This is a genomic window from Aeromonas sp. TW 6, from assembly GCF_013168745.1.
In the GTDB taxonomy this organism is placed as follows: Bacteria; Pseudomonadota; Gammaproteobacteria; order Enterobacterales; family Aeromonadaceae; genus Aeromonas; species Aeromonas caviae.
Window position 1 is genome coordinate 1 of sequence record NZ_JABERS010000006.1, and the last position, 57671, is coordinate 57671.

General features: G+C 61.7%; 48 protein-coding genes and 1 other RNA gene (1 of these 49 running past the window's edge). 16 read left to right on the forward strand and 33 right to left on the reverse strand.

Annotation, left to right across the window (positions count from 1 at the left end; genetic code table 11):
* The 4 genes from HKD46_RS04235 to HKD46_RS04250 all read right to left on the reverse strand — a co-directional run.
* Positions 1 to 704, reverse strand: a 704-nt coding sequence (locus HKD46_RS04235) for an IS110-like element ISAeca3 family transposase (protein WP_171864947.1), incomplete at its 3' end; no start/stop codon positions are given.
* A 101-nt stretch (positions 705 to 805) separates the two neighbouring features.
* Complete coding sequence (locus tag HKD46_RS04240; protein WP_029314837.1) at positions 806 to 1933, reverse strand: GTP-binding protein; 1128 nt, start codon at positions 1931 to 1933, stop codon at positions 806 to 808.
* A 71-nt stretch (positions 1934 to 2004) separates the two neighbouring features.
* On the reverse strand, positions 2005 to 3411 hold the full coding sequence (locus tag HKD46_RS04245) for a D-arabinono-1,4-lactone oxidase (RefSeq protein WP_128297046.1): 1407 nt from the start codon (positions 3409 to 3411) through the stop codon (positions 2005 to 2007).
* Positions 3412 to 3526: 115 nt separating this feature from the next.
* Positions 3527 to 4144, reverse strand: coding sequence for a LysE family transporter (locus HKD46_RS04250; protein WP_103244165.1), 618 nt, complete (start codon positions 4142 to 4144; stop codon positions 3527 to 3529).
* A 76-nt stretch (positions 4145 to 4220) separates the two neighbouring features.
* On the opposite strand from HKD46_RS04250, the gene HKD46_RS04255 reads away from it, so the two are divergent.
* Positions 4221 to 5138, forward strand: a complete 918-nt coding sequence (locus HKD46_RS04255; protein WP_048208547.1) for a LysR family transcriptional regulator — start codon at positions 4221 to 4223, stop codon at positions 5136 to 5138.
* On the opposite strand, the gene HKD46_RS04260 is transcribed toward HKD46_RS04255, so the two are convergent.
* From HKD46_RS04260 to HKD46_RS04270, 3 genes are all read right to left on the reverse strand, one after another.
* Entirely contained in the window at positions 5135 to 6706 is a 1572-nt protein-coding gene (locus HKD46_RS04260; protein ID WP_041211776.1) for a cyclic diguanylate phosphodiesterase, read from the reverse strand. The genes HKD46_RS04255 and HKD46_RS04260 overlap by 4 nt on opposite strands.
* A gap of 231 nt (positions 6707 to 6937) precedes the next feature.
* Positions 6938 to 9535, reverse strand: coding sequence for a bifunctional aconitate hydratase 2/2-methylisocitrate dehydratase (gene acnB, locus HKD46_RS04265; RefSeq protein WP_171864948.1), 2598 nt, complete (start codon positions 9533 to 9535; stop codon positions 6938 to 6940).
* A 229-nt stretch (positions 9536 to 9764) separates the two neighbouring features.
* Positions 9765 to 12068 carry a patatin-like phospholipase family protein gene (locus HKD46_RS04270; RefSeq protein WP_171864949.1) on the reverse strand — a complete coding sequence of 768 codons (2304 nt, stop codon included), beginning with the start codon at positions 12066 to 12068 and terminating at the stop codon, positions 9765 to 9767.
* 273 nt (positions 12069 to 12341) lie between these two features.
* On the opposite strand from HKD46_RS04270, the gene HKD46_RS04275 reads away from it, so the two are divergent.
* Both HKD46_RS04275 and HKD46_RS04280 read left to right on the forward strand, forming a co-directional pair.
* Entirely contained in the window at positions 12342 to 14252 is a 1911-nt protein-coding gene (locus HKD46_RS04275; protein WP_171864950.1) for a methyl-accepting chemotaxis protein, read from the forward strand.
* Between the two features lie 143 nt (positions 14253 to 14395).
* On the forward strand, positions 14396 to 14578 hold the full coding sequence (locus HKD46_RS04280; protein ID WP_017779057.1) for a hypothetical protein: 183 nt from the start codon (positions 14396 to 14398) through the stop codon (positions 14576 to 14578).
* Between the two features lie 73 nt (positions 14579 to 14651).
* Here the strand turns inward: HKD46_RS04280 and lpdA are convergent, their stop codons facing one another.
* The 5 genes from lpdA to ampD all read right to left on the reverse strand — a co-directional run bounded on the left by lpdA (position 14652) and on the right by ampD (position 22601).
* Entirely contained in the window at positions 14652 to 16079 is a 1428-nt protein-coding gene (lpdA, locus tag HKD46_RS04285) for a dihydrolipoyl dehydrogenase (protein ID WP_010675812.1), read from the reverse strand.
* Positions 16080 to 16227: 148 nt separating this feature from the next.
* Complete coding sequence (gene aceF, locus HKD46_RS04290; protein ID WP_128296222.1) at positions 16228 to 18123, reverse strand: pyruvate dehydrogenase complex dihydrolipoyllysine-residue acetyltransferase; 1896 nt, start codon at positions 18121 to 18123, stop codon at positions 16228 to 16230.
* Between the two features lie 120 nt (positions 18124 to 18243).
* Positions 18244 to 20904 carry a pyruvate dehydrogenase (acetyl-transferring), homodimeric type gene (gene aceE / locus HKD46_RS04295; RefSeq protein ID WP_039040509.1) on the reverse strand — a complete coding sequence of 887 codons (2661 nt, stop codon included), beginning with the start codon at positions 20902 to 20904 and terminating at the stop codon, positions 18244 to 18246.
* Positions 20905 to 20987: 83 nt separating this feature from the next.
* Entirely contained in the window at positions 20988 to 21752 is a 765-nt protein-coding gene (gene pdhR, locus HKD46_RS04300; RefSeq protein ID WP_010675815.1) for a pyruvate dehydrogenase complex transcriptional repressor PdhR, read from the reverse strand.
* Between the two features lie 276 nt (positions 21753 to 22028).
* Positions 22029 to 22601, reverse strand: coding sequence for a 1,6-anhydro-N-acetylmuramyl-L-alanine amidase AmpD (ampD, locus tag HKD46_RS04305; RefSeq protein WP_171864952.1), 573 nt, complete (start codon positions 22599 to 22601; stop codon positions 22029 to 22031).
* Positions 22602 to 22729: 128 nt separating this feature from the next.
* On the opposite strand from ampD, the gene HKD46_RS04310 reads away from it, so the two are divergent.
* From HKD46_RS04310 to yacG, 9 genes are all read left to right on the forward strand, one after another.
* On the forward strand, positions 22730 to 23200 hold the full coding sequence (locus tag HKD46_RS04310) for a TIGR02281 family clan AA aspartic protease (protein WP_042015101.1): 471 nt from the start codon (positions 22730 to 22732) through the stop codon (positions 23198 to 23200).
* Between the two features lie 3 nt (positions 23201 to 23203).
* The gene (nadC, locus tag HKD46_RS04315; protein WP_171864954.1) at positions 23204 to 24079 is read left to right on the forward strand and encodes a carboxylating nicotinate-nucleotide diphosphorylase; all 876 of its coding nucleotides are present in this window, start codon (positions 23204 to 23206) and stop codon (positions 24077 to 24079) included.
* Positions 24080 to 24389: 310 nt separating this feature from the next.
* Positions 24390 to 24947 carry a prepilin-type N-terminal cleavage/methylation domain-containing protein gene (locus HKD46_RS21555; RefSeq protein ID WP_272954093.1) on the forward strand — a complete coding sequence of 186 codons (558 nt, stop codon included), beginning with the start codon at positions 24390 to 24392 and terminating at the stop codon, positions 24945 to 24947.
* A 3-nt stretch (positions 24948 to 24950) separates the two neighbouring features.
* Positions 24951 to 26657: a PilB family type IVa pilus assembly ATPase TapB gene (gene tapB, locus HKD46_RS04325; protein ID WP_171864955.1), complete on the forward strand. Its 1707-nt coding sequence runs from the start codon at positions 24951 to 24953 to the stop codon at positions 26655 to 26657.
* A gap of 127 nt (positions 26658 to 26784) precedes the next feature.
* Positions 26785 to 28026 (forward strand): type II secretion system F family protein, encoded by a 1242-nt coding sequence (locus tag HKD46_RS04330; protein WP_171864956.1) that lies wholly within the window; start codon positions 26785 to 26787, stop codon positions 28024 to 28026.
* Positions 28027 to 28103: 77 nt separating this feature from the next.
* Positions 28104 to 28979, forward strand: a complete 876-nt coding sequence (locus HKD46_RS04335) for an A24 family peptidase (RefSeq protein ID WP_043154107.1) — start codon at positions 28104 to 28106, stop codon at positions 28977 to 28979.
* Positions 28980 to 28997: 18 nt separating this feature from the next.
* Positions 28998 to 29612: a dephospho-CoA kinase gene (coaE, locus tag HKD46_RS04340; protein ID WP_109111851.1), complete on the forward strand. Its 615-nt coding sequence runs from the start codon at positions 28998 to 29000 to the stop codon at positions 29610 to 29612.
* A gap of 37 nt (positions 29613 to 29649) precedes the next feature.
* On the forward strand, positions 29650 to 30372 hold the full coding sequence (zapD, locus tag HKD46_RS04345) for a cell division protein ZapD (protein ID WP_010675825.1): 723 nt from the start codon (positions 29650 to 29652) through the stop codon (positions 30370 to 30372).
* Positions 30373 to 30382: 10 nt separating this feature from the next.
* On the forward strand, positions 30383 to 30577 hold the full coding sequence (gene yacG / locus HKD46_RS04350; protein ID WP_039040499.1) for a DNA gyrase inhibitor YacG: 195 nt from the start codon (positions 30383 to 30385) through the stop codon (positions 30575 to 30577).
* Between the two features lie 57 nt (positions 30578 to 30634).
* Here yacG and mutT read toward each other — a convergent pair whose 3' ends face one another.
* The 21 genes from mutT to rsmI form a co-directional block, all read right to left on the reverse strand.
* Positions 30635 to 31039 (reverse strand): 8-oxo-dGTP diphosphatase MutT, encoded by a 405-nt coding sequence (gene mutT, locus HKD46_RS04355; RefSeq protein ID WP_171864957.1) that lies wholly within the window; start codon positions 31037 to 31039, stop codon positions 30635 to 30637.
* A gap of 8 nt (positions 31040 to 31047) precedes the next feature.
* The gene (locus HKD46_RS04360) at positions 31048 to 32232 is read right to left on the reverse strand and encodes a tetratricopeptide repeat protein (protein WP_171864958.1); all 1185 of its coding nucleotides are present in this window, start codon (positions 32230 to 32232) and stop codon (positions 31048 to 31050) included.
* Positions 32233 to 32297: 65 nt separating this feature from the next.
* Entirely contained in the window at positions 32298 to 35018 is a 2721-nt protein-coding gene (gene secA / locus HKD46_RS04365) for a preprotein translocase subunit SecA (RefSeq protein WP_041211791.1), read from the reverse strand.
* Positions 35019 to 35075: 57 nt separating this feature from the next.
* Entirely contained in the window at positions 35076 to 35981 is a 906-nt protein-coding gene (locus HKD46_RS04370) for a M23 family metallopeptidase (RefSeq protein ID WP_039040495.1), read from the reverse strand.
* Positions 35982 to 36121: 140 nt separating this feature from the next.
* A complete protein-coding gene (lpxC, locus tag HKD46_RS04375; RefSeq protein WP_010675831.1) occupies positions 36122 to 37045 on the reverse strand; it encodes a UDP-3-O-acyl-N-acetylglucosamine deacetylase in 924 nt (307 codons plus the stop codon).
* A 102-nt stretch (positions 37046 to 37147) separates the two neighbouring features.
* Positions 37148 to 38299 carry a cell division protein FtsZ gene (ftsZ, locus tag HKD46_RS04380; protein WP_005305686.1) on the reverse strand — a complete coding sequence of 384 codons (1152 nt, stop codon included), beginning with the start codon at positions 38297 to 38299 and terminating at the stop codon, positions 37148 to 37150.
* 39 nt (positions 38300 to 38338) lie between these two features.
* Positions 38339 to 39598 (reverse strand): cell division protein FtsA, encoded by a 1260-nt coding sequence (gene ftsA / locus HKD46_RS04385; protein ID WP_010675832.1) that lies wholly within the window; start codon positions 39596 to 39598, stop codon positions 38339 to 38341.
* Positions 39579 to 40331: a cell division protein FtsQ/DivIB gene (locus HKD46_RS04390; RefSeq protein ID WP_161653113.1), complete on the reverse strand. Its 753-nt coding sequence runs from the start codon at positions 40329 to 40331 to the stop codon at positions 39579 to 39581. The genes ftsA and HKD46_RS04390 overlap by 20 nt, the downstream gene beginning before the upstream one ends.
* 97 nt (positions 40332 to 40428) lie before the next feature.
* On the reverse strand, positions 40429 to 41883 hold the full coding sequence (gene murC, locus HKD46_RS04395) for a UDP-N-acetylmuramate--L-alanine ligase (RefSeq protein WP_041211792.1): 1455 nt from the start codon (positions 41881 to 41883) through the stop codon (positions 40429 to 40431).
* A 108-nt stretch (positions 41884 to 41991) separates the two neighbouring features.
* Positions 41992 to 43059 (reverse strand): undecaprenyldiphospho-muramoylpentapeptide beta-N-acetylglucosaminyltransferase, encoded by a 1068-nt coding sequence (gene murG / locus HKD46_RS04400; protein WP_010675835.1) that lies wholly within the window; start codon positions 43057 to 43059, stop codon positions 41992 to 41994.
* Positions 43056 to 44240: a cell division protein FtsW gene (ftsW, locus tag HKD46_RS04405; RefSeq protein WP_010675836.1), complete on the reverse strand. Its 1185-nt coding sequence runs from the start codon at positions 44238 to 44240 to the stop codon at positions 43056 to 43058. Before ftsW ends, murG begins: the two co-directional genes overlap by 4 nt.
* A complete protein-coding gene (murD, locus tag HKD46_RS04410; protein WP_042015091.1) occupies positions 44237 to 45520 on the reverse strand; it encodes a UDP-N-acetylmuramoyl-L-alanine--D-glutamate ligase in 1284 nt (427 codons plus the stop codon). The genes ftsW and murD overlap by 4 nt, the downstream gene beginning before the upstream one ends.
* A 3-nt stretch (positions 45521 to 45523) precedes the next feature.
* On the reverse strand, positions 45524 to 46606 hold the full coding sequence (gene mraY, locus HKD46_RS04415) for a phospho-N-acetylmuramoyl-pentapeptide-transferase (RefSeq protein WP_113978319.1): 1083 nt from the start codon (positions 46604 to 46606) through the stop codon (positions 45524 to 45526).
* Complete coding sequence (gene murF, locus HKD46_RS04420; protein WP_171864959.1) at positions 46600 to 47955, reverse strand: UDP-N-acetylmuramoyl-tripeptide--D-alanyl-D-alanine ligase; 1356 nt, start codon at positions 47953 to 47955, stop codon at positions 46600 to 46602. The genes mraY and murF overlap by 7 nt, the downstream gene beginning before the upstream one ends.
* Positions 47952 to 49436 carry a UDP-N-acetylmuramoyl-L-alanyl-D-glutamate--2,6-diaminopimelate ligase gene (murE, locus tag HKD46_RS04425; protein WP_069785543.1) on the reverse strand — a complete coding sequence of 495 codons (1485 nt, stop codon included), beginning with the start codon at positions 49434 to 49436 and terminating at the stop codon, positions 47952 to 47954. The genes murF and murE overlap by 4 nt, the downstream gene beginning before the upstream one ends.
* Positions 49437 to 49531: 95 nt before the next feature.
* On the reverse strand, positions 49532 to 51298 hold the full coding sequence (locus tag HKD46_RS04430) for a peptidoglycan glycosyltransferase FtsI (RefSeq protein WP_010675841.1): 1767 nt from the start codon (positions 51296 to 51298) through the stop codon (positions 49532 to 49534).
* Positions 51295 to 51609 carry a cell division protein FtsL gene (ftsL, locus tag HKD46_RS04435; RefSeq protein WP_010675842.1) on the reverse strand — a complete coding sequence of 105 codons (315 nt, stop codon included), beginning with the start codon at positions 51607 to 51609 and terminating at the stop codon, positions 51295 to 51297. The genes HKD46_RS04430 and ftsL overlap by 4 nt, the downstream gene beginning before the upstream one ends.
* Positions 51610 to 51612: 3 nt before the next feature.
* Positions 51613 to 52551: a 16S rRNA (cytosine(1402)-N(4))-methyltransferase RsmH gene (gene rsmH, locus HKD46_RS04440; RefSeq protein ID WP_171864960.1), complete on the reverse strand. Its 939-nt coding sequence runs from the start codon at positions 52549 to 52551 to the stop codon at positions 51613 to 51615.
* Positions 52552 to 53010, reverse strand: a complete 459-nt coding sequence (gene mraZ / locus HKD46_RS04445; RefSeq protein ID WP_039040489.1) for a division/cell wall cluster transcriptional repressor MraZ — start codon at positions 53008 to 53010, stop codon at positions 52552 to 52554.
* Positions 53011 to 53457: 447 nt separating this feature from the next.
* Positions 53458 to 53844, reverse strand: an RNA gene (gene rnpB, locus HKD46_RS04450) — RNase P RNA component class A.
* Between the two features lie 62 nt (positions 53845 to 53906).
* Complete coding sequence (gene rsmI, locus HKD46_RS04455; RefSeq protein ID WP_069652269.1) at positions 53907 to 54740, reverse strand: 16S rRNA (cytidine(1402)-2'-O)-methyltransferase; 834 nt, start codon at positions 54738 to 54740, stop codon at positions 53907 to 53909.
* 199 nt (positions 54741 to 54939) lie between these two features.
* Here rsmI and HKD46_RS04460 point away from each other — a divergent pair, with 199 nt between their 5' ends.
* The 4 genes in view from HKD46_RS04460 to dolP are tightly spaced (at most 9 nt apart) and all read left to right on the forward strand, a layout consistent with a single transcriptional unit that may run on beyond the window.
* Positions 54940 to 56730 (forward strand): penicillin-binding protein activator, encoded by a 1791-nt coding sequence (locus HKD46_RS04460; protein ID WP_235673798.1) that lies wholly within the window; start codon positions 54940 to 54942, stop codon positions 56728 to 56730.
* Complete coding sequence (locus HKD46_RS04465; RefSeq protein WP_161469872.1) at positions 56648 to 57043, forward strand: YraN family protein; 396 nt, start codon at positions 56648 to 56650, stop codon at positions 57041 to 57043. Before HKD46_RS04460 ends, HKD46_RS04465 begins: the two co-directional genes overlap by 83 nt.
* Before the next feature lie 9 nt (positions 57044 to 57052).
* The gene (locus tag HKD46_RS04470; protein ID WP_010675848.1) at positions 57053 to 57643 is read left to right on the forward strand and encodes an SIS domain-containing protein; all 591 of its coding nucleotides are present in this window, start codon (positions 57053 to 57055) and stop codon (positions 57641 to 57643) included.
* A 4-nt stretch (positions 57644 to 57647) separates the two neighbouring features.
* Positions 57648 to 57671: the beginning of a division/outer membrane stress-associated lipid-binding lipoprotein gene (gene dolP, locus HKD46_RS04475; RefSeq protein WP_010675849.1), read on the forward strand. The gene runs 555 nt beyond the window's last position; 24 of the gene's 579 nt are visible here — the first part of the coding sequence; the start codon lies at positions 57648 to 57650; its stop codon lies beyond the right edge, outside the window.

Sequence of the window (57671 nt, forward strand, 5' to 3'; positions counted from 1 at the left end):
TGTTTTCCGTCACCGAGCTCGGCGGCCAACACGCTGGCAGTGATCGGGCCGACACCAGGGATTGTCATCAGACGCTGACCAAGATCGTCATCGCCAAGCTGGCTGGCCAGTTCCTTGTCGATCTCGGCAATTTGCTGCTCCAGATACTTGAAATGGGCATGCAGCCTCTCCAACATGGTAATCAGTCGCGCTGGTAACTCGTGTTCAGCCATCACAGAAGGCAGGCGCTTGATGGCGGCATGACCGACGGGCAGACTGATGCCAAATTCGAGTAAAAAGCCGTGTATCTGGTTCGATGCCTTAACCCGATCGCGCACAAACGATTCGCGCACACGATGCAGTGCTCCCAACGTTTGCTGGCTTTCGGTCTTGGGCGTTACAAACCGCATGGAGGGACGGCAGGCGGCCTCGCAAATAGCTTCAGCATCGATGAAGTCGTTCTTGTTGCTCTTGACGAATGGGCGCACGAATTGAGGCGAAATGAGCTTACTCTCATGCCCAAATTCAGCCAGCCGACGAGCCATGTAATGGGCTCCGGCACATGCCTCCATGACGATGGTGCATACAGGAAAAGTTGCGAGGGATTCGATGAGCTTTGTCCGGTTGAACTTCTTGCGAAGAAGAGCCTTGCCGAACCGGTCTTGACAGTGAATGTGAAAAGAGTGTTTACCGAGATCAATACCAATAAGCGCAACGTTTTCCATGATGGCCTCTCCTGAAAGAAAAACACCCTGTCAGCGTACCGCTCACAGGGTGGGGGTGACCATCTCATTAGACCCGCACGAGCGCGGGTCATATCAGCATATCAGGCATCCGGCTGGCCGAGCATGGCCTTGAGGTGCTCTTCCAGGCTGGGTTCGGGGGCCTTGAGGGTTGAGAGGAACAACTGCTCTATGCCTACCCTGTCCTGGCTCTTCACGATGAACACCAGCCGGGACTGGGCCTTGCCTTCGGGCCACTCCCCCAGCGCCTGCAACGGATAGAGCTGGCCGTGCACGCCGTGGATCACCACTGGCTGGCTCTCCCCTTCCAGTTGCAATATCCCCTTGAGACGCAGCAGGGCATCGCCGTATTGCGCCTGCACCGCATCGATGGCGGCCAGCAGGCGGGAGGGCTTGAGCGGCTCGCCGATGCGCAGGGAGAAACTTTCGATATTGCCGTGCTCGAAGCGGGTGGGCGCGGCCGTCCCCACCTTGGCGGCAAACGGCGTCATCTTCGGCTGCATGGGCGAAGCCAGCCCCTGTTTCGGGGATTCGGTACGCAGCCAGGCCAGCAACTGGCGCACGTCGCGCCCCGCTGCCTCGTTGTAGGCGCCGAGTTTCTCCAGCACCGCAGGTGAGAGCACCCCATTGCTGACCCGCTGGATGGGGGCTGCCGGATTGAGGGCCGCCAGTTGGGCTTCCACCCGCGCAAGGGTCTCTTCATCCACCAGATCGCCCTTGCTCACCACCAGCAGATCCGCCAGCGCCACCTGTTTGACCGCCTCATATTGAGCCGCAAGCTGCTGCTCGATATGACCGGCATCCACCACGGTGACGGTGCCGTCGAAGCGGTAGCGCTGGGCGATAAAGCCCTCTTCCCTCAACGTGAACAGCACGGGGGCCGGATCGGCCAGACCAGTGGTTTCGATGATCAGCCGTTTGAAGGGTTTGATTTTGCGCTGGATGGCCTTCATGAAAAGCCCCTGCAGCGCCTCCACCAGGGAGCCCTGCACCGAGCAGCAGATGCAGCCGGAATCGAGCAGCACCACCTGCTCGTCCACCTGCTGTACCAGATGGTGATCCAGCCCCACGGAGCCGAACTCGTTGATGAGCACGGCGCACTCCCCGAGCTCGGGCTGCTTGACCCAGTGGTTGAGCAAGGTGGTCTTGCCGCTGCCGAGAAAACCGGTCAGCAGGGTCACGGGGATGCGGGTGTCTTGCATGTCTGTCATCGGGTTGCCCCCCCTCTGATCGGCAGGAGGATGAGTAAGCGAGTGTCTTGCATATCGGTCATGTCAGATCCTTACCGGTTGGCGAACAGGTCGCCGAGCCAGCGGTTTTCGAAACGGCCATGGGGGTCAAGCTCCCGCTTCAGGGCCAGGAAGTCGTGCCAGCGCGGCAACAAGGCAGGGAAGTCGTAGAGGTCCATCGCCAGGTGCTTGCCGAAATGGGGAATGCCGCCGAGGGGCACCAGCAGTTGCTGCAACTCGCGCATCTGCTCCATGGAGCCCCCGACAAAGGTCCCGTCCGCCGCCAGATAGACCAGAAAACCTATCCAGCACACCGACTTGTCATGGGCGGCACTGAGCCAGGCCACGGAGGGACCGGTGCAGCGCAGGATGAAGGGGTAGTGCAGCACGCCGGGGTTCGCCTCCTGCCATGCCTGCAGGATTTCAAGGGCCTCCCCCATGCGTTCGAGGGGCACGGCCACCTCGCAGTTGATCTGGGGCGCCGGGATCCCCTTGCAGAGAATCTGGTAGACGTTGCCCACCAGATCCGAGGCGTCCTTGAAGCGGCGTACCGTCTCGAAGTGCTCGCCTGCCCTGGCCTCGTCCTTGGTGTCTCTGGCCATCTTCTGCAGGGTCGCGTCTATGGTGGCATTGAGCGCCAGGTTCATGCGCTCGTCCATGTCTCCCTCCAGCACCAGCGGCTCGCTGCCCCCGGCCCGGTAGCGGGCCACCTCGTCATCGGAGGCGGGATCCACCAGCCAGATGTGGCTCTCGCCGGTCCAGGCGAACCACCAGCTCTTCACGAAGGCGTGCTCCCGGTTGAGGCGCTCGTTGTGTTCCAGCAGGAAGGGGTAGTCGGTGGTGAACTTGGTGCAGCGCATGATGCGGTTGGGCACTGTGTTGAGGGTCACATCCAGCAGGATGCCGAGCATCCCCATGCCCATCACGAAGGCGCCGAAGCGCGGATCGGTGCGATCCACACGGATGATGTCGCCGCTCGCCAGCATCACGGTCAGGGCAGCCACCGCATCGCACAGGGCAGACTGGTGCAGTCCCTGCCCATGGGTGCCGGTGCTGAGCGCACCGCCCAGGGTCTGGATGCCGATGACGCCGGGGGACGCCGGCAGCATGCGATCCATGGCGATGAGGTCGGCATAGATGGTATCAAGCGGCGTCCCCGCCAGGTAGGTCACCGTATCGGCAGTCTTGTCCAGCTGGCCGCGCAGGTGGTGCAGGTCCACCAGCAGCGCCTGGCTGCCTTCGGCGTAGACGCTGTGGATGGGTTCGAAAGAGAGGCCGGAGCCGATGAGCCGCAGCTTGCGCTCGGGGTATTCCCGCAGCAGTTGCTGCAGCTCGTCACGGGTCGTCGGGCGCCACACCTGATCAAGGGCGCCGAGGGGGTTGGTTCTGGACCAGTTGAACAGCACCTCCCGATTGCCAATCGCCTTGATGCTGTGAAATGCCTGGAACCTGACCGTCATACCGCGCCTCATCTGACTTCAAAATGAGCGCCAATTCTACCGAAAAGTGGCTGCCAAGGCATGAAAAACAAGACCCTACAGTCGGGGGTGGATAGGGGGAGCGCCCCTCCCCGCCTCAGCGCGTCTGCTGGGTCAATGCCAGCAACATGCCGAATCCCACCAGCAGGCCCCCGAACACCCGATCGATCCAGTGGCGTACCGCCAGCAGTCGGTCCCGCACCGCAGGGGTGGAGAAGAAGAGCGCCACCGCACCAAACCAGAGGGCGTGCGCCAGCGCGATGAAGGCGCCATAGCCGATCTGGACCGCCAGCGGCGTCTGCGGCTGCACCACCTGCATGAAGAGGCTGACGATGAAGATGGTGGTCTTGGGATTGAGCACATTGGTCAGAAATCCGGTGCGCAGCGCACCCAGACTGGAGAGGGCAGGCTGACAGATGCTCTCTTCATCGGCAGCCGGTTTGGCCCGCAGCATCTTGATGCCGAGAAAGATGAGATAGGCGGCCCCTGCCAGCTTGATGAGGTTGAACAGCCAGAGGGATTGCTGGATCAGCAGGCCCACCCCCAGCAGGGTGTAGGTCACGTGCACGCAGACCCCGGCCGCGATGCCGATCGCCGTCAGCACGCCGGTGCGGCGCGAGAGCAGCAGGCTGTTACGCGACACCATGGCAAAGTCGGGCCCGGGGCTGATGACGGCAAAGAGGGTAATGGCGACAACGGCTAACAGTTCGGTCATGAAAAGAGTCCTGATTAGAGGGGATATCGGCTATTTTATTTGCCAATAACACCAATAACGAACGATGATTTCTGACATGAATGGTGAAAAAAACTCACAAAAAGCCCTCTCGCTGCCCTCCCTCACCGCCCTGCGCTGTTTCGAGGTGGCTGCCCGCACCGAGCATTTCGGCCGCGCCGCCGATGAACTGCATCTCACCCATGGCGCCATCAGCCGGGCGGTGCGCCTGCTCGAGGAGGATCTGGGGGTCATGCTGTTCGAGCGGCGCCAGCGCCGGGTCTTTCTGACCGACGCGGGTGAACGGTTCTATCAGGCGGTCAGAGAGGGGCTGGGCAGCATCCGCCAGACGGCGCAGGCCCTGCGCCAGCAGAGCCGCCCCCAATCGCTGGTGCTCTCCTGCGAACCCACCCTGCTGATGCGCTGGCTGATCCCGCGCTGGCCCGCCTTCCAGGCTCTGCACCCGGAGCTGGACGTACACCTGATGGCGGGCGGCGGCGCCCTCAGCTTTGGCAGCGGCATCGATCTCGCCATCCGGCGCAACGACTTTCACTGGCCTGCCGAGCTCTACAACCAGTTGCTGTTCGAAGAGCGGACCGGCCCTGTCTGCCCGCCGGGCAAGGTGGCGCACTTCTTTGAATCCAGGGGGGATGTGCAGGCCCTCAGGCCAACGGCACCCCGTCTGCACACCAAGACCCGTCCGGGCGCCTGGCTGGAGTGGCAGCAGCACGCAGGTATGTCCGCCGACGAGGAGGTGCCGGGTCAGACCTTCGAGCACTTCTATTTCAGCCTGCAGGCGGCAGTCGCCGGGCTGGGAGTCGCCATCGGCCCTTACCGCCAGGTGTGCGACGATATCGAGGCCGGTCTGCTGGTGGCACCGCTCGGCTTCGTCCCCGACGGCACCGGCTATCACCTGCTCGCCCCCGCCCCTCCCGAACCCGGCAGCCCCCACGACATCCTGGTGAACTGGCTGCACAGCCTGGTGGGCGCGGCCTAGCCCTGGGCGGTGCGCCCGGCAGCGACCTGTATCTCTCCCGCCGTCAGCTCCCGGCAGAACTGGCGTATCGGCATGGGGCGGGCAAACAGGTATCCCTGCAGATACTGGACCCCCTTGCCTCTCAGATAGGCGGCCTGCTGCTCCGTCTCCACCCCTTCGGCCACCAGGGACAACCCCAGCCGTCCCCCAAGGTCGATGACGTTGTCCACGATGTGCTCGGAGAGGGACTCCGTCCCGATACGGCCGATGAAGGAGCGGTCGATCTTGAGATAGTCCACGTGGAATTGCTGCAGATAGATGAGGCTGGAGTGGCCGGTGCCAAAGTCATCGATGGCGAGCTGCACCCCCATCTCGTCGAGCTGGCGAAACAGGGAGAGGGTCTGCGGGCTGGTCACCAGCAGCTCCCGCTCCGTGAGCTCCAGCACCAGCACCACCCGTCCCGGAACGAAATGGCCGAGGAAGTCGCGGCACTCCGCCACCAGGGAGAGGTCCCGGCAGTGGATGGCACTGATGTTGAAGCTGATGTGAAATGCCTCGGGCAACTGCTCCTGTACCGGGTGGAGTGTCTTGGCCACCGTCTTCATCAGGTTGACCGTCATGGGCACGATCAGGCCAGACTCTTCCGCCTGGGGGATGAAGAGATCGGGGCGGATCAGCCCCTCGGTGGCATGTTGCCAGCGCATCAGTACCTCGGCTCCCACCATCTTGCCGCCCTTGCTGGCGATCAGCGGTTGCAGATAGGGGACAAACTCCCTGGCTCGCAGCCCGCGTCTCAGCTCGTCCGTCAGGGCCCCCGGCCGCCCAAGCAGCCACCACACCAGCAGTGAGAGCACCAGCGAACTGGCTCCCAGCCAGATCAGCTGCAGATGGCGAGCCTCCCACAGGGCACGCCAGTAGATCGGCATGGCATAACCGGCGTGGATGGTGAAGGGGTAACGCTGGGAGGCGAGTATCAGGGCAAACTTGCTGTGCAGTTTCGGCGGATCGCTTTGGAAGTGGCCGGACTCATCGAGCCAGGCGGACCCCACCTGCAAGAACAGCTCGCTGGGATCGCTGCTCAGGGTGAGCATGAAACTGAGCTGGCTGCTGTCAATGGCGCTCAGTGCCGCATCACGCCCCCGCTCCTGACGCACCACCAGCAAGGGGTGATTCTTGCGCACCAGGTTACCGCTCATCAGCAGCAACTTGCGATCCGTGTAGCGGGAGCCGTCATCCACTTCCCTGGCAGGCCCGAACAGCGAGGTGCAGTTGATGATCCCCTGTCGCACCAGATTGATGGAGCGCAGGAACGGCTCCAGCGCCACCCGCTTGCGCAGCAGCAACAGGTTGTCGCTGCAGGAACGACCGGCCAGCGGCAATACCTCGAGGTTGGCCCGCTCGGCCTGATCCAGCATGCGCTCCAGCAAGGTTCTGGCCTTGCTGGCTGACGCACTGGCATCGTTTTTCAGCTCCTGCTCGTAGCTGTCATGCACCATCCACCCTCCCACCACCAGGGGCAGGGCCAACACCAGCAGGGCACAACCAAGGCGCCACTTCATGCGGGCCAGATCAATCCGGAACAGAAACATAGCAACCACGCCGCAATGCGCGGGCCCGCTTCGCAGGTACCGCGGTATAAAAATGCCCACCAGGAAACGGTGGGGCCATCATGGCCAGACAACGAAAACGCAACGCGCGTACCAGGCAAATCGACGACGCCGTTGCTGGGCATGGCGGGTCATTATCGCGCAGCCCCCTGAAATGGAAAATGCCGCGTCGAGACGCGGCATTGTTATTTTCAGTGGTCAGACCGGCGAGTCTCAGACCGCTTGCTGCAGGATCACCGCATCGGCCTTCTTGGTGTAGGAGGCGATCTCGTTGAAGTTGAGGTAGCGATAGGTGTCGGCCGCAGTAGCGTCCAGGGTCTTGGCGTACTGCAGGTACTCGGCCACGGTCGGGATCTTGCCGATGATGGCGGCAACCGCAGCCAGCTCGGCAGAGGCCAGATAGACGTTGGCACCCTTGCCCAGGCGGTTCGGGAAGTTGCGGGTGGAGGTAGATACCACGGAGGCCCCTTCCGCTACCCGCGCCTGGTTGCCCATGCACAGGGAACAGCCGGGGATCTCGATGCGAGCACCGACGCGACCAAAGATGCCGTAGTAGCCCTCTTCGGTCAGCTGATCCTTGTCCATCTTGGTGGGGGGGGCGATCCACATGCGGGTCGGCAGCTCGCCCTGATACTTCTCGAGCAGTTTGCCGGCGGCGCGGAAGTGGCCGATGTTGGTCATGCAGGAACCGATGAACACCTCGTCGATCTTGTCACCCGCCACGTCGCTCAGCAGACGGGCATCGTCCGGATCGTTCGGCGCGCACAGGATCGGCTCCTTGATGGTGGCCAGATCGATCTCGATGATTTCGGCGTACTCGGCGTCCTTGTCTGCTTCCATCAGTACCGGGTTGGCCAGCCACTCTTCCATCCCTTTGATGCGGCGGGTGATGGTGCGCACGTCGCCGTAGCCTTCGGAGAGCATCCACTTCAGCATCACGATGTTGGACTTCAGATACTCGATGATCGGCTCTTTATCCAGCTTGATGGTGCAACCAGCGGCAGAGCGCTCGGCGCTGGCGTCCGCCAGTTCGAACGCCTGCTCCACTTTCAGGGTCGGCAGACCTTCGATCTCGAGGATGCGGCCGGAGAAGATGTTCTTCTTGCCCGCTTTCTCGACGGTCAGCAGCCCTTTCTGGATGGCGGCGTAGGGGATGGCATGGACCAGGTCACGCAGGGTGATGCCCGGTTGCAGCTCGCCCTTGAAGCGCACCAGCACGGATTCCGGCATGTCCAGCGGCATCACGCCGGTGGCGGCGGCGAAGGCCACCAGACCGGAGCCCGCCGGGAAGGAGATGCCGATGGGGAAACGGGTGTGGGAGTCACCACCGGTACCCACGGTATCCGGCAGCAGCATGCGGTTCAGCCAGGAGTGGATGACGCCGTCACCCGGACGCAAGCTCACACCGCCGCGGTTCATGATGAAGTCCGGCAGGGTGTGGTGGGTCTGCACGTCGATGGGCTTGGGATAAGCGGCGGTGTGGCAGAAGGACTGCATGGTCAGATCGGCAGAGAAGCCGAGGCAGGCGAGATCTTTGAGCTCGTCGCGGGTCATCGGGCCCGTGGTGTCCTGAGAGCCGACCGTGGTCATCTTGGGTTCGCAGTAGGTGCCCGGGCGGATGCCCTCCACGCCACATGCCTTGCCCACCATCTTCTGGGCTAGGGTGAAGCCCTTGCCGGTGTCGGCAACAGGCTGCGGACGACGGAACACGGTGGAGAACGGCAGACCCAGCGCTTCGCGGGCCTTGTCGGTCAGGCCGCGGCCGATGATCAGCGGAATGCGGCCACCGGCGCGCACTTCATCGATCAGCACGTCGGTTTTAAGTTCAAACTGGGCCAGCACCTGGTCGGTGCCGTGCTTGCAGATCTTGCCCTGGTACGGGTAGATGTCGATCACATCGCCCATCTCCAGTTTGGAGACGTCCACTTCGATGGGCAGGGCGCCGGCATCTTCCATGGTGTTGAAGAAGATGGGGGCAATCTTGCCACCGAGGCAGACGCCGCCGGCACGCTTGTTCGGCACGAACGGAATGTCGTCGCCCATGAACCAGAGCACGGAGTTGGTAGCGGATTTACGGGAAGAGCCGGTACCGACCACGTCACCCACGTAAGCCAGCGGGAAGCCCTGCTCTTTCAGGGAATCAATGGTCTTGATGGGACCGATGACGCCATCCTTGTCCGGGGTGATGCCGGGACGGGCGTTCTTCAGCATCGCCAGGGCGTGCAGCGGAATGTCCGGGCGGGACCAGGCGTCCGGCGCCGGCGACAGATCGTCGGTGTTGGTTTCGCCGGTCACCTTGAACACGGTGACGGTGATCTTCTCGGCCAGGGCCGGGCGGTTCAGGAACCACTCGGCGTCGGCCCAGGATTGCAGCACCTGCTTGGCGTGGGCATTGCCCGCCTTGGCCTTCTCTTCCACGTCGTGGAAGGAGTCGAACATCAGCAGGGTGTGGGAGAGGCCCTTGGCGGCAAGAGGAGCCAGGGTCGCATCGTCCAGCAGGTCGATCAGCGGCTGAATGTTGTAACCACCCTGCATGGTACCGAGCAGCTCGACGGCTTCGGCGGCAGTCAGGATGGGGGATTGGGCCTCGCCCTTGGCGACGGCGGTCAGGAAGCCGGCTTTCACATAGGCCGCTTCATCAACACCCGGGGGAATGCGGGAGGACAACAGTTCTTTCAGAAAGTCCTGTTCGCCGGCGGGCGGATTCTTGATCAGCTCAACCAGGGCGGCGACCTGCTCTGCGTCCAGAGGTTTGGCAACCACGCCTTCGGCGGCACGTTCTGCGACGTGTTTACGGTATGTTTCAAGCACGACTAATTCCTCTTTGGTCTTTTTTTTGGGGTTCGCCCAAGCTCGCGGCGATCGTCCTTGCGGGACACCCGTAGGGTGCCCCCCACTATATAAGTTTTAACGACTAATTAAAATCCAAACCCTGTGCAGTTATTCATCAAACCAGCATAACCATATAAACCAATTAGGTTTTTTTAGAGTGACAAGCCGCCCACCCAAGGTGAGTTAACAAAAAGGCAGCATTTCGCCCTTATTGGAACGTAGTGCCCAATTGCAGATAGAACATGTCGTGTCCCCCCTCCGCCACGCCATAGCCGAGGAAGATGGGACCGAGGAAACTCTCCACCCCCATATAGAGGGAACCCGAGGTATAGGAGGATTCGATACTGATGTCCTCTCCCTTGTCCCAGACCCCCCCTTGCTCGAGGGAGCCCCCGAGGAACAGGGGCGCCTTGAAGGCGCCGAAGTCGTTGTCCGCCACCCGGTAGATGTAGCGCAGCCCGCCGAACAGGCTGTAGCGACCGCTCAACTGGTAATGCTGGAAGCCGGACATGCGGAACAGCCCGCCCAGATCCTGCACGAACAGCGGTACCGTCTCCTGGGAGCTTGAGCCGCCCCCTTCCAGCATCAGGTTGAGGCTGTGCCTGTCCCAGGACCAGGGCTTGATCATCACCAGCCGGTAATTCACCCCCTCGGCCTGCTCGGAGGGCGCGTCCGCGGGGTCGAGATCGACGTAGGAGTAGCCCCCCTTGATGTCCCAGTAGACCCCCTGATAGGGGAAGTAGCGGCTGTCGAGGGTGTCGTGCTCGAAGCGGATGTAGGGTCCCCAGGCGGAGGCATCGGCATCCGCGTTGGTGAGGTTCTGGATCTCCACGCTGCCGATCTTGCCCTCCAGCCCAAGGGAGAAGCGGCTCCAGGGCTGGCGATTCCAGCCGACGGCGAGATCCACGCTGGTGAAGCTGTACTCGGAGTCCAGATAGCTGACCCCGGACGACGACCTGCTCTCTTCCGGGAAGAAGACGCGTCGCTGGGTCTTGTCGTAGGCCAGGCTCGTCTCGCCGAAGTAGGTCTGGGAGGGCTCCAGCGGGGTGTAGAAGTCGGTCTTGAGGTGCTTGGCGGTCCCGAGGGACGCCTCGGTCAGCCACTCGCCTCCCCAGTCGTTGACGTTGGTGAGGGTGTAGGACATGCCGACGTTGTAGTTGGAGCTGCTCTCGAAGTCATCGGAGAAGCCGAGCTGGAAGTTGAGATAACCCGGCCCCCAGTTCTTCTCGCTGGCGTCCACCACCAGCACGTTCTCCCCGTCCCGCTCCTCCACCTCGTAGGTGATGCGATCGAACGACTCCAGGGCGTAGAGGCGACGGATCCCCGCCTCCAGGCTCTCGTAGGTCTGCACCTTGTCCGGACGCACGTTCAGCATGGCCCGCACCGTGTCGTCGGAGAGGCGCGACTTGTTGATGATCTCCACCTTGTCGATGTAGTAGGCGGGCTGGCCGCTGCGCTCGGCGCGCCGGCTCAGCTTGCCGTTGCGATAGTCGGCGTAGGCGGCGGGCGAGAGAGAGAGTGCATCGAGCCGGGCCGCTGCACTGTTGGCGACCGCCTCCCCGATCTTGATCCCCTCCGGCATCAGGGCGAAGTCGGCGATCCCCATGTTGCCGAACTCGGGGGTCAGCAGGATGTCCCTGGGGCCCAGCAGCGCCTTCTGCTTTTCGGTCCCCACCTGGGTCATGTAGGTGGTGAGCTGATCGATCATGGCCAATCCCGACTTGAGGGACTCCCGGGTACGCAGCTTGGCGCTGATGTCCACCGCGATCACCACGTCGGCCCCCATGGCCTTGGCCACGTCCACCGGCATGTTGTTGACCGTGCCACCATCGGCCAGGATGCGGCCGTCCCAGTCCACCGGCTTGAGGGCACCGGGAATGGACATGGAGGCCTGCATCGCCTTGGCGAGGCTGCCGTGATCCAGCACGAAGGGGGTCACCGTCTCCATGTCGGTCGCCACCGCGCGATAGGGGATAGGCAGGTTGTCGAAGCTCTTTTGCGCCGGCAGGTTGGAGGTGGCGTGGCGCAGCAGGCTGGCCATGGACTGTCCCTGGAAGAAGCCGTGCGGCAGCTGGGTCTGGTCACCGTTGACCCCGATGTCGGTGCGCAGCTGGTACTTCTCGGTCTGCTGCTTCTTGCGCAGGGATAGCTCGTCGCGCCCCACCTTGTCCTGATAGCCCTTGTTCCAGTCGATGGCCAGCGTCGTGCGCTCCACCTCCTCGGCGCTGAGCCCCATGGCATACATGCCCGCCACATAGGAGCCCATGCTGGTCCCGACGATGATGTCCACCGGGATGTGCTTTGCCTCCAGCACCTTGAGCACCCCGATATGGGCCGACCCCTTGGCCCCGCCGCCGCTCAGTACCAGGGCGATCCTCGGACGCTCCATCTTGGTTGCCCCCGAGTTTCTGGCCGAAGGCGCGGGATCATTGGCTCCGGCCGCCGCCATGAACGGCAGGGTCGCCAGCAGGAGCACGAGCAGGTGGGTCCATCCCCGATGAAAGATGCGCATATGAGAGTCCATAAATCCGGTGCGAGTCGAGCGGGCAGGCCGCCAGTCAGGTGCAGCCTACTATAAGTGCAAGCACTTTAACCGCAAGCCGGGGTGCTGGCGAGGGGTCGCCCCGCTTGCGACGATGTCTCGGCAAAATCGGGCGCCAATCCAGCCCAATCCGGGTGTGAGCGCAAACGTTAATCGACAATAAAGGCCCCCACCGCCTCAAGAGCGCGCCAAATCAGCCGCTATTATGAGTTCAACCCTGGTTCACACTTCCGAGTCACCCTTATGTTCGCAAGCCTGACACTGAAACAGAAAATTCTGGCCACCGTCATCCTCGCCGTGGCCCTCTCCTGCCTGCTGGTGGGCTATTTCAGCCAGCGTTCTGCCCAGCAGCTGATCGAGGACCGCATGTTCGAGCAGGAGCTGCCCAACCTGACCCAGCGCATCGGCAAGGAGATCGAAAAGGATCTCACCTCGGTCGCCAATGCCGCCAGACAGCTTGCCAACGACCGCTTCGTGCTGGACTGGGTCGAGCGCGGCATGCCCAAGGAGCAGGAGTCCATCCTCATCAACCAGCTCAAGGACATGACGAGCCAGTATGGTCTGGTCACCGCCTCCTTCGCCGATCGTCAGAGTGCCGCCTACTACAACCAGGACGGTTTTCTGCGCATCCTGAACCACGAGCAGGACAACTGGTTCTATGACTACACCAAGAGCCGCCAGGATCTGATGCTTAGCATCTTTCGGGAGAGCAACGGCGAGGTGAAACTGTTCGTCAACTTCCAGCAACTCGACGGACGCGGCCTCGCCGGCCTCGCCAAATCCCTCGACAGCATGGTCAGCATGCTCGCCAACTTCCGCATCGGCGACAGCGGCTTCGTCTTCATGACAGACGGCAGCGGCAAGGTGAAGCTGCACCCCGACGCCGCCCGCATCGATCGGGACAACCTGACCCAGCTGGCCAGCGGCAGTAGCACCAACCTGCTCAACAAGCAGCCCTTTGCCGCCACCCATGCCGAGGTCGACGGCCAGCCAGTAATCCTGGCCAGCAGCTACATCCCCCTGCTCGACTGGTATCTGGTGGCCCAGGTGCCGGAGGCCGAGATTTATGCCGAACTGGACAGAGCGCGCCTGCACATGGTGCTGGTCAGCCTGGCCATCGCCGTCGGCATGGGGCTGCTCGGCGTTCTCCTGGCGGGCTCCGTGAGCCGCCCCCTCAACGAACTGGCCCGCCTGTTCCGCGAACTCGGCAGCGGTGATGGCGACCTCACCCATCGCCTCAAGGTCGATGGCCGTGACGAACTGGCCCAGGTGGCGACCGGCTTCAACAACTTTGTCGCCAAGATCCACGGCTCCATCGAACAGGTGGCGAGCAACTCCCGCCAGCTCGCCGCCACCGCCAACGAGGTGGCAGCCAAAGCCCAGCTCACCCAGCACAACTGCACCGCCCAGCGGGATCGCACCGTCCAGGTCGCTACCGCCATCCACGAGATGGGGGCCACCGTCACCGAGATCGCCGGCAATGCGTCTCTCGCCGCCGACGTCGCCAAGCAGGCCAACGAGCAGGCCGATGCGGGGGCCCAGGTCGTCGCCCAGGCCCGTCACGGCATCGTCGGCCTCTCCGGTGAAATCGAACAGGTCGCCGGGGTCATCGAGTCCCTGGCGAGCCAGACCGACTCCATCGGCAGCATCCTCGACACCATCCGCAGCATCTCGGAGCAGACCAACCTGCTGGCCCTCAACGCCGCCATCGAGGCCGCCCGCGCCGGCGAGCAGGGCCGTGGCTTCGCCGTGGTGGCCGACGAGGTGCGCAACCTCGCCAGCCGCTCCGCCGCCTCCACCGCCGAGATCCAGAGCATGATCAACAGCCTCCAGGAGCAGAGCGCCCGCGCCGTCAGCGCCATGGCCCAGGGCCGCAACCAGAGCCTGCGGGTGGTGACCCAGGCCGACGAGGCCAACGGCGCCCTCGACCAGATCACCGGGCACATCACCCAGATCAGCGACATGAACATCCAGGTCGCCACCGCCACCGAAGAGCAGTCGAGCGTGGTGGGCGAACTCAACCGCAACGTGGAGGACATCAACCAGCTCACCATGGAGACCGCCGATATCGCCCATCACCTGACCGAGTCGAGCCGCAACCTGCAGCACCTCTCCGGCGAGCTCGACAAGCTGGTCGGCAACTTCCGCCTCTGAGCGTCCGGCACCTCTTCCTGACCCGCACCAGGGCGCTTCGGCGCCCTTCTTCATGACCACGGCAAGCCGTGACGCACGGGGGATACGTCGTCTCCCACCGCCCTGCCACATGCCTCATAATCAGGAAAACGCGAGGAGGTATGATGGGCAAGCTGGTCGTGATGATAGTGCTGGGGGGGCTGCTCAGTGCCTGCAGCAGCGGGCCCGTGCGGGTGCACGGGGCCGATGTGAGCGTGGACGATACCCGGATCCGGGTCAGCGACGGGGATCGCGGAGGCTACGGTACCTTCTGCCCACCGGGACAGGCCAAGAAGGGGCGCTGCTGACCGCAGGGTGCCGAAAGACAGACAATAAAAAGCCGCTCCATGGAGCGGCTTTTCTTATGAAACGGGCAGAAGATTATTTTTTCTTCTTGGCCTTGGCGTTCGGCAGGTCGGTGATGGAGCCTTCGAACACTTCGGCAGCCAGACCCACGGACTCGTGCAGAGTCGGGTGAGCATGGATGGTCAACGCGATGTCTTCGGCGTCGGCACCCATCTCGATGGCCAGACCGATTTCACCCAGCAGTTCACCGCCGTTGGTGCCCACGATGGCACCACCGATGACGCGGCCGCTCTCCTTGTCGAAGATCAGCTTGGTCATGCCGTCGGAGCAGTCGGACGCGATGGCGCGACCGGAAGCAGCCCACGGGAAGGTGGCGACTTCGAAATTCAGACCCTGTTGCTTGGCTTCCTTCTCGGTCAGACCCACCCAGGCCATCTCAGGCTCGGTATAGGCGATGGACGGGATCACTTTCGGGTCGAAGTAGTGCTTCTTGCCGGCGATGACTTCGGCCGCCACGTGGCCTTCGTGTACACCCTTGTGGGCCAGCATGGGCTGACCGACGATGTCGCCGATGGCGTGGATGTGGGCCACGTTGGTACGCAGCTGCTTGTCCACCTCGATGAAACCGCGCTCGTTGACGGCAACACCAGCCTTCTCGGCATCCAGCATCTTGCCGTTCGGCACACGGCCTACGGCAACCAGCACGTTGTCATAGCGAACCGGCTCGGCCGGGGCGTGCTTGCCTTCGTAGGAGACGTACAGGCCGTCTTCGCGGGCTTCAACGGCGGTGACCTTGGTCTCCAGCATGATGTTGAATTTCTTGGCCACGCGCTTGGTGTAGATCTTGACGATGTCTTTGTCGGCAGCCGGTACCAGCTGGTCGGCAAATTCCACCACGTCGATCTCGGAACCCAGGGAGGAGTACACGGTACCCATCTCCAGACCGATGATGCCGCCACCGATGACCAGCAGCTTGCCAGGAACGGTCGTCAGCTCCAGCGCATCGGTAGAGTCCCATACGCGGGGGTCGTCATGGGGGATGAACGGCAGCTTCACCGGACGGGAACCGGCGGCGATGATGGCGTTGTCGAAGGTGACGGTGGTCTTGCCGTCGGCGCCTTCCACTTCCAGCGTGTTCGGACCGGTGAACTTGCCGAAGCCGTTCACGACCTGGACTTTACGCATCTTGGCCATGCCAGCCAGACCGCCGGTCAGCTGGTTGATGACCTTCTCTTTCCACAGACGCACCTTGTCGATGTCGGTCTGCGGGGCACCGAAGACGATGCCGTGCTCGGCCAGCGCCTTGGCTTCTTCAATGACTTTGGCGACGTGCAGCAGTGCCTTGGACGGGATGCAACCCACGTTCAGGCAGACGCCACCCAGGGTGGAGTAACGCTCGACGATAATGGTATCCAGACCCAAGTCAGCCGCACGGAAGGCAGCGGAATAACCGGCAGGGCCAGCACCCAGTACTACGACCTGGGTTTTGATTTCTTTACTCATCATGACCTCTTTGTCGTTCTTATATCCCCGGACAGCACAGTCTTATGCCAAACAAGGCCGCTGCAGCCGTGAAAAAAACGGGGCAAGTTTACAATCCTGTTAACGAAATGAGAAGCAAAAAGGGCGGGCTCTGGGCCCGCCCTCTCACTTACAGGACCAGTCGACGAATGTCGGACAACACACCACTCAGGGTGGTGATGAAGCGGGCACCGTCGGCGCCATCGATGACGCGGTGGTCGTAGCTCAGAGCCAGCGGCAGCATCAGGCGCGGCACGAACTCTTTACCGTTCCACTTCGGCTTCATCTCGGACTTGGAGACGCCCAGGATGGCCACTTCCGGCGCGTTGACGATCGGGGTAAAGCTGGTACCGCCGATGCCACCCAGGCTGGAGATGGTGAAGCAACCGCCCTGCATGTCGGCAGCGGTCAGCTTGCCGGCACGGGCCTTCTTGGAGATCTCGGCCAGATCGCGGGACAGCTCGTGGATGCCCTTCTTGTTGACGTCGCGAACCACCGGAACCACCAGACCGTTGGGGGTATCCACCGCCACACCGATGTGGATGTACTTCTTCATGATCAGCTTGCTGCCGTCTTCGGACAGGGCGCTGCAGAAGCGCGGATGGGCTTCCAGGGCCTTGGCGGCCGCCTTCAGGATGAACACCAGCGGGGTGATCTTCACGTCCAGCTTCTGCTTCTCGGCCAGGATGTTCTGCTCTTTGCGGAACGCTTCCAGATCCGTGGTATCGGCTTCGTCGAACTGGGTAACGTGGGGGATCATGGCCCAGTTGCGGTGCAGGGCAGGACCGGAGATCTTCTGGATACGGGTCAGTTCCAGCTCTTCGACCGGGCCGAACTTGCTGAAATCAACCTTCGGCCAGGCCACGACGCTCATGCCGTTGCCAGTGCCGGTGCCGGCAGCCGGAGCGGACTCGGCGCGCTTGACCGCATCCTTCACGTAAGCCTGCACGTCTTCTTTGACGATGCGACCCTTGCGACCGGAGGCTTTCACCTTGGCCAGGTTGACGCCGAACTCGCGCGCCAGACGGCGTACAGCCGGGGAGGCGTGGACATAGGCGTCGTTGGCGACGAAATCGGAAGCGGCAGCAGCCTGGGCAACCGGTGCAGGAGCGGCGGCAGCCGGCGCGGCAGCAACGGGCGCCGCGGCAGGAGCCGGAGCAGCCACGGCAGCCGGGGCGGCACCCGCCACTTCGAATACCATGATCAGGGAACCGGTGGAGACCTTGTCACCCGCCTTCACCTTGATCTCCTTGACCACACCGGCGAACGGCGCAGGCACTTCCATGGAGGCCTTGTCGCCTTCCACGGTGATCAGGGACTGGTCGGCTTCAACCTTGTCACCCACGGCAACCATGATCTCGGTGACTTCGACTTCATCGCCACCGATATCCGGCACGTTGACGTCCTTGGCACCGGCGGCAACCGGAGCAGCGGCAGCCACGGGGGCAGCAGCAGGAGCCGGCGCGGCAACAGCGGCCGGGGCAGCGCCCGCCACTTCGAAGACCATCACCAGGGAGCCGGTAGAAACCTTGGCGCCGGCGGCAACCTTGATCTCGACCACGCGACCGGCGAACGGTGCCGGGACTTCCATGGAGGCCTTGTCACCTTCCACGGCGATGATGGACTGGTCGGCTTCAACCATGTCGCCCACGGCAACCATGATGTCAGTCACTTCGACTTCGTCACCACCGATGTCCGGCACGTTGACGTCCTGGCGAGCGGCAGCAGCAGGAGCGGCGGCCGGCGCGGCAGCAACCGGGGCAGCAGCCTGGACCGGAGCCGGTGCGGCAGCACCCTCGGCTTCGAAGACCATGATCTGGGAACCAGTGGCAACCTTGTCGCCCACCTTGATCAGGATCTCTTTGACGATACCGGCGGCGGGGGCCGGGACTTCCATGGAGGCCTTGTCACCTTCCACGGCGATCAGGGACTGGTCCAGCTCGACCTTGTCACCCACGGCCACCATGATCTCGGTGACTTCAACTTCATCGGCACCGATATCCGGCACCATAATCTGTTTGGACATTGCGCTTTATCCTCTTGCGTGCATCCGCGTGGCTGCCTGAGCATCACCACGCGCATCCCGCGTTATCCGTTTAAACCCAGGCAAGGTCGCGCCGGATACCCGGCGCGACACTCAATCCTCTTACGCGTACAGCGGGTTGACCTTGTCGGCATCGATGCCGTACTTGGCGATGGCTTCGGCCACAACCTGCTTGTCTACCTCGCCGCGCTTGGCCAGTTCGGTCAGGGCAGCAACCACTACGTAGAACTCGTTCACTTCGAAGTGACGACGCAGGTTGGCACGGCTGTCGGAGCGGCCGTAACCGTCGGTACCCAGTACACGGTAGTTCTCGGTCGGAACGAAGGCACGCACCTGATCGGCGAAGGACTTCATGTAGTCGGTCGCGGCGATGGTGGCTTCGCTGCCCAGTACCTGAGCGATGTAGGGCACACGCGCTTCGGCGGTCGGGTGCAGCATGTTCCAGCGATCCGCGTCCTGACCGTCACGAGCCAGTTCGTTGAAGGAGGTGACGCTGAACACGTCGGAACCCACGCCGTACTCGCTGGCCAGGATCTGGGCGGCAGTGCGCACGTGACCCAGGATGGAACCACAACCCAGCAGCTGTACCTTGGCCTTGGTGCCGGCCACGGTTTCCAGCTTGTAGATACCCTTGCGGATGCCTTCCTCGGCGCCTTCCGGCATGGCCGGCATGGCATAGTTCTCGTTCAGGGTAGTGATGTAGTAGAACACGTTTTCCGGGTTCTCACCGTACATGCGGCGCAGGCCGTCCTGTACGATCACCGCCACTTCATAGGCGTAGGACGGGTCGTAGGAGATGCAGTTCGGGATGGTGTTGGCCAGGATGTGGCTGTGACCATCTTCGTGCTGCAAGCCCTCTCCGTTGAGAGTGGTACGACCGGAGGTCGCGCCCAGCAGGAAGCCACGGGCTTGCTGGTCACCGGCTGCCCACGCCATGTCGCCGATCCGCTGGAAGCCGAACATGGAGTAGTAGATGTAGAACGGGATCATCGGGCAGTCGTTGGTGCTGTAAGAGGTCGCAGCAGCCAGCCAGGAGGACATGGCGCCCAGCTCGTTGATACCGTCTTGCAGAACCTGACCCTGCTTGTCTTCCTTGTAGTAGGAGACGATGTCGCGGTCTTGCGGGGTGTACTGCTGACCGTGCGGGCTGTAGATACCGATCTGGCGGAACAGGCCTTCCATACCGAAGGTACGGGCTTCGTCAGCCAGGATCGGGACGATGCGCTTGCCGATGGACTTGTCTTTCAGCATCACGTTCAGGGAACGCACGAACGCCATGGTGGTGGAGATTTCGCGCGCCTGTTCACCCAGCAGCGGACCGAAGGCATCCAGCGCCGGGATTTCCAGCTTGGTGGTGCTCTCGCGCAGACGGGTCGGTACATAGCCCTTCAGTGCGGCACGGCGGGCGTGCAGGTACTTGTGCTCTTCGGTACCCTCTTCGATCTTCAGGTACGGCAGGTTTTCCAGCTGCTCGTCGGTGACCGGCAGGTTGAAACGATCGCGCAGGTGACGCACGGAGCCCAGATCCATCTTCTTGACCTGGTGAGCGATGTTCTTGCCTTCGGCCGCTTCGCCCATGCCATAGCCCTTGATGGTCTTGGCCAGGATCACGGTCGGCTTGCCCTTGGTCTGTGCAGCCTTGGAGAAGGCGGCGAACAGTTTGCGGGGGTCGTGACCACCGCGGTTCAGGGCGAAGATCTCCTCGTCGGTCATGTCTTTGACCAGCGCGGCGGTTTCCGGATAACGGTTGAAGAAGTGCTCGCGCACGTAGGCACCGTCGCGGGACTTCATGGTCTGGTAGTCACCGTCCACGGTCTCGTTCATCAGCTGGATCAGCTTGCCGGAAGTGTCTTTCTTCAGCAGCTCATCCCACTTGCGACCCCAGATGACCTTGGTCACGTCCCAGCCAGCGCCGGCGAACAGACCTTCCAGCTCGTTGATGACCTTGCCGTTGCCGACAACCGGACCATCCAGACGCTGCAGGTTGCAGTTGACCACGAACACCAGGTTGTCGAGCTTTTCACGCACGGCAACGGTCAGGGCACCCTTGGCTTCCGGCTCGTCCATCTCGCCGTCACCCAGGAAGGCGTAAACGGTCTGCTCGGAGCAATCCTTGATGCCACGGTCGGTCAGGTACTTCAGGAAACGCGCCTGATAGATGGCGGCGATGGGGCCCAGCCCCATGGAAACGGTCGGGAACTGCCAGAATTCCGGCATCAGTTTCGGGTGCGGGTAGGAAGGGATACCCTTGCCATCCACTTCCTGACGGAAGTTGTCCAGCTGCTCTTCGGTCAGACGACCTTCGGCGAATGCACGGGCGTAGATGCCCGGGGAGATGTGACCCTGGAAGTAGACCAGATCGCCACCGTCCTTCTCGTTGCGGGCACGGAAGAAGTGGTTGTAGCAGACTTCGTAGATGGTCGCGGAAGAAGCGAAGGAAGACATGTGACCACCCAGGTCCAGGTCTTTCTTGGAGGCGCGCAGCACGATCATCATGGCATTCCAGCGGATGATGGCGCGAATGCGGCGTTCCATTTCCAGGTCGCCCGGGTAAGCCGGCTCGTCGCTGGACGGGATGGTGTTGATGTAGTCGCGGTTTGCCTTGGCAGCCACGTCCACACCGCTTGCGCGGGCTTTCTCGGCCAACTGTTCAAGGATGAACTGAGCGCGTTGCGGACCCTCTTCACGCAGCAGGGATTCCAGAGAGGCAAGCCACTCCAGCGTTTCTATCGGGTCCACATCGTTCTTCAGGATATCAGACATGGCTGGTTCCTATGTTGTTGTGATTGCACGGCATTGCACGGCGAAGGGCGCAAGCATTCGACAATTAAGAAAGCCTTGTGGGATTAGTTTTCCTGCTGACGGATCCGACGCATGGATCGCTGGATCCGGCTGTCTTCCCTCTGCATATCCAACAAGGTGTCCTCGATAAAGGCCAGGTGCTCATGACAAGCAGCCCTGGCCCGCTCCGGAGCCCCCGACAGGATAGCCTCGATCAGGCTCGCACGATGGCGACGGATCTTGGCGACCACTCCCGGACGGCGATTCAAAATTTCGTTATTGCGTAAAATGTTCTGCTCGAGCATGGGGCCCATGGCCCGCAACAGATGCAGCAGCACCACGTTGTGGGAGGCCTCGGCCACGGCCAGATAGAACTGGGTCACGGCGGCCGATTCGACCACCAGCGACCCTTGCTGACCAGCTTCTTCGATGGCGGCTTGCGCCAGGCGAATCCGTTCGAAATCAGCCTCGGTGCCCCGCAGCGCCGCATAGTAGGCACAGATGCCTTCCAGCGCGTGACGAAACTCCAGCAGGTCGTACTGGGCTTCCGGGTGAGTACTGAGCAGTTCGAACAGGGGGTCGGCGATCCCCTTGCTCAGGGCATTTTGTACGTAAGTGCCACCGCCCTGACGACGATACAAGAGTCCTCTCGCTTCCAGGCGCTGGATGGCTTCGCGCAAGGAAGGGCGCGACACCTGAAACTGGATGGCGAGTTCCCGCTCGGGCGGCAACTTCTGGCCCGGCTGCAGGCTGCCTTCCAGAATCATGCTTTCCAGCTCGGCGACAATGGCGTCGGCCAGCTTGGGCTGAGTTATCTTGATATAGGGCATGAGGCTACTTTGTTAAATTGGTATTACCAATTTTATGATTGGGGCGAAAATTAGCAGAGGGCTTGAAAAAAGTCCACCCAAAAGATGATCTGAATCAAGAAGCTCGGTTGCCACTTTGGGGGTAAAAACGCGGAATCATGATATAGCTCATAGAAAATGGTCTGACCAATATTTGTGAGCTTGCTCACCGATAACATTTGTTCAACAGCATGAAAAATGGCTTGCCAGACAAGGCAAGCCATTGATTCTAAAAACACAAAATAATTTTTAGATTTTTCACTCAAAGTGAAGCTTTTCCCGATAGCGAGGCCATTCGAAACTGTCACCCGGATCCGTCTTGCGGCCCGGCGCGATGTCGCAGTGGCCGACAATACGGTCCGCCGTGATGGCGGGATAACGGTGAACAATCGCCCGGCTGAGGTCCGACAGCACCTCGTATTGCTTGTCGCTGTAGGGAAGCTCGTCGGTCCCTTCCAGTTCGATCCCGATGGAAAAATCGTTGCATGCCTCCCTCCCCTCCCAGATCGAGACTCCCGCATGCCATGCCCTGGCGGCAAAAGGCACGTACTGTACCAGTTCCCCATCGCGGCGGATCAGGCAGTGGGCCGAGACCCTCAGTTGGTGAATACCGGCGAAATAGGGGTGAACACCGGGATCGAGCCGCCCCAGAAACAGATCGTCGATAAAGGGGCCACCAAACTGCCCGGGGGGCAGGCTGATGCCGTGTATCACCAGCAAGGAGACATCCTCCGGGCTGAGCCTCTCATTGTGATGGGGGGAAGGCACCTTGCGGGCCTGCTCGCACCATCCTTCACGATCGATGGAAAACAGGGTTGTGGGTTGTGTCATCGTCTGCTCGACTCACAAATGGAAGCGATGTGCCTCTGGCGGGATGGGAAAACTGGGAACAAGTCTCTGAATTCATGGATAACGCTATGTTAGGCTGAGCCATTCACTCGCGCGATATGGAACACACTATGCACCCGATGGCACGCCGTCTCTGGCTGCTCGCCTGGCTCTCGCTGCTGGGTCTGCTGACCCTCTACTTTCATGGTCGTGAACAACCGTCGGTGACCGCCAGCGGCGATCTGCTGCTCAGGGCCGATGCCAGCGGCCATTATCGTCTGGAGGGTGCCATCAACGACCAGCCGGTGCAACTGCTGCTGGACACAGGAGCAACCCGGGTGACCATACCGAGCCAGGTGGCCGCCCGGCTCGGCCTCGTCGCCACGGGCCGCAGCCGGGTCAACACGGCAGCCGGAGAGATCCAGGTCGAAACCGGCCGGATCGAAAGTCTGGCGATGGGTCCGCTGACCCTGTACGATTTGTCCGTCTTTATCAATCCGGCTGCCGACGGGGAGGAGATCCTGGTGGGCATGAATGCCCTGGGCAGGCTGGAATTGCGCCAGAAAGACAGGCAATTGCTTCTCAGACCCTTGCAGGAATAAGGCATGTTACAACAGGACATCCGCCGCGCCGTGCGCGCCGCACTTCTCGAAGACTTGGGCGATGCCCTCACCGCGCTGGATCAACCGGATGCCAGCGCCGACATCACGGCCCAGCTGATCCCGGCTGATCGCATCTCGACCGCGCGAGTCATCACCCGCGAGGCGGGCGTCTTCTGCGGCCAGCCCTGGGTCGACGAGGTCTTTTTGCAACTTAAGGCCCAGCTCGGTGGCGAAGTGAAGGTCGAGTGGAAAGTGCAAGATGGTGAACGCCTTGCCCCCAATCAGGAGCTGTTCCGCCTCCATGGCCCCGCCCGCGTGCTGCTGACCGGCGAGCGCAATGCGCTGAACTTCGTGCAGACCCTTTCCGGGGTCGCCACCCTGACCGCCCGTTATGTGGCCGAGCTGGAAGGCACTGACTGCCGCCTGCTCGATACCCGCAAGACCCTGCCCGGCCTGCGCAGCGCCCAGAAGTATGCGGTCACCTGCGGGGGCGGCAAAAACCACCGTATCGGTCTGTTTGATGCCTACCTCATCAAGGAGAACCACATTCTCGCCTGCGGCGGCATCCCTGAAGCAATCAGCGAAGCGCGCCGTCTCAATCCGGACAAACCGGTGGAAGTCGAGGTCGAATCCCTGGCCGAGCTGGAGCAGGCCCTGGCCGCACGGGCCGACATCGTGATGCTGGACAACTTCGACATCCCCATGATGCAGGAAGCCGTTCGCCTCAATCAGGGCAGAGCCAAGCTGGAAGTCTCCGGCAACGTCACCCTCGATACCCTTGCCGGATACGCCGCGACCGGGATCGACTTCATCTCGGTGGGAGCGCTGACCAAGCATGTGCGGGCACTGGATCTCTCCATGCGCTTTGTCGAGGCTTGAGCAAGCCCCATCCGTTGCTCGTGCCCAAAAATATTACAGGGCTCGAAACTTGCAAAAGGCGCCATCGGCGCCTTTTCTTTATGCAGGATCCCACGACATAAGGAGTGTGAAGATGGGCCCTCCCGCCTCATGACAAGTGCCAATGGAAGCCATTTAATCTTTGATTTTTCTACACATTTCACTAAATGACATAAAAGTGGCTAACAAGGTCTCCGCCTCTGTTGCCAACCCGAAGCGCTCGGATAAGATACCAGCGTGGATAGCATTCCACCGGTGCTTATCAGGAAACATGGAAAAAAGGACATTTGACATGAAAAGCGACATGAAAAGACAGTCAGGGTTTACGCTAATCGAATTGATGATCGTCGTTGCGATCGTCGCCATCCTCGCCGCCATCGCCTTGCCGGCGTATCAGACATACACCCTCAGAGCTAAATATTCTGAAGTCGTTGCAGCAGCAGGGCCTGCAAAAACGGCCTTCGAAGTCTGTGCCCAAGGTTTGGATATTCCCTCCGCATCTATTAACACATCAACAGCAAATAGAGGCTTGCAGTGTGTCGATGCCGCAAACGCGGCTTTAAAAGCTGCGATTCAAAGTGCCAATCCAGCTCGTGTCAATACCAGCGCCACGGTAACACTTGCGGCAGCAAGTGGAGCTAATGGTACTGCTGGTGCGACTGATGGCAGAATTCCTGTTGCTCCTGCCAATGCAAACGCAGGGATAGACATCACTGTGACGAGTGGCACAGACTTTGGCTCTCTGACTCCAAGTAACCCCACATTTGTGATGCACGGCGAGATAGCCGCTTCCAAACAAGTAAACTGGAGAAAAGATACAGGCACCTGCGCTAAAGCTGGCATGTGCTAACGCATGACCTCTAGCCTCAATAGCGGCCTGGCCACCAGCCTGGCCGCTTCTTCCCTCCTCAGTGAGCCAGACTCACAGCGCTATCTGAGCCAGGCCAAGGCGCAGCGCAAGCCCTTTGTCACCTTCCTGATTGAAAACGACATCCTCGACAGCAAAGCCCTCGCCGATTTCTGCGAGCTGGAATATGGGGTACCTCTGCTGGATCTGGCGGCCTTTGATCTCGCCGAGATCCCGCAGAAATACCTCAATCAAAAGCTGATTGAAAAGCACCATGTCCTGCCCATCTACACCCAGGGGCATACTCTCTATATCGCCATGTCCGATCCGACCAATGTGTCGGCTCTGGAGGATTTTGGTTTCAGTTTTGGCCTGCACACGGAAGCCCTGCTGGTCGAAGAGAGCAAGCTGACCGCCGCCATCGGCAAGCTGATGGAGAGCGAGCAGGATACCCTGGGCATGGATCATATCGACGAGGCCGAGATCTCCGAACTCGAGGTCTCCGACGAGAGTTCCCGCCTCGACGAGAGCGTCAACACCGCGGACGATGACGCACCCATCGTCAAATACATCCACAAGATCATGATGGATGCCATCAAGCGTGGGGCCTCCGACCTGCATTTCGAACCCTACGAGACCAAGTACCGGATCCGCTTTCGGGTAGACGGCATACTGCACGAAGTCGCCACGCCGCCGGTCAACCTGGCCAACCGCTTCGCGGCTCGCCTCAAGGTGATGGCACGGCTCGACATTGCCGAACGGCGCCTGCCCCAGGATGGCCGGATCAAACTCAAGATCTCACGCAACAGATCCATGGACATGCGGGTCAACACCCTGCCCACCATGTGGGGCGAGAAAATCGTCATCCGCTTGCTGGACTCCTCTGCCGCCCGTCTCAACCTCGATCAGCTCGGCTTCGACGAACGCCAGAAAGGGCAGTACCTTCACGCCCTCTCCAAGCCGCAGGGGATGATCCTGGTCACCGGCCCCACAGGGTCGGGCAAGACGGTATCGCTCTATACCGGCCTCAACATCCTCAACACCAGCGAGGTCAACATCTCCACCGCCGAGGACCCGGTAGAGATCAACCTGCCCGGCGTCAACCAGGTGCAGATCAATCCCAAGGCGGGGCTCACCTTTGCCAGCGCCCTGCGCTCCTTCCTGCGTCAGGACCCCGACATCGTCATGGTAGGCGAAATACGGGATCTGGAAACCGCCGAGATCGCCATCAAGGCCGCCCAGACCGGTCACCTGGTGCTCTCTACTCTGCACACCAATTCGGCGGCCGAGACACTCACCCGCATGATGAACATGGGCGTCCCCGCCTTCAACATCGCCTCCTCGGTAACCCTCATCATGGCCCAGCGTCTCGCACGCAAACTGTGCGATCACTGCAAGGCGCCGGAAGTGGTGCCGGAAGCCGAGTTGCTGGAGCTGGGCTTCACCCAGCAGCAACTGGCCGCCGGGTTGCGGCTGTTCAAGCCCGTGGGATGCAAGGAGTGCTCGGGAGGCTACAGAGGCCGGGTCGGCATCTATGAGATCATGCTGATGTCCGACAACATCGCCAAACTCATCATGCAGGGAGCCAACTCGCTGCAGATTGCCGCGATAGCCCAAAAGGAAGGGATGCGCACCCTGCGCACATCCGGCCTCGAGAAAGCGCGTCTTGGCGTCACCAGCCTGGCCGAAATCAACAGGATCACCACCAACTGAGTTCGCAGTGCCCGAGTCATCTCGCCGGGTGAAGCCGCTGTAATCACCCCGATGACCTTCTTCAAGCCAAGATGAGCCGGACAGGCAGCAGCATCCGGCCACCGTCGCCCAATTGCAGGATGCAGTGATGGCCACATTAGCTCAAAAACGCAACGCACCGAAAAAAGTCTTCTCCTACCGCTGGCACGGCGTCAACCGCAAGGGACAGAAGGTCTCCGGCGAGCTGCAAGCCGACAGCATCAATACCGTCAAGGCGGAGCTGCGCAAGCAGGGCGTCAATGTCACCAAGGTCAGCAAGCAGGGACAGGGGCTGTTCTCCAAGGGCGGCGCCCGGATCAAGCCGATGGATATCGCCGTCATCTCCCGCCAGATCACTACCATGCTCTCCGCCGGCGTTCCTCTGGTGCAGAGCCTGCAGATCATCGCCCGAGGCCATGAAAAGACGGCGGTGCGCGAACTAATCGGCCAGATCGCCGCCGATGTGGAGACCGGCACCCCGCTGTCGGAGGCGCTGCGCCGCCATCCCCGTTACTTTGATGATCTCTACTGCGATCTGGTCGAGGCAGGCGAGCAATCCGGTGCTCTGGAGACCATCTACGACCGGATTGCCATCTACCGCGAGAAGAACGAAGCCCTCAAATCCAAGATCAAGAAGGCCATGTTCTATCCGTCCATGGTCATTCTGGTGGCCATCGTCGTCACCTCCATCCTGCTGCTCTTCGTCATTCCCCAGTTCGAGGATATCTTCAAGAGCTTCGGTGCCGAGCTGCCCGCCTTTACCCGGTTCGTCATCACCATCTCCCGCTTTATGCAGGAGTGGTGGTACGCCATCTTTGGCGGCGCGGCTCTCGCCGTCTTCCTCTATGTGCGGGCCTGGCGAAAATCCCAGAAGGTCAGGGACAACACGGACAAGTTCATCCTCACCATTCCCGTGGTGGGCAACATACTGCACAAGGCGGCCATGGCCCGTTTTGCCCGCACCCTCTCCACCACCTTCTCCGCCGGTATCCCACTGGTGGATGCCCTGGTCTCGGCGGCCGGAGCATCGGGCAACTATGTCTATCGCACTGCGACCATGGCCATTCGCAACGAGGTGGTGGCCGGCATGCAGATCAACGTCGCCATGCGCACCGTGGATCTTTTCCCCGACATGGTGACCCAGATGGTGATGATCGGTGAGGAATCCGGCGCCATCGACGACATGCTCTCCAAGGTCGCCGCCATTTTCGAACAGGAAGTGGACGACATGGTCGACGGCCTCACCAGCCTGCTCGAACCCATCATCATGGTGGTGCTCGGGGTGCTGGTCGGCGGCATGGTCGTGGCCATGTACCTCCCCATTTTCAAGCTGGGCTCTGTGATACACTGACCCCCTCGACAGAGGGCCGGGCGGTACATTTCCCCCGGCCATCTGTCATCCCCGTTCCCGACACAAGCGATTGATCTATGGTGCCTTTGATCGAACTGGCCCAGGGCTTGCCCTGGCTCTATCTCTCCTTGATTTTCCTTTTCTCCCTGATGGTGGGCAGCTTCCTGAACGTGGTGATCCATCGCTTGCCCATCATGATGGAGCGGGCCTGGCATGCCGAATACAGCGACTATTTCGGTGACGGTGAAGAGACTCCTCCTGCAACCGGACGATACAACCTCATGGTGCCTCGCTCCCGCTGCCCCCACTGCGACCACCCCATAGGGGCGTTGGAGAACATTCCCCTGCTGAGCTGGCTATGGCTCAGGGGGCGCTGCCGCAACTGCCACGCCCCCATTTCGGCTCGCTATCCCCTGGTTGAGCTGCTCACAGCCCTGCTGTCGGTCTCGGTAGCAGCCGCGCTTGCCCCCGGCTGGGGCACCCTTGCCGCTCTGTTGCTCACCTGGACATTGGTCGCACTGACCTTCATCGACCTGGACAAGATGCTCTTGCCGGATCAGCTCACCCTGCCCCTGCTCTGGGGTGGCCTGCTGTTCAATCTGGCGGGCGGTTTCGTGCCCCTGGCCGATGGGGTGGTCGGCGCCATGGCTGGCTATCTGGTGCTCTGGAGCCTCTACTGGGCCTTCAAGCTGCTGACCGGCAAGGAAGGGATGGGCTATGGCGACTTCAAACTGCTGGCGGCGCTGGGCGCCTGGCTCGGCTGGCAAGCCTTGCCCATCGTGCTGCTGCTTTCCTCGCTGGCAGGCGCCATCATCGGCATCGGTCTCATCCTGCTGCGCAATCACCACCAGGGCAAACCCATTCCCTTTGGCCCCTATCTCGCCATCGCGGGCTGGATAACGCTGCTGTGGGGCGATAGCATCACCCGCTGGTATCTTGATGTCGTGCTCTAGCAAAAGGATCTCTGACCCATGTATGTAGTCGCAATCACAGGGGGAATCGGCAGCGGCAAGACCACGGTTGCCAACCGCTTTGCCGAGCTGGGCATCGAGGTGGTGGATGCGGACATCATCGCCCGCGAGGTGGTGGAGCCCGGCACCCCTGCTCTGGCTGCCATCGCCGCCCATTTTGGCCCGGATGTCGTTGCCCCCGATGGCCAGCTCGATCGCCGCCGGCTGCGAGAGCGGATCTTCACCGACTCGCAGGCCAAGGAGTGGCTCAATGCCCTGCTCCATCCCCTCATCCGCAGCGAGATGCTGCGCCAGTGTGCGGCAACCCGCTCCCCCTACTGCCTGCTGGTCGTCCCCTTGCTGGTGGAAAACAGACTCACTTCCCTCGCCGATCGGGTACTGGTGATCGATGTGGACGAAGCGACGCAAATCGAGCGTACCTGCCGCCGCGATGGCGTCAGTCGGGAACAGGCCCAGGCGATACTGGCGTCCCAGGCGAGCCGCAGCGAGCGCCTGGCGATGGCCGACGACGTCCTGGACAACCAGAGTGGTACGAGTGAGACCATCGGGCAGCGAATTTTCGCCCTGCACCAGACATATCTGGCATTTGCCTCTCAACAAGCCCACCAACTGTGAGTACACTAGGCCGGTTTATGGCTGGCCAGGATTAGGCATGATTTACGATTTCCCCCTCAATGAAAAAAGCCGGACCTATCTTCGTCTGGAGTCCCTGTTTTCCCAGATCCGCGACAATCTGGAGAGTGACCAGTCCTGGGCACATATCGCCTTCTTCAAGGGGTTGTTCGATTTGCAGGAGTTGCTGGAGCGTGGTGACCTGCGTGCCGATCTCATCAAGGATCTGGAGCGCCTCGGCCAACGCCTGAGCCACTGGGCCAGTCTGCCTGACGTCGATCTCGAGCAGATCCAGCGGATGCAGCAAGAGAGTACCCAGCTCTCCCGCAACCTGCTGAACTCCCCGCGCCCCGGTGCCCGTCTGAAAGAGGATCGCCTGCTCGGCTCCATTCGTCAGCGCTTCTCCATTCCGGGTGGTCTGTGCGCCTTCGATGTGCCGCAACTGCACCACTGGCTGGCGACCCCGGCCGTCACTCGCCACCAGCAGATGCAGCAATGGCTGAGTGACATCACCCTGCTGATGAACGCCATCTCCCTGTTGCTGCGCCTGTGGCGCGAGTCGGGCAACTTCAGCGACCAGGTGGCCACCAACGGCTTCTTCCAGGATACTGCCGAAGGGGCTGAACTGATCCGCATCCGTCTGGCGGGCACCCAGCCCTGCTATCCGACCCTGAGCGGCCACAAGAACCGCTTCGCCCTGCGCTTCCTGCCGACGACGGAACAGCAGATCGGCGACGTCTCCTTCCAGCTCGCCTGTTGTTGAGGAGCGCCCCATGGTGACCAAGGTAAAGTGCCCGACCTGTCAGAGCGAGATCGAATGGGGCCCGCAGAGCCCGTTTCGCCCCTTCTGCAGCAAGCGCTGCCAGCTGATCGACCTCGGCGAGTGGGCGGATGAACAGAAGCGCATCCCGGGCGAGATCAACCCGGATCTGCTGCCCGATCCGGAACAGGGCGATCCCTGGCAATAAACACAGCACGATCAAAAAAGGGCCCTCAGGCCCTTTTTCGTTGGTATCGATTCCCTTTCAGGCAAGCGAGGCCTGCAACCGCGCGACGATGGGGCCGTTGGCATCCGGGAAGCGGTATTCGTGCAGCGAGGCCAGTGGCACCCAGCGGCACTCCTGCCCCTCCTTGCCAAAGGGCTCGCCGTGGAAGCGGGTCACCTTCCAGATATCCAGCAAGACCTGCTTGTCGGGGTAGTCGTGGTGCAGCTCCATGAAGGGGGCACAATCCTGCACCCGGATCCCGATCTCTTCCCACAATTCCCTGTCCAGCGCGGTGAGCAGATCCTCCCCCGACTCCACCTTGCCACCGGGAAACTCCCAGCGATCCCCCTGATGGCGATCGGCTGAGCGTTTGGCGATGAAGATATCGCCCCGTTCGTTCTCGATGACGCCCACCGCCACCCAGATCCGTTTCTTCTGTTCCATCATTGTCCTCAGCGTAAACACGGCAAACGGGCGATCCAGGGGGCAAGCCGAATGGCCTGCTGCTCCCCCCGGGCCCTGAAGAGATCCTGCCCGACATGCTCATTACCCGGCGGCGCAACCTGCGGCCAGGGCACCGCACCGGGCGGAGTGAAACAACGATCGTGTACCCGCGCGCTCTGGCGCAGATAGCGCCATAAACAGTCTCGCAAGAACCACTGGTCGATGTTCGGTGTTTCCATGGTACTGGGCTGATAGCTCGCCATCAGCGGCGCAAGGGGAGGCAGCACACCGGCCACACCGCCCCACATGCCGGCCAGCACCAGATCGGTGTGGCTCCACCAGTCACGCATGATATGGAACCAGCGCCCCGATGCAAGCCAGTCATCGACCGCCAGCCGCTCCCGCAGATTCAGCACGGAGTCCGCATCGCGCACAAGAAAGCGCCCCACGCCGGGATCATTGGCGACCTGGAAGCGCCAGCAGAGGCGCTGACGCTGGGATTGGCCATCGGGCTGCACCTTTATCTCGGCGCCATGTTCCTGCAGGCAGGCCAGAAACTCCCGGGGGACGCTGCCATCCACATAGAAGCGCACCCGCCAGCCAGGATAGAGGTAAGCTGCGGCCAGCACATTGTCGAGCGCTCCCCGCAAATAGCGAGGCTGTGCTCCCCACAAGGAGAAGGCGATGACTACCTGCTTCTCCCCCTGCTCCGCGAGCCAGACATCCGGCCCCTCTGTCGGCAGCACCCACCCTGCGACAGGCTGCGAGACGGCCTCATCCTTGAGAGTCAGGGCACGGGTTCCCGCTTGTGCCGCTTCTTCATGGCGTCCTAGCTTGGCAAGGGAAGTGCAAAGCCCGTCATGGACCAGATAATCATCCGGCTCGCGCCGCACCAGTTCGGCCAGGTGCGTCACGGCCCGCTCATGCTGATCGGAGCGCGAGAGGCAGACACAGAGATTGCGCAGCACTTCAGTGTTATCGGGCGCAGACCGGTACGCCAGCGTCAGCACCTGTGCCGCAGAAGCTGGATCGCCGGACAAAAAGAGGTAATAGGCAAACTGCAGTTGCAGGGGACCGGATTTTTTCGTCTCTGCGTTCAGCCTGCTCAGCACACAACGGATCGCCTCCTGGCGTCTCTCCTGCAGCCAGTGTCCATGTGCCTCCCCATCCCATCCCGCCGGCAATCTACTCATCGTCCCCTCCTTGGTCCGAAAATGAATACACCGCCCGGAGGCGGTGTATTCATCATGGCAGGGTGTCAGGTCAGCTGACCGTGACAGTGCTTGTATTTTTTACCCGAACCACAGGGGCAGGGATCATTGCGCCCGATCTTCTGCTCGTCGCGCACGAAGGTGGTATGGCCCTCGGCCCCACCCGTATCCTCGTCAGCCAGCTGGTTTTCGGCCGTGGCATGGGTGTAGGTACGGGGAGCTGCTTCGGCCTGCTGGCGCTGCTGCTCTTCCATCGCCTCCACATCCCGCTCCTGCACCTGTACCCGGCTCAGGATGCTGACCACGTCGCGCTTGAGGGTCTCCAGCATCTGGGTGAACAGATCGAAGGATTCGCGCTTGTACTCCTGCTTGGGGTTCTTCTGGGCGTAGCCGCGCAGATGGATGCCCTGGCGCAGGTGATCCATGGCCGCCAGGTGCTCCTTCCACAGACCATCCAGCGTTTGCAGCATCACCGCCTTCTCGAAGTTGCGCAGCACCTCCTTGCCGACCAGCTCTTCCTTGTGGGCATAGAGCTTGGTGGCTTCATCCAGGATGCGTTCGCGCAGCTTCTCTTCATACAGCTTGTCGTCTTCCGCCAGCCACTGCTGCAGCGGCAGATCCAGGGCGAAATCGGACTTCAGACGCGCTTCCAGACCCGGCACGTCCCACATTTCTTCCAGGGACTGGGGCGGGATGTATTCGTCGATGATGGCGCCGTAGACGTCGTCACGGATGACGTGAATGGTCTCGGAGATGTCGTTGGTGTCCAGCAGTTCGTTGCGCTGCTCGTAGACCACCTTGCGCTGATCGTTGGCCACATCGTCGAACTCGAGCAGGTTTTTACGGATGTCGAAGTTGCGACCTTCCACCTTGCGCTGGGCATTCTCGATGGCCTTGGTCACCCAGGGATGCTCGATGGCCTCGCCCTCTTCCATACCCAGCTTCTTCATCATGCCGGTCACGCGGTCGGAGGCGAAGATCCGCATCAGGGTATCTTCCATGGAGAGGTAGAAGCGGGAGGAACCCGGATCACCCTGACGACCGGAACGGCCGCGCAGCTGGTTGTCGATACGACGGGATTCGTGACGCTCGGTACCGATGATGTGCAGGCCACCGGCCGCCAGCACTTCGTCATGACGCACCTGCCAGGCCGCTTTCAGCTCGGCAATCTGCTCGCTTGACGGGTTTTCCAGCTGGGCGATCTCCGCCTGCCAGTTGCCGCCCAGCACGATGTCGGTACCACGGCCGGCCATGTTGGTGGCGATGGTGACGGCGCCGGTCTGGCCGGCCTGGGCGACGATCTCCGCTTCCATGGCATGGAACTTGGCGTTCAGTACCTTGTGCGGGATATTTTCCTTGGTCAAGATGCCGGAGAGCAGCTCGGAGTTCTCGATGGAGACGGTACCAACCAGCACGGGCTGGCCGCGCTTCACGCACTCGCGGATGTCCTGCACGATGGCCGCGTATTTCTCCTGGGCGGTCAGGTAGACGAGATCGCCCATGTCCTTGCGCACCATCGGCTTGTTGGTCGGGATGACCACGGTATCCAGGCCATAGATCTGCTGGAATTCAAAGGCTTCGGTATCCGCAGTACCGGTCATGCCCGCCAGCTTGTCGTACAGACGGAAATAGTTCTGGAAGGTGATGGAGGCCAGGGTCTGGTTCTCGTTCTGGATCTTGACCCCTTCCTTCGCCTCGACCGCCTGGTGCAGGCCGTCGGACCAGCGGCGACCCGGCATGGTACGGCCGGTGTGCTCGTCGACGATGACGATCTCGTCCTTCTGGACGATGTAGTCGACGTTGCGCTCGAACAGGGTGTGGGCACGCAGGCCGGCGTTGACGTGGTGCAGCAGGCTGATGTTGGTGGCGGAGAACAGGGAGTCATCCTCGGCCAGCAGTCCCTCTTTCTTGAGCAGCTCCTCCACGAAGATCTGGCCGTTTTCGGTCAGCAGCGCCTGGCGGTTCTTCTCGTCCACCGTGTAGTGGCCGTCGCCGGTGTACTCCTCGGAGTCTTCCTTGTCCTGCTTGACCAGCAGGGGGATCAGCTTGTTGATCTGGGTGTACATGGCGGAGCTGTCTTCCGCCGGACCGGAGATGATGAGCGGGGTACGGGCTTCATCGATGAGCACCGAGTCCACCTCATCCACCAGCGCGTAGTTGAGCGGACGCTGTACGCGCTGCTCCGGCGAGAATGCCATGTTGTCGCGCAGGTAGTCGAAACCGAATTCGTTGTTGGTACCGTAGGTAATGTCGGCAGCGTAGGCATCGCGCTTCTGGGACGCATCCATACCGGGCACGTTGCAGTCCACCGTCATGCCGAGGAAGGCGAACAGCGGGCGGTTGGCTTCCGCATCACGCTTGGCCAGATAGTCGTTCACCGTCACGACGTGCACACCGCGGCCGGTCAGGGCGTTCAGGTAGGCCGGCAGGGTGGCCGTCAGGGTTTTACCTTCACCTGTCTTCATTTCGGCAATGCGGTTGGAGTTCAGCACCATGCCGCCGATCAGCTGGACGTCGAAGTGACGCATGCCGAACACACGGCGGGAGGCTTCACGGACGGTGGCGAACGCTTCCGGCAGCAACTGCTCAAGTGTTTCGCCCTGCTCCAGACGCTGACGGTACTCGGCGGTCTTCGCCTGCAGTTCCTGATCGGACAGTGCCTCGAATTGAGGCTCCATCGCATTGATCTGTTTTACAATTTTGCGCAAAGCCTTGAGCGTTCTGTCGTTCCGGCTGCCGATAATCTTGGTGAGCAGTGTGCTAATCATGGGTACCAACTGTTTTGGTTATATAAGCGTTCCGTCACTGGAACCTGAAGAAAAAACCTAACCCCGTCTGGCATTCAGAAAGCGCGCGGGGTTGACCTGACGACCATCTTTCAACACTTCGTAATGCAAATGAACTCCGGTTGCACGACCGGTTCGCCCCATCAGGGCAATCTTCTGGCCCTCATCGACCAGGGTGCCCACATCCACCAGCAACTTGGAATTGTGGGCATAGCGGGTGACCAGACCATTGCCATGGTCAATCTCCACCATGTTGCCAAACTCCGGATGGCGCCCCGCCCAGCTGACAATCCCCTTGCCTGTCGCCAGGATGGGGGTGCCGGGCCTGCCGCGGAAATCCACCCCTTTGTGCATCTTGGCGCGACCGTTGAACGGATCGACCCGCCCACCGAAACCGGAGGAGATCCAGACACGCTCCTGCTTGACCGGTGAGCCGGGGATGAAACCCGCATCGGTGATATGGTGGTTCATGATGAAGGATTCAAGTACCGACAGCTGTTCTTCGCGGCTGCTGAGCTGACGGCTGAGGTGTTCCATGGAATCTTGCAGTTCACCCAGGCTGACTTCCAGGTCTGCATCGTAGGAAGGGCCGCCCATGGGGGGCAGCTCCTTGAAGTTGAACTCCTCGGGATCGAGGTCCGCCTTCTCGGTCAGGCGCTCGCCGAGAGCGTTGAGGCGACCAAGTTGTCCCTGCATGGTGCCCACCTGGGCGGCCAGCATGGCAAGCTGTTCGCGGGCTTCATCGGCCCCTTGCGTGGATTTTTGCTGCTGCGCCAGGGTCAGCGCCACTTCCAGCGCCTCCATTTTCTGCTGCCAGCTCTGCCAGAGCCAGCCGCCCCCCAAGGCCAATACAGTGAAGAGAATACCGCCGACCCAGGCCAGCCGTTGTTTGGGTAAGTGCAACCTGCGGCGCTGCTTACCGTGGAGGATCAGGGTAATACTCATTGAAATCTGTCTTCTCGGTCAGGTGAGGCCAAAGGCCTGCACGGGCAATAAAACCGGGAGATAATCGGTATTAAAGGATGGAATAAACAAATGACAGGACGTCGGTGCGGAGAGATGACCGACGTCCTGTTGCACAGCTATCAGGCCAGAACCAGACCGTTGTCGTAGTAAGCGATAGGCGCTTTGTCGCCCTCACCCTCGAAGGTCACCAGTTCCCAGGCCTCCTGCTGGGCCAGCAGGGCACGCAGCAGCTTGTTGTTCAGGGCATGGCCCGTCTTGTAGGCACGGAATTCACCGATGATACTGCGATTGCACATGTACAGATCGCCGATGGCATCCAGCATCTTGTGCTTCACGAACTCGTCTTCGTAGCGCAGACCATCTTCGTTCAGCACCCGGTAGTCATCCAGCACCACGGCGTTTTCCAGGCTGCCGCCCAGTGCCAGGTTCTGGGAACGCAGGTACTCGATGTCACGCATGAAGCCGAAGGTACGGGCACGGCTGATCTCTTTCACGAAGGAGCTGCCGGAGAAGTCCAGCACGCAACGCTGGTTGCGGCCTTCAAACACCGGATGCTGGAAATCGATCTCGAGATCCATCTTGAAGCCGTTGCGATAGGGGTGGAATTCCGCCCACTTGTCGCCGTCTTCAACCCGGATGCTCTGCTTGATCCGCACGAACTGCTTGGGTGCGTTCTGTTCACGAATACCCACTTCCTGCAGCAGATAGATGAACGGATGCGCACTGCCGTCCATTACCGGGATCTCGGGGGCATCAACCTCGACATAGAGGTTGTCGATGCCCATCCCGGCCAGAGCGGCAGACAGATGTTCGATGGTCGACACGCGAACACCGGCTTCGTTCACCAGAGCGGTACAAAGCACGGTATCACGCACCTGATCGGCGTTGGCTGGCAGCGCGACCACAGGATTCAGATCGGTACGCAAGTAAACGATCCCTGTGTTAACAGGCGCCGGACGGAACGTCATAGTGACTTTCCGGCCCGAATGCAGGCCCACACCGGTGGCCTGGACACTCGTTTTCAAGGTTCTTTGTCTAATCATGGGCGTATCCGCTTTAACAGCTCAAATTCCTGACCAGATGGTCGTTGCCGGGCCATCTTAGCACAATCCTTAAGCAACAAACAAACCAGAGCCATCAGAGGCTTAGTCTGCCTGCTTGCGCAGGAACGCAGGAATATCGAGATAATCCGGTTCGCGACGAGCTTGCGGCTCGGCGTTCACCACCTTGGCCGGGGCCTCTTCCATCACGCGAGACTGCAGGGCTTCGCTGATCAGGGGCTGACGGGCCGGACGCTCTTGAACCATGTTGTTCTTGACCAGAGTGATGTCGGGCTTGCGCTCGGCACCGATACCGGTCGCCACTACGGTAACGCGCAGTTCGTCGTGCATTTCCGGGTCGATTACGGTACCCACCACCACGGTGGCGTTCTCGGACGCGAAGGCCTTGACCGCGTTACCCACGGTCTCGAACTCTTCGATGGTCATGTCCATGCCGGCAGTGATGTTGACCAGGATGCCGCGGGCACCGGCCAGATCCACGTCTTCCAGCAGCGGGCTGGAGATGGCCTTCTCGGCCGCTTCTTCGGCACGGTCGTCACCGGAGGCGGAGCCGGTACCCATCATGGCGGTACCCATCTCGCGCATCACGGTACGCACGTCCGCGAAGTCGACGTTGATGAGGCCCGGGCGGGTGATCAGCTCGGCGATGCCCTGTACTGCACCCAGCAGCACGTCGTTGGCCGCCTTGAAGGCGTCCAGCAGGGAGATGCCGCGACCCAGCACCTTCAGCAACTTGTCGTTGGGGATGGTGATCAGGGAGTCGACGTTCTTGGAGAGCTCTTCGATGCCGTGAGCGGCGAAGCCCATCCGCTTCTTCCCTTCGAAGGAGAACGGTTTGGTCACGACGGCAACGGTCAGGATACCCATCTCGCGGGCCACTTCGGCCACGATCGGGGCAGCACCTGTACCAGTACCACCACCCATGCCGGCAGCGATGAACACCATGTCGGAACCGGTCAGCAGCTCGCGCAGCGCTTCCCTGTCTTCCATGGCGGCGTCACGACCCACTTCCGGGTTGGCCCCGGCACCCAGACCCTTGGTGATGCCACCGCCGATCTGCAAGGTGGTATTGGCACTGGAGTTGCGCAGTGCCTGGGCGTCGGTGTTCACGGTGATGAACTCGACACCTTCGATGTTTTGACGAACCATGTGCTCGACTGCGTTGCCGCCGCCGCCACCCACACCTATCACCTTGATGACGGCTTCGTCAGTGTGGCTATCCATAAATTCAAACATGTTGTCTCTCCGCTTTATTTGCCTGACTCAGCAAAATCTTTAGAACTCGCCACGCAACCAGTTGCTGACCCGTTTGACCAGCCCACCTACGCTTGCCTTGGCGGCATATTCCTTGTTACTGCCGGTGGATTGGTTGGTGCGGCCGTACTGCAACAACCCGACCGCAGTCGAGTACACCGGTGCCTGTACGTAGTCACTCAATCCCCGGATATTCATGGGCTCGCCTACCCGGACCTGGCTCTGGAAGATCTGCTCTGCGCACTCCACAATGCCTTCGATCTGGGCCGCGCCACCGGTCAAGACCACACCGGCGGCCAGCTGATGCTTGACCCCCTGTGCCTTCAATTCGCTCTGCACCCGCACCAGCTCGTCATTCACCATGGAGAGCAACTCGGTGTAACGGGGTTCAATCACTTCCGCCAGTGTCTGCCGTTGCAGGCTGCGCGCCGGGCGACCGCCGACACTGGGCACTTCGATATTGTCTTCCTTGCTGACCAGACGGCCGAGGGCACAGCCATAGCGCACCTTGATCGCCTCCGCATCCAGCGGCGGCGTGCCGAAGGCATAGGCGATGTCGCTGGTCACCGTGCTGCCCGCATAGGGAATCACCTTGGTGTGACGCAGGGCACCGCCGGTAAAGAGCGACATGTCCATGGTGCCGCCACCGATGTCCACCACGCAGACACCCAGCTCCTTCTCGTCTTCGGTCAGCACGGCGTAGCTGGAGGCCAGGGCGGAGAAGATCAGCTGATCCACCCGCAGACCCACCTTCTCCACACACTTCTCGATGTTGCGCGCCATGTCGTTGTGGCAGGTGATGAGATGCACCTTGGCTGCCATCCGCACGCCGGAGAGGCCGACCGGGTTCTTGATCCCTTCCTGATAGTCGATGGCGAACTCCTGGGGCAGCACGTGCAGCACCCGGAGCTCGTCAGACAACCGCACCGACTTGGCGGTGTGGATGACGTTGTCCACATCCTCCTGGGTCACCTCTTCGTCGGAGATGGGCACCATGCCGGTCTCGTTGCGGCAATCGATGTGCTTGCCGGACAGCCCCAGATAGACGGAACTGATCTGGCAGTCTGCCATCATCTCGGCCTCTTCCACCGCGCGGCGCAGGGACTTGACCACGGAGTCGAGGTCATTGACCCCGCCCTTCTCCATCCCGCGAGAAGCGTGGCTGCCCATGCCGATGACATTGAGTTCGCCATCAGGCAATACTTCGCCAACCAGTACCGCCACCTTGGTCGTGCCGATATCCAGTCCGACAATCAAATTTCTATCTGCGGTGTTGGTCATTCACTTTCTCTTCGCTTTTCTTCCAGCCAACTGCCATCCCGGTGTCGTATCGAAGATCCACGTAAGCAACCCGCTCACGGGGCTCGATGACGGGAAAGGCATCGATAAACCGCTGCAGACGAAGCGCGATATCCGAGCGCCCCACAAACAGCTGAATGTTGCCATCCAGGGTCAGTTCCCAGGCATGGCGGGGGGTCAGATTCACCCCCAGCAACTTGTATCCCTTGGCCGCCAGCAGCGTTTCGTACTGATGGCTGGCTTCCAGCACCTTGGCGGCCTGATCATCGGGCCCGGACAACTGCATCAGGGGCTTCTTCACCCTGTCCGGGGCACTGAATACCTCACCCTTGGTGTTGACGAAGCGGTTACCGTTCCAGCGAGCCGCCACATCCTGTTCCGTGAGATAGACCTTGATCTTGTTCGGCCACTTCTTTCGTACCGAGACCTGGGCCACCCAGGGCAGAGCGTTCAGACGCGCCTGCAATTCGTTCACATCCAGCTCGAAGAAGTTGCGAAGTTCGGCACCATCCAGCACGGCAGCACGCAACTCATCGGCCTTCAAATATTCGTGTTGCCCCTGCAGCAACAGCTCGCGCATGGGCAACCGACTGGCATCCGTCAGCCAGTCTTTAACATCCAGCGCAGTCTGGTAGAGCCCCCACATGACCAGGATGAAAAATGCCACCCCGGCGATGAAGCCCCCCTTGGTGCGCCCTTGTGCCCTTGCCTCCACCCGATCGATCCCCGTAAAACGCGCCATGCCGGCCACTTGCAGACCGGTTCGCCATTATATAGGCCTCGGCTTGGCGGTCAAAATACTCATTGGGCCCTCAGGCACCGGATTTCATGCTATCCACGCTCAATTTCATCTCGCCGAGACGACGGGCCAGCGCACCGACGTTCCCCGCCCCCTGGGTCAATACCAGATCCCCCTCACCAATCAGGTCGGCCAGCACCGCGGGCACATCGTCCGGCGTTGCGACAAAGATCGGCTCCAGGGTGCCGCGGGAGCGGATGGAACGGCACAAGGCACGGCCATCGGCACCGGGGATGGGCTCCTCACCGGCGGCATAGACCTCCAGCATCACCAGCACGTCCACCTTGGAGAGCACGTCCGCGAAATCTTCGTAGAGATCCCGGGTCCGGCTGTAGCGGTGCGGCTGGAACACCATCACCAGCCGCTTCTCGGGCCAGCCGGCACGAGCGGCGTTGATGGTCACCTTCACTTCGCTCGGGTGATGGCCGTAATCGTCCACCAGCATGGCCTTGCCACGGCCGGTTTCAAACTCGCCATATTGCTGGAAGCGGCGCCCCACCCCTTCAAACTTGGAAAGTGCCTGGATGATGGCCTCGTCGCCGATGCCGTCTTCGGTTGCCACCGCGATGGCGGCGGCGGCGTTGAGGGCGTTGTGGATACCGGGCAGGTTGAGAGTCACCTCCAGCTCACCCGCCCCTGCACGGCGCACCCGGAAGCGGCTGCGATTGCTGGTCTGCACGAAGTCCAGCACCTGCACATCGGCATCATCGCTCAGACCGTAGGTGAGGGTAGGACGGGCGATCTCCGGCAGCATACCGCGGATCACGGGGTCATCCACGCACACCACGGCCAGGCCGTAGAACGGCAGGTTGTGCAGGAAATCGATGAAGGTGGCCTTCAACCTGGAGAAATCGCCGCCATAGGTATCCATGTGATCCGCTTCAATGTTGGTCACGATGGAGACCATGGGTTGCAGATGCAGGAAGGAGGCGTCGCTCTCGTCCGCCTCGGCAATCAGATAACGGCTGCTGCCCAGGCGGGCATTGGTGCCGGCGCTGTTGAGCAGACCGCCGATGACGAAGGTGGGGTCGCGATCCGCCTCGGCATAGATGCTCGCCACCAGACTGGTGGTGGTGGTCTTGCCGTGGGTCCCGGCGATGGCGATGCCGTGACGGAAGCGCATCAGCTCAGCCAGCATTTCGGCGCGGCGCACCACGGGAATACGCAGCTCGCGGGCAGCCAGCAGCTCGGGGTTGTCCTGCTTGATGGCGGTGGAAACCACCACCACGCTGGCACCGTCCACATGCTCGGCACTGTGACCGACAAAGATGTGTGCGCCCAAAGAGGCCAGGCGTTCGGTCACCCCGTTGCGGGCCAGATCCGAGCCGGTCACCTGATACCCTTCATTGGCAAGCACTTCCGCAATACCGCCCATACCGGCGCCACCGATGCCGATGAAGTGGATGCGACGCACGCGGCGCATTTCGGGGATAACGGTACGCAGTTTTGCCAGTTCAACCTTGGTCATAGTTCTTTCTCAATTCGCGGCCACAGGCCACTTTCATTCGGTGACACATGTATTCGAGGAGCGGGTGGGTGGCTTTGGCCAGCACCCCGTCCGTCAATCTCGTTCGACTCACCCTGTCGCGAGCCGTTTGCACTCATCGGCAACCCGTTCGGCGGCATCGATGATGGCGACCCGGCGCGCGGCCTGGGCCATGTTCAACAGGGTTTCCCTGCGCCCGGCGAGCCAGGATAGGCGCGACGCCAGCGCCGCCGGCGTCAGCTCGGACTGGGGCAGGAACTCGGCCGCACCGCCGTCGACCAGGGTCAGGGCGTTGCGGGTCTGGTGATCGTCCACCGCATGGGGCAGGGGCACGAAGATGGCGGCCACACCGGCGGCGGCCACTTCGGAGACGGTCAATGCGCCGGCGCGGCACACTACCAGGTCCGCCCAGGCATAGGCATCCGCCATGTCCTTGATAAATTCACTCACCTCGGCCTCGACCCCCAGCCCGGCATAGGAGGCAGCCACGGCCTCCCCGTTGCCCTTGCCGCACTGGTGACGCACCTCGATGGGCACACCGGCAGCTGCAACCGCAGGAGGCACCTGCTCGTTGAGGACCCGGGCCCCCAGGCTGCCACCGACCACAAGCAGGCGCAGAGGATCGCTGCTGCTGCGCAGTTGGGGATCCGGCAGCGCCACCACCTCGGGGCGCACCGGGTTGCCCACCACGGCGGTGCGGGCATTGGGGGCGAAGGCACCGGGGAAGGCCATCAGTACCCGCCTGGCAATACGGGCCAGCAGCTTGTTGGTCAGGCCGGCGGCGGCATTCTGCTCGTGAAGCAGTAGCGGAATGCCGGACAGCCAGGCGGCCACGCCACCCGGGCCGGAGGCAAAGCCCCCCATGCCCAGTACCACATCGGGCTGGATGGTCTTGAGCACCTGGCGGGCCTGAAGCACGGATTTGATGACACGGTAGGGCGCCGCGAGCAGCCGCTTGATGCCGTTGCCACGCACCCCCTGGATGTCGATGAAGGAGATGGGATAACCATGGGCAGGCACCAGCTCCGCCTCCATCCGGTCGGCAGTGCCGAGCCAGTGGATGGTCCAGCCCTGGGCCTTGAGGCGATCGGCGACGGCCAGGCCGGGGAACACATGGCCCCCGGTACCACCCGCCATCACCAGTAACGTCTTGCTCACGCAACCTCCCGCACGCGCGCCTGGGCACTCGCCTGGCGCAACTCGAAATCGATACGAATCAACATGCTCACCGCCACCATCATGATGATGAGACTGGAGCCGCCATAACTGACCAGCGGCAGGGTCAGCCCCTTGGTAGGCATCATGCCGCTGGCGGCACCGACGTTGACGAAAGTCTGGAAGCTGAACCAGATGCCGATGCCGATGGCCAGATAACCTTCATAGAGCCGCTCGGCCACCAGCGCCTGGTGACCCAGCTTGAGCGCCTTCACCGCCAGCGCAAAAATCAGGAAGAGTGCGCCAAGCACCCCCACGTAGCCCAGCTCTTCGCCCAGAATGGCGAACACGAAGTCGGTGTGGGCCTCCGGCAGGTACTCCATCTTCTGGATGGAGTTGCCGAGCCCCTCGCCAAACCAGCTCCCCCGACCAAAGGCCATCAGGGACTGGGTCAGCTGATAGCCGCTGCCAAAGGGATCGGCCCAAGGGTCGAGGAAGGAGGTCACCCGCCGCATCCGGTAGGGCTCCGCGATGATCAGGGTCACCACGGCGCTCACCCCCACCAGGATGAGACCGATGAACTGCACCAGCCGGGCACCGGCCAGGAACAGCATCCCGAGGGAGGTGACGAACATCACCACTACTGACCCGAGATCCGGCTGGGCCAGCAGCAGGATGGCCACCACGAACAGCACCGCCATGGGTTTCATGAAACCGATGAAGCGTTCGCGCACCTCGCTCTGGCGGCGCACCAGATAGCCCGCCAGATAGACGAACAGCGCCAGCTTGCCGAACTCGGCCGGCTGCAAGTTGAAGGGGCCAAGCGGCAGCCAGCGTACCGAACCGTTGACGCTGCGGCCCACCAGCAACACCATCACCAGCAGCACGATGGCCAGCAACAACATGGGGCCGTTGTAGTGCTGCCAGCGTGCCATGGGCACCTGCAACACGAACCAGGAGATACCCAGCGCCATCACGAGGAACATGCCGTGGCGCTTCACGAACATGAAGGGATCGTTGTTGATGGCGATCCCCTCAGGAATGGAAGCGGACGCCACTATTACCAGCCCGACGCCCATCAGGGCGAGGGCCAGTACCACCAGTTGCCGATCATAAAGACCGGCGGGGCGCGCCGGTAGCAACCAGCGCTGCAAGAATCCCGCAACCACGCGCAGGGCGTTCATAAGCCCATCACCAGTTCGGTGAAGCGATCGCCGCGCGCTTCAAAGGATTTGAACTGATCCAGGCTCGCGCAGGCCGGCGCCAGCAGCACCCAGTCTCCGGGCCTGGCATCGGCCGCCGCCTTGGCGACAGCAGCGTCAAGATCGGCAACCCGCTCGGTCTGTTCGCCCAGGGCCAGCAGCACCTCGGCATCCTGGCCAAAGCAGTACATGTGATCGATCTGGCTGCCGAGCAGCGCCTGCACCGGGCCGAAGTCCTGCCCCTTGCCTTGGCCACCGGCCAGCAGCAGCAGGCGGCCCTTGACCGCTTCACGCACCCCGGCCACGGCGGCCAGGGTCGCCCCCACGTTGGTGGCCTTGGAGTCGTTGATCCAGCGCACCCCATTTACCTCCCGCACGAAGCGGGCACGGTGAGGCAGGCCTTCAAAGCGGCGCAGCACGGCAAGTTGTGCCTCGCGGGGAATGCCCACCGCATCGCACAGGGCCATGGCCGCCAGGGCATTGGCCTGGTTGTGGGCACCCACTATCTTCATCTCGTCCACCGCCAGGAGCGGCTCGCCGTGCAAAGTCAGCCAGTGACGGCCCTCCAGCTCGCAGCGACCGTAGCCGTTGCAGTCGAGGCCGAAACTCTGCCACACCTGACCCACATCGGGCAGGGTCTGGGGATCGTCGCGATTGATCAGGATGTGCTGGGAGTGCTGATGGATCTCCATCTTGGCGGCGCGGTAATCCGCCATGCCGGCATAGCGATCCATATGATCTTCACTGAGGTTCAGGACCACGGAGGCGGCGGCCCGCAGGCTGTAGGTGGTCTCGAGCTGGAAGCTGGAGAGCTCCAGCACGCAGAGATCCATGGGCTGCTTGAGGAGTGACAGCGCCGGGGTGCCAATATTGCCCCCCACACCGACCTTGAGTCCCGCCTCGGCGATCATCTCACCCACCAGGGTGGTGACCGTGCTCTTGCCGTTGGAACCGGTGATGGCGATGACGGGCGTCTGGGTTTCACGCACGAACAGTTCGATGTCACCGACGATGCGCACCCCGAACTCGGCGGCGGCCTTCAACTCCGGAGTCGCCAGGGCGATGCCCGGGCTCGCCACTATCATGTGCGCCTGCTTGAGCCGCTCAGCGTCCAACCCGTGGATGAGCTCCACCTCGGGGGGAAGCTCGTCCTTGCCCGGCGGGTTGGCACGGGTGTCCATCACCAGCGGCGTGACGCCGCGGTCGAGGAAGTAATCGACGCAGGAGAGTCCGGTTTTGCCGAGTCCGATGATGATGACCATGGCTTACCTCACCTTCAGGGTGGCGAGGCCAAGCAGCACCAGCATGAGGGTGATGATCCAGAAGCGCACGATGACACGCGGCTCCGGCCAGCCCTTCTTCTCATAGTGGTGATGGATGGGGGCCATGCGGAAGATCCGCACGCCGCGCAGTTTGTAGGATCCGACCTGCAGGATCACCGAGACGGTCTCCATCACGAAGACGCCCCCCATGATCACCAGCAGGAACTCCTGGCGCACCAGCACCGCGATGGTACCGAGCGCGCCGCCCAGGGCCAGGGAACCCACGTCCCCCATGAAGACCTGGGCCGGGTAGGTGTTGAACCAGAGGAAGCCCAGGCCCGCGCCCACGATGGCGGTACAGACGATCACCAGTTCGGAGGTGTAGGGCACGTAGGGAATGTGCAGGTAGTTCGCGAAGTTGACGTTACCGGTCGCCCAAGCGATCAGGGCGAAGCCCCCCGCCACCATCACGGTGGGCATGATGGCGAGGCCATCCAGGCCATCGGTCAGGTTGACCGCGTTGGAGGTACCGACGATGACGAAGTAGGTCAGCAGGATGAACATCAGGCCGAGCTGGGGCATCACATCCTTGAGGAAGGGGACCACCAGCTGGGTCTGACCATCGTGGGTGGCCGTGGCGTAGAGGAAGACTGCCACACCCAGCGCGACCGCGGACTGCCAGAAGTACTTCCAGCGGGCGATGAGGCCATCGGTGTTCTTGCGCACCACCTTGAGATAGTCATCGGCAAAACCGATGGCGCCATAGGCCCCCAGCACGAACAGCACCAGCCAGACATAGGGGTTGTCGAGGCGGCACCAGAGCAGCACAGAAGTGAAAATGGCTGCAATGATCATCAGGCCGCCCATGGTCGGGGTGCCCTTCTTGCTGAGGTGGGATTCGGGACCGTCGTTGCGGATCACCTGGCCGAACTTCATGATCTGCAGGCGACGGATGAGGCGCGGCCCCATCCAGAGCTCCACCACCAGACCGGTGATGATCGACAAGATGGCGCGAAACGTCAGGTAGGAGAAGACGTTGAAGAAGGTGAAGTGCGGGGTGAGCAGTTCCGCCAGCCAGACTAGCATGTGGCTGACTCCTGATGGCCCTTGACCATCTCGACGATATCTTCCATGTGGGAGCCGCGGGCACCCTTGACCAAGATCGCGATTTCTTGATGTGTATTTATCATTTGCGCAAGCACTTCAAACAACGACGCCTTGTTATCGAAATGTCGGCCAGCCGCGGCATCTGCGGTGTGGCGACTCTGTTCCCCTACGGTCAGCACGGCATCGAGGCCCTGCTCACGGGCGTGGTGTCCGACCCGGGCATGCTGCGCGGCGGACTCCTCACCCAACTCTTTCATGTCACCGAATACCAGCACCTTGTAGCCGTTCATGGCGGTCAGGGCATCGATACCCGCCAGCACGGACTCCACGCTGGCGTTGTAGGTGTCATCCACCAGAGTGAGGCCACCCCAGCGTTGCACGCAGAAACGGCCCTTGACCGGCGCCATCTGCTCCAGCCCCGCCTTGACGGACGCAAGCAATGCGCCCAGGGCCAGGGTACCGGCGGCAGCAGCCAGGGCGTTGGCCACGTTGTGGCGACCCGGAATGGCCAGGGTCAGATTCACCTCTCCCAGGGGCGTCACCATCACGAACCCGGCACAACCCTGCTCGTTGAGCACGATGTCGCGGGCGTGGAACGGCTGACGCTGATCCTCAAGGGAGAAGGCGCAGTGGATGCCCTTTTCACGCCACTTCGGCCAGAACTCGTTGTCGGCATTGACGATGGCGGTGCCGCCCTCGCCTAACCCTTCGAAGATTTCGCTCTTGGCATGGAACACCCCTTCCAGGGAGCCAAAGCCTTCCAGGTGCGCGGCAGCGACGTTGTTGATGATGGCGGCGTCGGGTCTGGCGAGCGACGTGGTCCAGGCGATCTCGCCCGGGTGGTTAGCTCCCAGCTCCATCACCGCGAACTGGTGTTGCGGCTCGAGGCGCAGCAGGGTCAGCGGCACCCCCACCTCGTTGTTGAAGTTGCCGGCGGTGGCCAGCACCTCCCCTTCACAACGCAGGATGGCCGTCGCCATCTCCTTAACCGTGGTTTTGCCACAGCTGCCGGTGATGGCGAGGACTTTCGGATTGATGCGCTCGCGCACCAGCCTGCCCAGACGTCCAAGCGCCTTGAGGGTGTCGCCCACCACCAGTTGTGGAATGGCCAGCGGCAATTCGCGCTCCACCAGCAGGGCACTGGCGCCGGCGGCAACCGCCTGGTCGCAGAAATCGTGGGCGTCGAAACGCTCGCCGCGCAGGGCCACGAACAGCGCCCCCGCGCCCAGGGTACGGGTGTCGGTGCTGACCGCCGTGATCTCATGGTCGCCCCCGATCAGACGGGCATCGAGCACCTGCGCCAGGTCGGCAAGCCTGAGGGTCATCATTTGAATGACTCCATTAATGTGTGCAAGGCGGCTGCGACGGTTTCCCGATCGCTGTAGTGCCGCTTGTCGGTTCCAATGATCTGATAATCCTCGTGGCCTTTGCCGGCCACCAGGATGATGTCCTCTTTGCTCGCTTGACTCAGTGCCAGCTGGATTGCCTTGGTCCTGTCGTGCTCAATCTGCACGGCGCCGGGATCGCGAAGACCCGCCACCATGTCGGCCATGATCCGGGCCGGCTCCTCGGTACGGGGATTGTCGTCGGTCAGGATCACGCAGTCCGCATGCAGCTCCGCCATGGCAGCCATCATGGGACGCTTGCCGCGATCCCTGTCGCCGCCGCATCCCACTAGGCACCAGAGCCGACCGTGACAGTGCACCCGCAGGGCCTGCAATGCCTTCTCCAGCGCATCCGGGGTGTGGGCGTAATCGACCACGGCGAGCGGCGCATCACCACCGCCGAAGCACTCCATGCGACCGGTCACCGGTTGCAGTCTGGGAGCCGTCGCCAGCAGGTCATCGAAGTCGTAGCCGAGCACCAGCATGGCGCCCATGGCGCCCAGCACGTTGCTGACGTTGAAGCGGCCGAGCAAGGGGGCGGATAATACACCATTCCCCCAGCTGGAGTTAATGCGCGTATCAAAACCTTGTTGGTGGAAATGGGGATCCTGCGCCGTCAGTTGTCGTCCGGCATGGTTTTCAATCGGACCATGAACCCCGAAGGCCACCGCACCGGGATAGGTCGCCAGCCATTGCCGTCCCAGATGGTCATCGGCGTTGATGACGGCGCAAGGCTCATCCACCAGCTTCAGCAGCTCCTCCTTGGCGGCGGCATAGGCCTCCATGGTGCCGTGATAGTCCAGATGATCCCGACTCAGGTTGGTGAAGACTGCCGAGGCAAACGGCAGGGCCGCCACGCGATGCTGCACCAGACCGTGGCTGGAGACCTCCATCGCCACCAGATCAGCCCCCTGCTGCTGCAAGGCGGCCAGATTGGCCTGCACCTGGACCGCGCTGCCCGTGGTGTTCTCTGCTTCGATGAGCTCGCCAAACAGACCGTTGCCTATGGTGCCCATGACCCCGGCCTTGCCCCCCAGCAGGGTGCGCCAGTTGGCCACCAGCAGGGCCGTGGTGCTTTTGCCGTTGGTGCCCGTGATGCCCACCAGTTGCAGCTTTTGCGCAGGGTGACCGTAGAAATGACCGGCCAGCTCGGAGAGGCGAGCGGGAAGATCCCTCATGCCGATGCAGGGGATCTGGGTCGCCGGAGGGACGAATTCTCCGTCCTCCTCAAACAGCACGGCGGTCGCTCCCTGAGCCACCGCCTGTTCGATGAAGCGCCTGCCATCCACCTGATGGCCACGAATCGCCACGAAGAGCGAGCCGGGACCGACCCGCCGGCTGTCGAGCTGGAGATCGGTGAGGGAAAGCGCTGGGGCATCGATGCCGAAGCGGCTCATCAGTTGATCAAGTGTGCGGGGCGGCATGGGAAGCCTCCGAAAATGCGGGAATGCGGGCGCTCGTACACGCCATGGAAAACGCCCCGACAGCAGCGGGGCCGATGGAAAAAGCCGGATGCCCGTCAAGTACGCGGTGCGCCATTGTTGGCCTCCGTGCGGGCAAGCTTGGCGGGTACCTCGGGCGGGATCGCATCGGGACGGATGTTGAAGAGCTGCAACACGCCTCCCATGGCCTCCGCAAAGGGCGGGGTCGCCACGGCACCGCCGTAGTAGGCATCCCCCTTAGGCTCGTTGATCACCACCACCATGACGAAACGGGGATTGCTGGCCGGCGCGAAACCGGCAAACCAGGCCATGTAGTCCTTGCCATAGCCCCCAGCCACGGCCACCTTGGCGGTACCACTCTTGCCACCGACCCGATAACCGGGGATCTGGGCCTTGGGAATGGCATTGCTGACCACGTACTCCAGCGCCTGCAACATGGCAGCGGCGTTGTTGTGATCGATGACCTGCTCACCCTTGGGCGGCTTGGTCACCTTGATGATGGAGAGCGGTACCCGCTTGCCCTTGTTGGCCAGGGTGGCGTAGGCGGAGGCCAGCTGCAGCGGGGTCACTCGCAGACCATAACCGAACGACAGGGTGGCTCGCTCGATGTCGGACCAGCGGCGACGCTGGGGCAGCATGCCGCTGCTCTCCCCCATCAGGCCGCTGCCGGTGTCCATGCCGAAGCCCACCATGCTCAGGGTGTTGATCATCTCCTGGGCCGGCATCCGCAGCGCGATGCGCGACATGCCGATGTTGGAGGAGTAACGCAGGATGTCGTACAGGTTGGTCGCCTTATGGATACTCACGTCACGGATCTGCTTGGCCCCGATGAAGAGGGGGCCGCCCGGGATGAAGTCCTTCCAGCTGGTGACACCGGCTTGCAAGGCACTAAGCAAAATCAATGGCTTGACCGTGGAACCCGGCTCATAGGTATCGGTCACCACCCGGTTTCGCACCCGGAAACTCTGGTATTGGCCGCGGTTGTTCGGGTTGTAGGAGGGGGTGTTGACCATGGCGAGCACCTCGCCGGTCTTCACATCCAACATCACCATGGAGCCGGAGGTGGCCTTGTTCTCGTCGGTAGCCCGTTTGAGGGCGCGATAGGCCAGCGCCTGCACCCGCTGATCGATGCTCAGTTGCAGATCGTTGGCGTGCTTGCCCTCTTTCACCAGGCCCAGGCGCTCGATGACGCGGCCCTGCCTGTCCTTGCGCACTCGCATCTCGCCAGGGGTTGCGGTCAGCCACTCGTTGTAGCTGCGCTCAATCCCCTCGATGCCGCTGCCATCGATGTTGGTCACCCCCACCAGGTGGGAGCTTATCTCGCCGGTCGGGTAGAAACGGCGCGCCTCGGGGCGCAGATAGATGCCCCCCAGCTTCAACCCCTTGATGTACTCGGCCACCGCAGGCGTCACCTGCCGCTGCAGATAGACGAAGCGCTTGCTCGGGTTGGCGATGCGATGCTTGAGGGTGTTGATGTCGAGCTTGAGCACGGCGGAGAGTGCCAGCCAGGCACGCTCGTTGTGGATGGCACCGGACTCGTGCACCGTCTTGGGATCAGCCCAGACCGCTTCGACCGGCACGGATACCGCCAACTGTTCGCCATTGCGGTCCGTGATCATGCCGCGCACCGCCTGGGTGGAGGTGGTGCGCAGGGAGCGCATGTCCCCCTCCTGGCGCAGTCTGTCCGGATCGATCACCTGGATCCAGGCCAGCCGCAGGATCAGCCCCGCAAACGCGATGCCGATGAAGAAAACCAGGGTACGAAAGCGCCACGGGTAGAGTGAGGGTGCTTTCGCCTTGGCTTTGTCCTTTGCCGGAGCCTTGGTGGCGGCCTTGCGTGTCATGGTTGTGTAATTACCTTTTCAGTGGTCACCAGGGGACGAGCCATCTGCAACTTGTCCATGGCCAGACTCGCCACCCGGGAGTGCTCAGCCAGTGTGCCCTGTTCCAGCAAGAGGTGGCGCCACTCGATGTTGAGCCTGTCCTCCTCCGCCATCAGATCGTTCTGCTTGGCCGTCAGACCCCGGGTCATGTTGGTCACCAGGATCACCGCAAAGGCGGTGACCAGCACGGCGACGGTCAACAGGACCTGCAACTTGTGGCGCCAGAGATCCGCAACGATCTCCCTGGCGAGGTGAACGCGCACGTCGCTCATCGTTTACTCCGCAAGACGCTCTGCGACCCGCAGCACCGAGCTGCGGGACCGGGTGTTTTCATTGACCTCGTGGTCGGAAGGCTTGAGCGCCTTGCCGATCGATTTCAGCTTGCGACCACCGGCAAGCTGGGCTTCAGTCAGGGGAATGCCGTGGGGTACTTCAGGACCTTTCTCGTGCTTGCGAATGAAATGTTTCACCAGCCGATCTTCCAGAGAGTGGAAGCTGATGACGGAGAGACGGCCGTGAGGAGCCAGCACGTCCAGCGCGCCGTTGAGGGCGGTTTCGATCTCGTCCAGCTCGCTGTTGATATAGATGCGGATGGCCTGGAAGCTGCGGGTCGCCGCGTGCTTGCCCTTCTCCTTGCTCGGGTTGACCCGGGCAATCATCTCCGCCAGTTGGCGGGTGCGCACATAGGGCTCGGTCACCCGATCGTGTACGATGGCGCGAGCAATCTTCTTGGCGAAGCGCTCCTCACCGAAGGTTTTCAGCACCCAGGCGATGTCGTCCACATCGGCACGGGCCAGCCACTCGGCGGCGCTCTGACCGGAGGTGGGATCCATCCTCATGTCGAGCGGGCCGTCCTTCATGAAGCTGAAGCCACGTTCGGCATCGTCAAGCTGGGGGGAGGAGACACCGAGATCCAGCAGGAAGCCATTGACCTTGCCCAGCAGGCCGCGCTCGGTCAGATAACGGGTGATGCCGGAGAAGGGACCGTGCACGATCTCGAAACGGGGATCCTGGATCTTGGCCGCCTCGGCAATGGCCTGGGGATCCCGGTCGATGGCGATCAGACGGCCGTTCGGGCCCAGATGCTGGAGAATGAGACGAGAGTGACCACCCCGGCCAAAGGTACCGTCGACGTAGATACCGTCCGGCTTGATGGCCAGCCCTTCGACGGCTTCGTGCAACAGCACTGTGATGTGTTCAGCGGCTTGGGTCATTTATAAAGAAAAATCCTGTAGTCGTGGTGAACTTGCCCAGTCGTCCTCGGGCAGGCCCAGGATGTCGTCGTTGATCTGTTGTTGCCAGCGGGCTTCATCCCACAGCTCGAATTTGTTGAGCTGGCCCACCAGCATGACTTTCTTGTCCAGCCCGGCATGGCTGCGCAGCGGCTGGCTGAGCAGCAGACGGCCATTGCCATCCAGTTCGCATTCGGCCGCGTGGCCGAGCAGCAGACGCTGCAGGCGGCGTTCCGCCGGGTTGGTGCTGGAAAGGGTCTTCAGCTTGCGCTCCACCTCTTCCCATTCATTCAGGGGATAAAGCAGCAGACAGGGATGGGCGATGTCGATGGTGCAGACCAGCTGGCCGTCGCATTCGTCGCGCAGCCAATCACGAAATTTGGTCGGAATCGCCAACCGCCCCTTGCTGTCCAGGCTGATGGCGTGAGCGCCACGCAACAAATTGCAGTCCCCGAAAGGTGAGTTATGGGGGCTAGATGCCCAATAAAACCACTTTGATCCACTTTTCTCCACCATGAAGTTTAAGGACGAGCAGGGGGCTTTTCAAGCAAGGATCTCGGGCATGGGGAACATATTGACGCAGCGTGATGGGACTACCGATTAAATGAATTGATTTTCCACAAGTTATTTGTGTTACCCGCAACTCGATTAATTTTCAGCAATTAAAAAACTGACAAATTGCACGAATAAACATCAGCCATACAGGCCGCGCTTCTCCAGCGCCATCACGATATTCAGAACATGGAAAAATTCCACATAACAGATTGATATAAAATACATTTGTTAAACATAGCTAGCCCAACAGTAAATATCACGAGTCAACCGAGGCAGTACTTTATGGTTAATAAAAAGAGCCTTGCGATAAATCGCAAGGCTCTTCAGGAAAGAGGTCGGAGTCGGCCTGTAAGCCGGGTTCTGTACCGGGTTGCCCCGGGTAGCAATCATTCCTCTAGGCCAGCAATCGCTCGCTGGCTCAAGCAACCTACCCGCCCCCAACGCGGGCCGCGCCAATAGGGGCCTATTTGGTCTTGCTTCGGGTGGAGTTTACCGTGCCACGAACTGTTGCCAGTCGCGCGGTGCGCTCTTACCGCACCCTTTCACCCTTACCTGAGCCCTTGCGGGCCATCGGCGGTCTGCTCTCTGTTGCACTGGTCGTAGGCTCGCGCCCCCCAGGCGTTACCTGGCACCCTGCCCTGTGAAGCCCGGACTTTCCTCCCCTCCGCCCGTCTGTCCCGAGGGACACAACGACGAAGCAGCGATTGCCCAGCCAACTCCGAGGCGCGGATTATAGCCTCGCGAGACGGACGGGGTAAACCGTCAATTCCGGTTTACGGCAATTAATAGTGCTCGAGGCCGTATTTGTAGAGGGCGTTCTTCTTCACCCCGTGGATCTCGGCGGTGAGGGCTGCAGCCTTTTTGAGGGGCAGCTCGCCGACCAGAAGGCCCAGGGTGCGGATCGCCTCCGCAGGCAACTCGTCATCCACCTTGCTGGCACCGGCGACCACCAGCACGATCTCCCCGCGGCAACGGTTATCGTCCTCTCCGAGCCAGGCCAGCATCTCGGAGGCGGGCAGACCGTGGATGGACTCGAAGGTCTTGGTCAGCTCGCGGCACACCACCACCTGGCGCTCGCCAAGGATGCGAGCAATCGCTTCCACGGTATCCTGCACCCGGCGCGGCGATTCGTAGAACACCAGAGAGCGGGTGTCTTCGATGACAGCTTGCAGGCGATCATCCCGCCCCTTGGCCTTGGCCGGCAGGAAACCCTCGAAGGCGAAGCGGTCGGTGGGCAGCCCGGCGGCGGACAGCGCCGTGATGGCAGCGCAGGGACCGGGCAGCGGCACCACCTTGACCCCGGCTTCGCGACAACGGGTGACCAGGTGATAACCGGGGTCGCTGATGAGCGGCGTCCCCGCATCGGAGACCAGGGCCACGCTCTTGCCCTCCTTGATGCGGGCGATCAGCACATCCGCCTTTTGCTGCTCGTTGTGATCGTGCAGGGCAAAGGTCGGTACCGAGATCTGGTAGTGGCTGAGCAGGATCCCGGTATGCCGGGTATCCTCGGCGGCCACCAGATCGACGCTGCGCAGCACGTCCAGTGCTCGCTGGGTGATGTCGGCCAGATTGCCGATCGGAGTGGGGACTATATACAGGGTTGGGATGTCACTCATGGGAGCTCCGAGTGTCCCGACAATTGTGTCGCCATATTGGCCCGTTTACACTATGGAGAATTTCAACACTGGTCGGGGAATGAACTTGAACCGGGTTATAAAGCAGCTAAGTGTATCACGACTCTTCGGCATCCTACTCGCGGCAGTCCTGCTCGCCGCCTGTGCGTCGGAGCCCAATCAATCTTCCGGACAACCCGGCATGCCGTCAGCCTTCTCGGATCTGACCAAAAATGCCCAGTGGTATCTGGAGCAGGTGGATCCCGCCAAACCGGCAGAGGCCTTCGTGTGGCAGATGATGGCGGCGCGCAGCTATCTGGCGCTCGGCCAGGCCAAACCGGCTGCCGCCCTGTATCAGCAGTTGCAGAAGCAGGCGAAGAGCCCGGAGCAGCAGGCGCAGTTGCAACTGCTGCAGGCACACCTGCTGCTAGCCCAGGGCAACGCCAACCAGGCGCTGATCCTGCTGGAAGGCAAGCCGGATGTCGTGCTGGATGCCGATACCCAGAAGGACTGGTACCGCCAGCGCGTGGTGCTGCAGCTCGACATCAACAACAAGTTTGGTGCGGCCAAGTCGCTGATCCTGCTGGAACCTTATCTAGCCAAGAATGAGCTGGCCACCAATCACCAGCAGATCTGGTCACTGCTGAAAAGCATGACCCCCTCCACCCTGCAGGCGCTCGAAGAGGAGCCAGCTCCCGATGTGACCACCGGCTGGCTGCGTCTTGCGGCGCTGGTGAACGAGTTCGGGGCACAGCCGAGCCAGCTGGCCCGCCAGCTTGCCGGCTGGAAGCAGAGCTTCCCTAACCACCCTGCCCAGAGCGACATGCCGGCCGGCCTTGGGGATCTCGCTATCACGGACAACGGTTCGCTGCAGCAGATCGCCGTCTTCCTGCCGCTCTCCGGCAACCTGGAAGCCCAGGGCGCCGCCATCCGCAACGGCATGCTGATGTCCTACAAGGAAAATCAGAGCCAGTTCACCCTGAACTTCTACGATACCCAGGGCAAGGCAATGGGGGACCTCTACAAGCAGGCGATTCAGGAAGGGGCCAACATGATCATCGGCCCCCTGCTCAAGGATCAGGTGGAGGAGCTGCTCAAGTCGAATCCGACCGTGCCGGTACTGGCGCTCAACGAGCTGGACAAGCCGATCGTCAACGACAACACCTTCTATTTCTCGCTCTCCGCCGCTGCCGATGCGAGCCAGGCGGCCCAGTACCTCTATGGTCAGGGCTACCGCAAGCCGCTGCTGATCGCGGCACAAGGCCGGATTGGCTACAGCAGTATCAAGGCGTTTGAACAGGCCTGGGCCGGCGTCAGCCAGGAGAAGCCCGTGGTTGCCACCTTCGGGGCACGCAACGAAGTGCAGGGCATGGTCAAGAACGCTCTGAGCGGCCGTTCCACCGCACGAGCCGGGGAGATTGTCCAGCTGTCCGATGCCGCGCCGCGCAGCATCGACGCCGTCTATGTGGTGGCCAACAGCCTGGAGACCCGGATGATCAAGCCCTATGTGGACATCTCGGTCAACCCCATGGGCAGCCTGCCCATCTACAGCAGCTCTCGGGGATACGACGGCGGGACGACCGAGGTAGCCTCCGAGCTCAACGGCATGCATATCTCCGACATGCCACTGCTGCTGGGTGGCTTCGAGACGCAGCGTGAACAGATTGCCCTGCTCTGGCCCCAGACCCAGGGCGACCTGCTGCGCCTGTTCGCCCTCGGCTACGATGCCGTCAGCCTGGCAGGCAACCTGCCGCAAATGCGCAAGGTCAATGCTATGCAGCAACCCGGCATGAGTGGCCAGCTGAGCGTGGATCCCCAGGGCAACATAGTGCGCATGCTGGACTGGGCCACCTACCAGAATGGCAGGCTGGTCAGCGACAGCGCCGCCCCCCAGCTGGAGGATGCGACTCATGAAGAGGCTACTGACACAACTTCACCAGCAGTGGTTGAACCTGTTGCCGTCGGCAGCGACGAGCAAGGGACAACACTTTGAGCAAATAGCGGAACACTGGTTGCAGGCCCGAGGCCTGCAACCCGTGACCCGCAACTACCGCTGCCGTGGCGGCGAGATCGATCTCATCATGCGCCAGGGGGATACCCTGGTGTTCGTTGAAGTGAGATATCGCGCCAACGCCACCCATGGCGGTGCAGCCAGCTCGGTCACCCGGCGCAAGCAGCACAAGATCGTGCTGGCCGCGCGCCACTATTTCAAGCAACATGCCATCAATGAGGCCAACCAGGCCTGTCGATTCGATGTGATCGCGTTCGAGGGCGACCAGCCGGACTGGATCCAGAACGCGTTTTAAGAGGACCCCATGACTGATCCCATCAAAGAGAATTACACCGAAAGCATCCAGACCAAGATAGCTGCCGCCGAAGCACTGCCGGATGCCATCCATACGGCAGCCCAGATGCTGACCATCTGCCTGCTCAATGGCCACAAGGTGATGGCATGTGGCAATGGTCCCTCCTCGGCATTGGCACAGCTGTTCATTTCCGAACTGGTGAACTGCTATGAAACTCCTCGCCCCTCCCTGCCCGGTCTCGCCCTGACGCCCGACATGGCGACCATCAGCGCCATCGCCACGGATCACGGTTTCGAAGAGGTCTATGCCAAACAGATACGTGCTCTGGGACAACCAGGCGACATCCTGGTGGTCATCACCACGACAGGCAACAGCCGCAGCCTCATCAAGGCTGCGGAGGCCGCCCTCTCCCGCGACATGACCATCATTGTGCTCGGTGGCGGAGACGGGGGAGAGATCGCCGGTCTGCTGGGCCCCAATGACGTGGAGATCCGCGTTCCTTCCGCTCGCCGTCCTCGTATTCTGGAAGTGAACCTGTTGACCCTGCACTGTCTCTGTGATCTCATCGACCAGACACTTTTCCCGCAACAGGAAGACTGAAACCATGAAGAAGCCTATTCTCGCTCTT

Excerpts from the sequence above, each read along its gene's own strand:
- HKD46_RS04240 (WP_029314837.1), bottom strand. The coding sequence starts at position 1,933 with ATGACAGACATGCAAGACACCCGCATCCCCGTGACCCTGCTGACCGGT.
- HKD46_RS04245 (WP_128297046.1), bottom strand. The coding sequence starts at position 3,411 with ATGACGGTCAGGTTCCAGGCATTTCACAGCATCAAGGCGATTGGCAAT.
- HKD46_RS04250 (WP_103244165.1), bottom strand. The coding sequence starts at position 4,144 with ATGACCGAACTGTTAGCCGTTGTCGCCATTACCCTCTTTGCCGTCATC.
- HKD46_RS04255 (WP_048208547.1), top strand. The coding sequence starts at position 4,221 with ATGAATGGTGAAAAAAACTCACAAAAAGCCCTCTCGCTGCCCTCCCTC.
- HKD46_RS04260 (WP_041211776.1), bottom strand. The coding sequence starts at position 6,706 with ATGTTTCTGTTCCGGATTGATCTGGCCCGCATGAAGTGGCGCCTTGGT.
- HKD46_RS04270 (WP_171864949.1), bottom strand. The coding sequence starts at position 12,068 with ATGCGCATCTTTCATCGGGGATGGACCCACCTGCTCGTGCTCCTGCTG.
- HKD46_RS04275 (WP_171864950.1), top strand. The coding sequence starts at position 12,342 with ATGTTCGCAAGCCTGACACTGAAACAGAAAATTCTGGCCACCGTCATC.
- HKD46_RS04280 (WP_017779057.1), top strand. The coding sequence starts at position 14,396 with ATGGGCAAGCTGGTCGTGATGATAGTGCTGGGGGGGCTGCTCAGTGCC.
- lpdA (WP_010675812.1), bottom strand. The coding sequence starts at position 16,079 with ATGAGTAAAGAAATCAAAACCCAGGTCGTAGTACTGGGTGCTGGCCCT.
- aceF (WP_128296222.1), bottom strand. The coding sequence starts at position 18,123 with ATGTCCAAACAGATTATGGTGCCGGATATCGGTGCCGATGAAGTTGAA.
- aceE (WP_039040509.1), bottom strand. The coding sequence starts at position 20,904 with ATGTCTGATATCCTGAAGAACGATGTGGACCCGATAGAAACGCTGGAG.
- pdhR (WP_010675815.1), bottom strand. The coding sequence starts at position 21,752 with ATGCCCTATATCAAGATAACTCAGCCCAAGCTGGCCGACGCCATTGTC.
- ampD (WP_171864952.1), bottom strand. The coding sequence starts at position 22,601 with ATGACACAACCCACAACCCTGTTTTCCATCGATCGTGAAGGATGGTGC.
- HKD46_RS04310 (WP_042015101.1), top strand. The coding sequence starts at position 22,730 with ATGCACCCGATGGCACGCCGTCTCTGGCTGCTCGCCTGGCTCTCGCTG.
- nadC (WP_171864954.1), top strand. The coding sequence starts at position 23,204 with ATGTTACAACAGGACATCCGCCGCGCCGTGCGCGCCGCACTTCTCGAA.
- HKD46_RS21555 (WP_272954093.1), top strand. The coding sequence starts at position 24,390 with ATGAAAAGCGACATGAAAAGACAGTCAGGGTTTACGCTAATCGAATTG.
- tapB (WP_171864955.1), top strand. The coding sequence starts at position 24,951 with ATGACCTCTAGCCTCAATAGCGGCCTGGCCACCAGCCTGGCCGCTTCT.
- HKD46_RS04330 (WP_171864956.1), top strand. The coding sequence starts at position 26,785 with ATGGCCACATTAGCTCAAAAACGCAACGCACCGAAAAAAGTCTTCTCC.
- HKD46_RS04335 (WP_043154107.1), top strand. The coding sequence starts at position 28,104 with ATGGTGCCTTTGATCGAACTGGCCCAGGGCTTGCCCTGGCTCTATCTC.
- coaE (WP_109111851.1), top strand. The coding sequence starts at position 28,998 with ATGTATGTAGTCGCAATCACAGGGGGAATCGGCAGCGGCAAGACCACG.
- zapD (WP_010675825.1), top strand. The coding sequence starts at position 29,650 with ATGATTTACGATTTCCCCCTCAATGAAAAAAGCCGGACCTATCTTCGT.
- yacG (WP_039040499.1), top strand. The coding sequence starts at position 30,383 with ATGGTGACCAAGGTAAAGTGCCCGACCTGTCAGAGCGAGATCGAATGG.
- mutT (WP_171864957.1), bottom strand. The coding sequence starts at position 31,039 with ATGGAACAGAAGAAACGGATCTGGGTGGCGGTGGGCGTCATCGAGAAC.
- HKD46_RS04360 (WP_171864958.1), bottom strand. The coding sequence starts at position 32,232 with ATGAGTAGATTGCCGGCGGGATGGGATGGGGAGGCACATGGACACTGG.
- secA (WP_041211791.1), bottom strand. The coding sequence starts at position 35,018 with ATGATTAGCACACTGCTCACCAAGATTATCGGCAGCCGGAACGACAGA.
- HKD46_RS04370 (WP_039040495.1), bottom strand. The coding sequence starts at position 35,981 with ATGAGTATTACCCTGATCCTCCACGGTAAGCAGCGCCGCAGGTTGCAC.
- lpxC (WP_010675831.1), bottom strand. The coding sequence starts at position 37,045 with ATGATTAGACAAAGAACCTTGAAAACGAGTGTCCAGGCCACCGGTGTG.
- ftsZ (WP_005305686.1), bottom strand. The coding sequence starts at position 38,299 with ATGTTTGAATTTATGGATAGCCACACTGACGAAGCCGTCATCAAGGTG.
- ftsA (WP_010675832.1), bottom strand. The coding sequence starts at position 39,598 with ATGACCAACACCGCAGATAGAAATTTGATTGTCGGACTGGATATCGGC.
- murC (WP_041211792.1), bottom strand. The coding sequence starts at position 41,883 with ATGACCAAGGTTGAACTGGCAAAACTGCGTACCGTTATCCCCGAAATG.
- ftsW (WP_010675836.1), bottom strand. The coding sequence starts at position 44,240 with ATGAACGCCCTGCGCGTGGTTGCGGGATTCTTGCAGCGCTGGTTGCTA.
- murD (WP_042015091.1), bottom strand. The coding sequence starts at position 45,520 with ATGGTCATCATCATCGGACTCGGCAAAACCGGACTCTCCTGCGTCGAT.
- mraY (WP_113978319.1), bottom strand. The coding sequence starts at position 46,606 with ATGCTAGTCTGGCTGGCGGAACTGCTCACCCCGCACTTCACCTTCTTC.
- murF (WP_171864959.1), bottom strand. The coding sequence starts at position 47,955 with ATGATGACCCTCAGGCTTGCCGACCTGGCGCAGGTGCTCGATGCCCGT.
- murE (WP_069785543.1), bottom strand. The coding sequence starts at position 49,436 with ATGCCGCCCCGCACACTTGATCAACTGATGAGCCGCTTCGGCATCGAT.
- HKD46_RS04430 (WP_010675841.1), bottom strand. The coding sequence starts at position 51,298 with ATGACACGCAAGGCCGCCACCAAGGCTCCGGCAAAGGACAAAGCCAAG.
- ftsL (WP_010675842.1), bottom strand. The coding sequence starts at position 51,609 with ATGAGCGACGTGCGCGTTCACCTCGCCAGGGAGATCGTTGCGGATCTC.
- rsmH (WP_171864960.1), bottom strand. The coding sequence starts at position 52,551 with ATGACCCAAGCCGCTGAACACATCACAGTGCTGTTGCACGAAGCCGTC.
- rsmI (WP_069652269.1), bottom strand. The coding sequence starts at position 54,740 with ATGAGTGACATCCCAACCCTGTATATAGTCCCCACTCCGATCGGCAAT.
- HKD46_RS04460 (WP_235673798.1), top strand. The coding sequence starts at position 54,940 with ATGCCGTCAGCCTTCTCGGATCTGACCAAAAATGCCCAGTGGTATCTG.
- HKD46_RS04465 (WP_161469872.1), top strand. The coding sequence starts at position 56,648 with ATGAAGAGGCTACTGACACAACTTCACCAGCAGTGGTTGAACCTGTTG.
- HKD46_RS04470 (WP_010675848.1), top strand. The coding sequence starts at position 57,053 with ATGACTGATCCCATCAAAGAGAATTACACCGAAAGCATCCAGACCAAG.